Origin of the sequence: Pseudoalteromonas holothuriae (assembly GCF_945859825.1) — a bacterium.
Taxonomy (GTDB): Bacteria; Pseudomonadota; Gammaproteobacteria; order Enterobacterales; family Alteromonadaceae; genus Pseudoalteromonas; species Pseudoalteromonas holothuriae.
Genome location: NZ_CAMAPC010000006.1, coordinates 175346 through 233016, shown reverse-complemented (window position 1 = coordinate 233016; position 57671 = coordinate 175346). Strand labels below are relative to the sequence as shown.

Below are 57671 nucleotides of genomic sequence, written 5' to 3'. Positions count from 1 at the left end.
CAGATTGAGTCAGCGTTCCAACGTGAAGTTAGGCTCCCATCTGGTGGTTCGATAGTTATTGACCCAACAGAAGCTTTAACCTCTATCGATATCAACTCGTCAAAAGCAACTAAAGGCGGTGATATTGAAGAAACAGCACTGAATACGAATTTAGAAGCCGCTGACGAAATTGCACGTCAATTACGTCTACGAGACTTAGGTGGCCTTATTGTTATCGACTTTATCGATATGACGCCGCCTCGCCACCAGCGAGAAGTTGAAAACCGTTTAAAAGATGCAGTGCGTCCTGATAGAGCTCGCGTACAAATTGGTAAAATTTCACGCTTTGGCTTATTAGAAATGTCTCGCCAACGCCTACGCCCTAGCCTAGGAGAAGCAAGCCAGCATTCATGCCCACGCTGTAGTGGTCAAGGTACAATTCGCTCAAACGATTCGATTGCTTTGTCTATCTTGCGTTTGATTGAAGAAGAAGCAATTAAAGACAACACAGCGCAAGTGAATGCACAAGTGCCTGTTGCCGTCGGTGCATTCTTACTGAACGAAAAACGTAAATCAGTTCATAGAATCGAAAAACGCCATAACTGTGATGTTGTCATTATTCCAAACCAACACATGGAAACTCCGCATTACGAAGTATTGCGTTTGCGCAAAGACGAAACCTCTCAAGCCGCCAGTTACGAACAAATGACTGTACCAGAGCCTGAGGTTATTGAAGTGTCTCGAGCACCGGTTGCTGTGAAAGAAGAGCCGGTATTAAAAGGTGTAGTTATGCCTACTGCTCCTGCTCCAGCTCCCGCATCTACTCCAACTGCACCAGCTAAACCAACGGCTGTAACCAAAGTTGAACCAAGCCTGCTTACACGCATTAGCAATTGGCTAAAAGCCTTATTCACGCCAGAGCCTGAACAAAAGGCACCAGAGCAAAAGAAAGAACCTGAGCATAGGCCACGCCGTAGTAACGATAATCGTCGTAAAAATCAAAACAGGCGTCGAAACAACCCCAAAAAACGTGATGAGCAATCACAGGACAACAGTGTTGAGCAAGAAACACGTAACAATGAAAGCCGTCCAAGTAACGACAGTCGTGATAAAAACGAAGGTCGTAATAAACGCCGTCGCCAAAACCAGCGCAAGCGCAACGATGTAAGCACTACTGAACCTGCAAAAGAAGAAGCTGTTGTTAATACTGAAGTTGAAGCAAAAGAAACGAGAGTTAAGCCTCGACGTCAACGCCGTAACATGCGCAAAAAAGTGCGCGTGAGCGAGCAAACAGATACTAGCAGTGAATCAATTGCTGTAGAAAACGTATCAGAAAATAAACAAGCTGCTATGCCTGCTGCAACGGAACAACCGAGTCCTGAGAAAAAGACTCCGGAAACTTCAAGCAAGAGTCAAGAAAAAGTTAAAGAGCAGCATATTGATAAGCCTACCTCTGATGCTAAACTAGTTCAAGAGCCTATTGATTCAGTCATTGATGAGCAGCCTGAGCAAGCAAAGCAAGGTGAAGAAGCAGGTACTGACGAAACACCAAGAACACGCTCTCGTCGCTCTCCAAGACATCTGCGCGCTGCGGGTCAGCGTCGTCGTAAACCCGAAGGTGATAAAGATGCTGAACCTGCTTTCATTCCTGTTGCGGATCAAGCTGCAGCAGAATATGAAGCACAGCTAAAAAGCGAGGACGAAACAGCTCAAGTAAAAGCAAACTCTGATATTGTGCCAGAAGCACCTGCTGTTGAACCAGTTAAAGCAGAGACAGAAGCTCAGCCAGAAGCACCTGCTGTTGAATCAGTTGAAGCAGAGACTGAAGCTCAGCCAGAAGCACCTGCTGTTGAACCAGTTAAAGCAGAGACTGAAGCTAAGTCAGAAGCACCTGCTGTTGAATCAGTTAAAGCAAAGACAGAAGCTCAGCCAGAAGCACCTGCTGTTGAATCAGTTAAAACAGAGACTGAAGCTCAGACAGAAGCACCTGCTGTTGAACCAGTTAAAGCAGAGACTGAAGCTCAGTCAGAAGCACCTGCTGTTGAATCAGTTAAAACAGAGACTGAAGCTCAGCCAGAAGCACCTGCTGTTGAACCAGTTAAAGCAGAGACTGAAGCTCAGTCAGAAGCACCTACTGTTGAATCAGTTAAAACAGAGACTGAAGCTCAGCCAGAAGCACCTGCTGTTGAATCAGTTAAAACAGAGACTGAAGCTCAATCGCAAGCACCTAGTGCCAAGAATGTTAATGGTATAGCTTCTATATCGCGTAGACGTTGCACAAACAACGCCAGCGCACCGATGAAAAAAGCAAGTAGTGTTGATGAGCAAGTAGATGTGATCACACCTTCAGCCATGCCCCATGAGGCTCGTGAAGTTGTTGCTAACTCTGGTTTATCTGCAGGCTCTAAAGCGCCTATGGGTAAAGCAAGTGCAGGTATGACGTCAACAATGGCTATGTCTTCAACGCCTCAATAAAATGTTGAATCTAGTCATACTGACTAGCAATAGTAGATAGAATAAAAGGCCGCTTAATGCGGCCTTTTTATATAATATTTATCTCTTTTATGTCACAAATAATATCGCGCCCACGAATCAAAATATAAAATGAAAGTGTACTGCTTATTACATAAGTTATACTAATTGCATTAATAAATGATCAAGTATTACGATAGATAAGTGACTTAGTAACTGGGGGCAAAAAATTTCAATATGCAGCGGGCTATTGCTAGCGAATTCAACTCAGAAATACCCAAAAAGAGCGGTGACGTAACATTTCGTTTATCCAGAGTTAAGGTTATGTTGTAAATCGACTATATTAGTAAGGCCTGTACTTATCATCTGAGCATCAGGAATAACAGTGATTGGTGTAGTTGATAATGCACCAACACGAAAACCTGTTACCTGAATACGTTCATTATTACCATACGCTTGAACTAAAGAAATAGTATCTCAACTAGAGCAGCTTTAACTCCATGAGAAACAAGCTTTAATTACGTGTTTACACTACTCAACCCCATTGAATTTCTACTTATATTAATCTTTTTAAACTGAAGAGGAAAACTACGCAAGAAAATAAGTTTCCTCACATATCTAACGCCTAACGGGCTGCTGTAAACAATCCATTATGGGAGATTCAAAGAAGCAATGTAAACATGTATTCATGTCCTTAATTTTAAATGATGCCTACATAAATACTAATTTTTTGTTCTTAATTGAAGGTTACAATATAGATAATATAATCACGCAGCGAAGCGCTACAAGTTTAGAAATTAAATTGTCTGGTAAAGGTGCTCTCGCTCAAGTACTCTTTGCAAATAATGTTTAGTTTCATCATACGGAAGACCTTGCTCTAATGCTGCTAATACGAGCTCTGGCGTCATTGAGTTAATAATACGACTGGCTTTTTTAATATTACGTGAATTATCACTATTAAACACCCTCGCAACATTACCCGCTCCAGTGTTATATGCCGCTATCATGCAATATTTTCTGCTTAATGGATCTATTATGTGGCGTAAGTAGCGCTTATCGAGTATATGAAGGTAAGCCGCACCTGCCTCTATATTGTTATCAGCTACAAACAAATAAGGGCCCGTCATTGGTTCATCCAAATTATACAAAAATCGATTTACATCTACCCCAGCGCTGGTTGGTACCACTTGCATTAAGCCAAATGCAGGAATAGCGGACTTAGCTAAAGGGTTAAAATGGCTTTCAGTATGCATCACAGAAAATACTAAGCTCGAAGCAATATCAAAGCGCTGACTATTGTCGACTATCTGCTTTGTATACGCTTTGGCCCGCTGTGGAAAGTTGTTACTTTTTGGTAATGAAATTGAAAATTCGCTCACTTGTGATTGTGACTGTGGTGCTGCAGCAATTGCCTTGATGCTGTTTTTTAAGCGCCGAACTCGCTTCGTTTGCAACTGTTCCAATTGCTGTTTTTTCTCATTTAACAATGTCTGTGCTTTATGTGTGTCAGAAGCTGATGTAGTTAAAGCTAGTTTATTATCAAGCTGACGCTCTATCAGTTGTTGCTGCTGTTTAGTTTGCTGCTCAATTTGCTGTCGAGCCACAAGCAACGACTGCGCCTTTTTTGCGTTATCGAGATTATACCTATGTGTGGAGGATAATTCTGTTGGGTCTAGGTGTTGCTCACGTCCTTGAAAAAAAGCATCTAATAGCGCTCTATTTTCAGATAAAAAAACTTCAAAAGCCTCCCTTGCCTGCTCAGTGGATGGTGTATGTAATTCTTCGTGCCGGACAGAGATTGATAAACGATTATTTTCAAAATCAACAACTAAGCGAGCATCATTTGCAGCGTTATAATCAACATAGCGCGCATTGTCTGTCACTTTTGCCTCACCCCACTTCGCAATCAACTGATCTCGAAAAGCGTCAAGTTCAGCAAAGTGTTGCTCTACATACTTATCGAAAGCTTGTAAATGCTGTTGTTTAAAAAGCTCAAATTCACTGGATGCTTTATCTTGTTGAAAATCGCTTTGCCATTGCTGCATTGCTTCATCAAGTTCACTAAACAAAACTGTTTGCGATGCATGAGCTGTCATTGAAGCAAGCTGCATACATACAACAAACGTGGTTATTTTTTTAAGCATAATCACTCCCTAAAACTACCAATAAGTCCTTTAACGGTGAAGTACATTTAAGCTGCACTCCACATGCCCAAGCTTAATTAGTCAATTTGGCAATCTCTTTTTCTAAATCTTGCTGTGCCTTAAATGCTTTAAACTCTTGATATAAAAATTGCTCATCTCTTGGGTCAATACTAGGCTTTGCTGTTTTGACTAAATCTTTGAATAAAGTTTTAGTTAGCTCAGGCGATAATGTAGTCAAAGCACAAAAATAGTCTTTTCCTGATATATCAACCACATCTGCTTTTACTACACGAGACCCATTCAGCGTTTGTTTGGTGAGTTGTTTAGATACAGAGCTGAACGTACTACCAACAGAGGTTGCATCATTTGCATCGGTGCGATTAGAGAATGTTTTATCTAAACCTTCAATACGCACTTCAATTTGTTGCGCAAGCGCCAAGCGTGAATTTGCTACCGCCATTTTCTGATCCACTGAAATATTCCCAGAATACTTAACACAATCAGCCGCAGCAATACCATCTTCAATAATAGGGCTAAGTACCCAATCTGGAATATTCACTCTTGGGCTAGATGCCCCGTTCTCATCAGTTGAACTACAGGCTGTCAGCATCCCAGCAAGTACAAGCGTAGTGATCAGAGGTTTAATTTTCATATTCTTTCCTTTTGGCCCGAAGCATTTCTTTGATTCCAATCTAGCAAACTATTTCTAGACTAACAGTAATAAATTGTAAAAACGATTTTTAACAATTTATTGCTTTTATAAAGTTTATAGTTCTATTAACTTACTGACATTGATAGTATGAATTCGTCACTTCACGAATATGCAAAGGACGCTTCATTGAGTGCCAGTATAAAAAAAGTTATTTTATTATTTGTTGTTTTAGTTCAACTTTGCCTACTTAGTGCATGTAATCTTACACCGTTTCAACAACTCTCCCCTGCACAGTTGGTACAACAGGGTAACTTTGTTAAAGCCAAACAAACCATTACCAATAATTACAGTAAGTCAGGTAACGAACGATTACTCTACCATTTAGAATTGGCAAGTCTATTTCATCTTGAAAAAAACTTTGCACAAAGTAATCAACATTTAAGCGATGCACTGACTCTAATTGACTCGTTTTATACACAAAGTATTTCTCAATTAGTCATGACTCAATTTAGTGGACCAACTTATGCAACGTTCAAAGGAGAAGCCTACTACGTACCACAAATTCATATAATGAAGGCGCTCAACTTCAGTGCACTGGCAAAGTCCCAACCAACAAAAGCAGATAGTTATTTTGACGCTGCACTGATTGAAATGCGCCAACTCGATGTATTTTTAGCCCAACTTAAAGATGAAACTGGTGGCTATAATAGCGTGCAAACCGATGATTCTCTTACTGCAAAAATCAATCGAGTGCTAACACCGGTTTTTACTCCAACGGATTTACTCAATAATATCGACTACAAGGATGATGCTTTTGCACATTTTTTAAGTGGCGTATTGTTTGAACAAAGTGCAGAGTTTGACTCTGCTCGCTTACAATATCAACGTGCCATGCAAATATACGAAAATGGCTTTGAACAACAGTATAAATTACCAGCAGAAATCTCTAATAAAGCGCTTGCAGGCCTACTACGTGTTATGCAACATGCTGGCGGTTATGAAACTGAGCTGCTCGCTTTACGTAAAAAACATCAAGATATAGTTCAAAACAGCAACAATTTAGCAAACGTTACCGTGATACAAAATATTGGCATTGCACCACAACGAAAACAACTGAACTTGTTACTTAAAGCGGACACACAAGCCAAAGCACTCGTAATGACACCCATTGTATTTGGCAATACTAAAGAACGCAGGGCACAAATGCGCTGGTTTAGCATGTTGCATGCAGATACCAGTTTATTTGATATGATTCAAAATTATATGCTAGGTGATATCGGCGATGTTGCGATGGGTGTCGTCACCAAACGCATTCCGTTAGGCCCTTTGTGGGATGACGCTGTAAAGCTGGGCATAATAGACGCTTTAGAGTTTGGTTCAAGAATATCGGTCACTTACCTTGAGCCAATTGATACCCCTATCACGAAGAGTGAAATTTGGGTGGCTGGAAAACGACATACACAATTACTTCCATATCATTCTATCAGTTTACTCACTTTGCAAGATGCCTTAAAAAAATCACATAACGAAATACAAATGGCGTTGGTGAGGGAGTTAAGTAAGGCATTATCAGCTAAAAAATTATTAAAAGAAGCCGGTGTAAAGCAAGATAATTTATTAGGCCGATTAGCAAAACTCTCTACTTCTGTTGTTAATGCAGTGACCGCTTCAGCAGACACAAGGCAATGGCAAACATTACCATCTGAAATTCGTTTAGCACAGTTTTCACTCCCTATTGGCGAGCAACAAATCACCATAAAAACTTACTTGAGCTCGGGACGTATTATCGAACACAGTGAAAAGCTCATGGTGAACAAAAACATGAGCCTATGGCACACTCACACTTTTGTAACCAAAAATAGTGAGCAAGCCACTCTCACAAAATCAACTTTGAACATGGAATAATGGTATGAAAAACAATCGCACATTAATTAAGTTTGTTCCTTTTGCAGTGCTTGCAACACTCTCTCTGAGTGCCTGCAAAAGTACAAAAGTAGAACGCATAGATGCAAATCAAGAAGTCGCATTATCTGATAAGTGGAATGGTAAAGATTCACAACTGGTCGCTGAGGCGATGATAAGTGACATGCTAAGCTTTCCTTGGGTAAATGATCATCTAAAAAATGAAGGCTCCCGCCCCGCGATTATCGTTCAGACGGTACGTAACAAGTCACATCAACATATCGCAGTAGATACTTTTTTAAATGATTTGAAGCGTGCTATTTTGCGCTCAGGACAAGCTGACTTTGTGGCCAATCAAGAAATTAGAAATGAAATTAGGGAAGAGCGCAAAGACCAAGAGTTAAATGCTTCTCTTGAAACGCAAAATGAGATGGGACAAGAGCAAGGTGCGGATTACGCACTCTCTGGCACGATTAACTCTTTTGTTGATCAACAAGGTGGTAAACGAGTTACCTTCTACCAAGTAGATTTACGTTTAATTGATATGACCAGCAATCGTGAGGTGTGGAATGGACAAAAGAAAATTCAAAAACTACAAGAGCGTTCAGGCTATGGGTTCTAGGTTAACAGCAACGGTTTGCCTGAGTTTATTATTGCTTGCTGGCTGTCAAACAACCACTACAAATAAACCTGATACTGCCGTACCCGATTGGATAGTTCAAACGCCAACGTCTGATTATTTAATATATGGCGTCGGCGTCGCTGACAGCGTTGGAGATATGCAAAACGCTAAGCTTGCTGCACAAGAGTCAGCACGCTTAGCTCTTGCCAAACAGTTAAATGTGACTATCTCCGCAACTACCAACATATCGCAACGCGCAACAGAAAAGTCGATGCAATATCATGTAGATGAAGTGATAAACTCGCAGGTGCCTAATATTTTGCTACAAGGCGTAAACATAGAACAACAATACCAGCAGGGTAAAACAGCCTATGCATTAGCTTCTTTTAATCGAACGCAAGCAACAATGCAGACGGAGTTAAGTATCCGTGGTATAGATGATGAAATCATGCAGGTAGTGCTCAATAGCCCAACTAAATCACAACGTCTAAAGCACGCTATCAAAGTAAGAAAGCTTGCTGTTAAACGCACTAAGCTCAATGACTACCTCAGTATGCTACAAGCCGTTAAGTTGACTAAACCATCGACGGTGTTAACACAACTTGCCAAAAGTGAAGAAATACTCAATAGCTTAAGCTTTAATATTACCCCAGACTCTTATAAGCACATTAATATTAAAGACTTACTTGCCAGAGCCTTGACGAGCAATGGAATTCACATAGTACCAAATGAGGCTGATTTTGAACTGTCATTTAGAGTAAATTGGCAACACATAAAAAAGGCAGACACTTTCTATAGTATTGGAGAGAGCTTTTTAGTAGTGACTGAAAATGGCCGAGAAAAAGCACACTTTAATAGCAAAGTAAAAGCCGCTTCATCTTACGCACAAACGGCTAAGAATAACGCGATGCATAAGCTTGCTGATAAGTTATCAACCCAACTTGCACACTTTATTGTATCTGGTACGTAACAACGTTAATCTCTAAAATATGCCGCGCTATGTAGGCGGCATACTTTGTTGCGTTCGAGATATACACAAAAAAGGTTTCAGTTATTCGTCTTGCTCATAAAAACGCTGAAGTTGATCTTTTAAATTAGGTGGAATGCCTTTAATCGTCAACGTATCGCTTTGTGCATCATACATAACTCGTTCACCTAAATGCTTACGCTCAAAACCTACGCTTACCCCACCACCTAAGCCTGAAAACTTAACCATGGTACTAACCGTTTTTTTATCTACCGGAAAAGACTCTTCTAGCTCATAGCCCTGTTCTTTGTAAAACGTCTCAAATGGCGCATCAGAAGACTTTGAAAGGGTATCGGATAGCGCTTCAACGTTGGCATCTTCTCCTGACGCCACACAGTCATTACAATAGTCAAAAACCTCTTTACGTAAGTCATCTTTCTCTTGTTTATCAAACTGCTGCTCGCTTAAATACCCTTCAACGGCACTGAGCATGACTTGCGATTGTTGCTTTGGATCAATCCCCTCTTCACACCCTAAAAAATCTAAGAAAAAGTCAGCAACTTTACGCCCTGCACGACCCTTTATAAATGAAATGTAACGCGCATCATCTGCCTGTACATCCCACCCAGTTAAGTCAATACGAGCAGCTAACTGCATACGTGATATATCCAAATGTCGTGATGCGGATAAATCAAGCTCTGAGGTAATTGAGTAATGCTCTTTAATATTAATTAATGCAATTAGAATGTAGTCAGTTGCAATATACTGGTAATGACAAAACACCAAATAGCCAGTTTCGCTAAACGCATATTTGTTCAACTCTTCTTTTAGCACCTCAGTGGCTTGTTGTGTCATGTGCCAAAAGCCAAGTTCATTGTTACGATAACTTTGCATAGCCGCAGATACTTTGCTGTTTTTATCTCCACTAAATGCGCAGTAGCCCTTACCTGGCTTACCATTGTAAGCATGGTGTAACTGTTCTATAAACACATTTACTCTATCGTTAACTTGCATTTCATCTTCGCGTAAGTGTATCTGTGTATCTTCATCTTGCTTGTCGACATAATGTACAACTAGCTTATTCACCTCTATGCTCATCTTTGTTTTTCACGCCTCTGGTGTTAAAATGAAAAAATATAACTCTTTAATATTGAACCAACTGATGCCTATCCAATCTAAATATTCCAACCAACAAGTGGAACAAATTGTTGATCAACTCATCGATGTACTGACCTCGCAGCAGGCACCAGTAGATTTGAGCCTTATGTGTTTGGGAAATTCTATCACGCATATTTTAAAAGAACATGTGCCAGAAGCGAAAAGACAATCAGTTGCTGAAAACTTCGCTAAAGCGCTCGTACAATCGGTAAAATAACTGAATGAATTTAACCCCACAAAGCCCGTTTTCTTCTAAAGCTAGCCAACTATTAAGTTGGGGACACTGGTTTACCTTTGCAAACATAGGGTTAGTACTGCTTATCAGTAGTAGCTATTTATTTGCAGACAAAACACCAGCAAGCCTGCTAGGTGGCTTCTACATGCTGATCACTTGGCTAAGCCACACCAGCTTTATTACTTTTTGTGCATTTGTACTGACCATATTTCCGCTCAGTCTTGTTTTCCCCTACCCTCGGCACATTCGCGGTATGGCAGCGCTAATAGCAACGTGTGGGGTTTCTATACTTAGCTTAGACGCTTTTGTATACTTTCAACTAGGTTATCATTTAAATTTACAGTCAGGGCCTGAAATCGTCTCGTTATTGTGGAATAAATTCAGTGATTCGCCTTTTATCACTTCGGTGTTGGCAATTGGTTTTGTTTTACTTGTACTCATTTTTGAATTACTTGCCGGCAACCGAGCATGGCGTCACTTAGCTGAACTCAAGCAATATAGATTTCCAAAATATGCCACCGTTGCATTAGTGGGTTGTTTTGCCACTAGCCACAGCATTCATATTTGGGCTGATGCGAACGCTTATTTTGATATCACCAAACAAGATAATGTATTGCCACTTTCTTACCCAACCACGGCAAAAACCTTGTTAGCTAGGCATGACTTGCTAGACATAAAACGTTATGAAAAAGCGCACGATATTAGTTTAACGCAAATAAAAAACCCGTTTTCAGTCATCGAACCTATCCCTATTTGCAAAGCACCTACTAACAAACCGGTCACTATCGCTGTTTTCAAGCAGCCAGATAAACTAGCAGAGTTCGTTACTCGCCAGCAACTTGTGCCTATTAAACAGCTTTTGCAACCTACAAACCATGAAGACGCATTATTCAACCTCATCTATGGATTGCCTGCTTTTTACAAACCTGCAATGTCACAACAGCCTCCGCCACCTTGGAGCGCTTCTGAGCCACTATTGAGTGTTACTGGTTTTGAAAGTTTTAATGACATATTAAATCCAGAGTCACCGATTAAAATTATTAGTGCCAGCGCACTGGAAACACAAAATAATATTCAAGGTACTATTATTGCGTTTTCTTTGGCTCCAGTAAGCACCGATGTGATACATAACAGTGTCTTATACAGTAATGATTTTACCATTTCACAGCAGCTCTTTTTTAAACAATTGCAAGACATCACCTACACTCTGGTTGCTTCTCACTTGAATTGTTCCGAACTGGCAAGTCATACTATGTTAGGTAGAGACCTCCAGCACTCAGCGAGTGTTGAAGGTGTTAACTATACGCAAGGTGTATTGGTGGCATTTAAAAAAGATAGGATTACTTTGGTTAGCCAAGATGGCAGTTATAAAAACCTTTCTGGCACCGAAGGCTTTGACATTGATCAAAAGCTTGATATTCCATTTTTAATCAATAGTATCAAGATATTGAAAAAGTTTTCCTTGAAAAAAAGCGAACCTTAATTTGCCATTTTACAATGTTTGTCTATCTTTGAGTGAGGAAATTACTCAAAAGGAAGCTTTATGATTCGCAGTGTTATTTTTTTACTCTTTTTATTTTCTCTATCAAGCCATGCAAAAACTATCGTCAATTATTATAAGTGTGTCACAGAGCGTGGCACAGTATATAGTCAATTTCCATGCGGTAGTAATGGCACCCAGCACATATTAACTAATACCGACCCCAGTGCGGGTGTTCCATCTGAGCAGCATTACAAAACACTCAATCGATTAGAAAAAAAGCAACTGGTTCGTAATCTAAAAAATAAGATCAGAGCCAAAAAACATGAAGCTGCAATTTTAACCCGAGAACGAGACAGAGCAACACGTGATCAACAGCAGCGGGTAAATCGCATAATGGATGATAAAGAGCGCAACAACACGCTTAAAGATATAAAGCAGCAGCTCAAAGACATCAATAAAACTTACCACCAGCAAGCTCGCACACTGAGCAAAAAAATAGCACAATTAGAAAAGCGCTTAAAACGTTACGAATAAGTGACAGCGATTATAAAAACCGTTAACCTATAAACAGGTCATACCACTTAAGGTGATACGGTGCAGTCATTTTCAATTGCTGAGCTGATATTAGCTGGATTTACAAGGCATTATCAGCTCTTTCAAAGTATAACGCAGCAAACTGGACATGCTTTTGCTATGCAAGAGTGGTCAGCAATACAGCAACTTAGTAAGTCAAGGATCAGCCACTATGATAGGCGAGTTGACGAAACAATTGACCGCTTAAAAGCATCTTTACCCTGTACTAAGCTCAACGAACCATTATGGTATCAAACAAAGCAAGACTATTTAGAACTACTGAGCTTTCACCCCCAAGCTGAACTAGCGGAAACATTCTACAACAGTGTTTTTTGTCGCCTGTTTCACCGCCGTTACTTTAACAACGATTTTATTTTTGTTGAAACAACCTTAAAAGATGCCCCAGCTTTACCTATAGAAGCAGAATATCGTAGCTATTTTCCTGTTGTTAGTGGGCTGAAACCAACTATTAAAGAGATAATTAAACATATTGAGTTTAAATGTAAATTTAATAATCTAGATAGGGATATCAAACTACTCATGAAGGCGTTTATTCGCCAAGCACCAAATACACATCACAAAAGCTACATGATGCGATTTGATATACTCCAAGCCCCTTTTTATAGAAATAAAGGCGCTTATATAATAGGTCGCGTTGTCTCAAAAAGCGGTGTACAACCATTTATTATCTCAGTATTGCACCACCTTGAAGGTGGCCTATATATTGATGCACTACTTACTAACTCATCACAAATGCGCGTTATTTTTGGGTTTGCCAGAGCCTACTTTATGGTGGAGACTCACGCCCCTTCAGCTTTAATGCGGTTTTTAAATCAGCTTATGCCAAATAAAACCCCTGCAGAACTATACAATGCACTGGGGTTTCATAAACAAGGTAAAACAGAGTTCTACCGTGAGTTTTTAGCACACCTCAATAACAGCGATGATAAGTTTGCGATAGCACCGGGCACCCCGGGTATGGTGATGATGGTATTTACGTTGCCTCATTTTCCGTATGTATTTAAAGTCATTAAAGATAATTTTGCCGAGAGCAAACCATTTGGTCGAGATACCGTTTTAGAACGTTATCAACTGGTAAAGAATCATGACCGCGTTGGCCGAATGGCAGATACGATTGAATACTCTGATGTGGTTATTCCAAAAAATCGCATTGAGCCATGTTTGCTAGAACAACTAAACAATACCATTGCAGATAGTATGTATGATGAAGGAGATATGCTCGTTATAAAGCACCTCTACATTGAGCGTCGCATGACACCACTGAACCTTTATTTGCAAAATGCCGATCAAAAGCAAACCGAGTATGTGATGAGGGACTACGGTCTCGCCATAAAAGAAATGCTTCAGGCTAATATTTTCCCGGGGGATATGCTGCTAAAAAACTTTGGTGTGAGTAAACATCAGCGCGTTATTTTTTATGATTACGATGAAGTACAGTACCTTACCAATATGAAGTTTAGAGATATGCCAAAAACTGACTTGACAGATTTATACTGCGGTATGGACGAACACTCAGCAGCCCCACAAGATGTATTTCCTGAGCAACTGTGTACATTTGTTCTCACAAACCCTACACTCAGAGCTATATTTGAACAAACTCATCCTGAATTACTAACAGCGAATTATTGGCAGCAGGCACAACGAGATATAAAAAATAAGGTGGTAAAACATGTCTATCCTTACCCACAATCTCAGCGCTTTACCCACCTAGATAAGATAAAAAAGGAACGCCGTGAACATTAGTAAAATAGATTTAAACTTACTCGTGTATTTAGATACCCTGCTGCGAGAGTGCAATGTTACACGCGCAGCAAATCAACTTAGTATTACTCAACCAGCAATGAGTAATGGTCTGAAAAGACTACGTAACTTATTTAATGACCCTATTTTAGTGCGTACCAGTGAAGGTATGGTGCCAACAGAGCGTGCCCTTGAATTACAACCCGTAATTCGCGGCATATTAATGACACTGGAAGAAACGCTTGCACCAAATAGGGAGTTTGTCGCCAGTCAAAGTAATCGTGTGTTTCGTATCATGGCCAGCGATTACGCCGCCAGTACCCTTGCACCAAAACTGCTAAATAAACTTCATGAAGAAGCACCTGATACTACATTAGATATTTTAACCCCCAGCGACGTTACCTTTCATGATGTAGAAAATGGCAAAGTTGATATGGCAATCAACCGTTTTGAAAACCTGCCACAATCGTTTCATCATAAACAAATTTGGAAAGATAGCTTCTGCTGCTTAGTAAAATCAGATAACCCTATCATCGATGGCTTTAACTTAGATGCCTATTTAAATGCTCGCCATATTTGGGTCAGTAAAACTGGATTTGGTGTGGGGGTGGGGATGGACCCTGCGGACGTGCAAAAATTAGGCTGGGTGGATGAAGCACTCGCACATTTTGGTAAACACAGAAATATTGCAACTTTTACACGTAACTACCATGTTGCGATACATTTAGCGAAAGAACAAAACTTAGTAGCAACCTTGCCGTCAAAAGCAGCAAATATCTATAAAGATGACCCAGGATTAGCAATTTTAGAACCGCCATTCCCTATCCCACCGTTTGAGCTAGATATGATCTGGAGCCCACTATTACATCGTGATGCAAGCCATATTTGGTTAAGGCAAAAAATAGCCGAAGTTGCACAAGCATTAAAATAATACCATCTACTGAAATTTTGAGGCAAAACCGTGTCGATAGCACAACTCTCACATACAGCTAGCGGCGTCAGGCATAGTCCTCAAAAGAATTAAATATTATGGTGGATTAATTTTAGCAATATAGAAATGGCAGAGGCCAATAGCCCCTGCCCTGTAAATCGTTTTAACGTTTACTCTTCACAAGGCCAACCATACGGAATACTTAGCACTGGCCATAGTCACTTAAGGCACCGTCATCGTTGCATCTGTAGGTTCTATACATCATTAATAAAAGCAAATATGACTTCACATTCAAAATATTCACATATTTCATTTTCTTAAACTGCCTATAAACGAGTTCTAAGATCAATCAATTGCCGAGAGCATTATTAAGTTTATGATAAGTAAATTTAAGTTATTTTATTGAAGTTAATTTTACGTTTATTAAGGAAGTATTTTAGTAGCAGAGTTTTGCAAATTTTTCGGAAGGAGGCCAGAGCCTGCACATGTGCACAGGATAGCCTTAGTTGGAGAAAGGAATCGTTGGTAGGAATAAAGAAGAAGGATATGCTTTGTTCGCTTCTATAAGGCGAAAGCATCAATATTTTTATAAATTAAAGTAATTTAAGAACTAAAAACTTAATAAGAGGCCTGTTAAATAAGTTGCTCACACACCAAGTGAGAGCGGAAACCTTGCTTATTGATACAGTGCTCAACACCATCAACAAACCATTTGCCGTCGGCGTCGCTTTTAGTATTAACTATTTTAACAACAGCACCGGCAACAATGTTGGCATCACCAATAATGGATAGGTTAATGCGCGTACTTGCACGCTTTAGTCTATTGTGCTTGGCTTTTGCCGCACGCTTTGCAGACGCCTCATCAGCGTATACATATGCCAATACAATACTAGGGCTACCACTGCCTTCCTTAACTGGGGTGCGTGCTGCCTTATCTAAATCGTAATAAAAGGCGGTTACATCGCCTACTTGTCGATAAGCATCTTTACCATAGCGCCAACTCAATATCTGTGAGTTTTTTATTTCCACTTCTTTGAGCTCTTTACCTGAGAGCGAGCGTCCAGTTCCTCTTGCCATGAAGATCAGCTTGTCATGGGCTATTTTTACAATGGCATCGAATTGCTCAGCCAACATGCTGAGTAGTTGAGCATCACTTTCACTTTGTTCAATATGGGGTAACTCAATATTTTTAAAAGCATCACCGACTTTAGCTTCAAGCCCATATTCTCCTGCAATATCAGAGACTAATTCACCTAATTTCTTGGGCTGTTTCGGGTCTTCAGGCCAAGAGCGATGCTTTGGAGCTTTCAAAGCAGTATGCCAAAGTAACTTATTACCAAATAGCTCTAAAGAGCGCACTGGACCCGTTAAATTAAACTCCCCTACTTCGAACTTACCTAGTGGCGTGAGTGTAGCGCTTTTATCCTCATTGCCCTCTTTGTATCCCATTGCAATTTCAACCAAATCTGTGGGTTTAGGCTGTTGAATGGGCGCCGCTTCTAAATTATCAAAGCGTACATAACAACTATCGCTCATTAATCCAGTTTTCATGCGAACCGTCACGTTAACAACCCTATCGATAAGGCGTTTAGCAACTTCTTTACCATTGGTTTTGATAGAAAACTGAGGTTGTATATCCATAATTTATTCCTCAATCCCAAATATTAATGATGTTATCTTCTATGGGCTTTTCAATTACTTCTGGCAGGAATATTGCTATATTCTCAGAATAAATAGCCCCTCGTTCAGCAAGACCATGATTTGCTTCTAGCACCAGTTCTACCATTTGATTGCTACGCCCATAATGCCGCCAACAAATGTTGTCTAGGCAGTCACCATCACGTGTGACATAAGTTACGCCGCTCATTATTTACCTCGTTACTTTGTATTACCGTCATAACGGTCTAACGTCATTTGAAATTGAATTTCTCTAGGAATACCATCATTAAGAAACAGCGAACGCTCTTCGTTGATAGACTTGATTATCCATTTGCCCATCACACGCCCAACAGAAGGACTCGATTTACCACTTTCTTCAACATAACCTAGCGTAAGAGGCTGACCCTTAGCCGCCTCTGCTCGCATTTTATCGACCTGTACTAACCCTCCTTCAACAAGCTGAGGATAAATTGTGCCGTCGAGATTAATACTTTGCTTACCCACCCCAACAAACTGCTGAACCGGGCTTTTATCTTCAGTTTGAGAGTCTTGGGTCTTCCAGCGATACTCTGTTTCGTAAGATAATTTGCTAAATGCCGCACTACTCACTGAAAATTTATACTCTCCCAGTTGCATCATGTGCGACGCACTATTTACTTTTGCCATTAAGCTACCTCATCAATGTATTGCAAGCGCATATCACGCTGTGCTTGCTGTTGTTTTTGTTCAAGCGCTTGCTTGATTTGCTCAGCAATATCCATAGCTGACATATCTGGTGTGGCGTTTACCGTAATGTTTGCATTCACCGTGACACTGCTATTGACGGTTTGTGTAGCAGACGTGCCACTTGATGTTTTAGACTGAGCTCGGTGGAGTGCACTTGGATTTTCAGCAAGCGCATCGTTCTTGTTATCAGGCAAAAGATTACCGGCTGGAGAACTGTCGTTCCGAGAACTGTCGTTCCGAGAACTGTCGTTCCGAAAACTATCACTCAAAGCACTTTCATTTAATGGCTTTGTACTTGCTTGCTCTTTACCCATGATGGTTTCAGTTAACCAACCACCTAAGCTACCAATAGCAGGACCCGCCAACATGCCACCAACCCAGCTCGCCATCGGTGCTAATGCTTTGCCTTTTTTCGACTTACCCAGCGTGCCCAAGATGAGCTCTCCCGTTAACCAGCTACCACCAGTTTGCCTTATAGCTTGTGCTTTTTCTTTCGCAGAAAGTGTGTCATTGGTTGCAGCTCGCAGGATGCTAAGGCCATTGACCACATTGCCCAAAATGCCACCCATGTTAGCAATACTCATAAGTATGTTGCTTTTCTTACTTGAGCTTTGCTGCATTGCACCAACAGGTCCCAGCGCATTACCTGCAGCACCCAACACGTTATCAATTGGGTGCTTAACTTCACTTAGCTTTGTAGAGTCGCTCTTGGCTGTAGTTTGAGTTATGGCTTGAGTCTGTGTTGAATCATTAGCTGCGATATTGCCAAGTGTGGCGTCAACGTTAGCCATATTAAGCGACTGGGCGTTAACTAGATTACCAGTTGGCTCTTCAGTCGTGCTATTTAACATTGCTGGTGCAGCAGGTTGTTCATTCTTTGCTGGTTTTTCATCTTCAAGTGAACTACCAAACCAGTCCCCTAAAAACCCGCCAATTGACTCTCCCCCAAATGAGCCTATCGCACCACCAATGGCACCACCAATTAATGTACCGACCCCTGGGATAATAGAGCCTATTGCAGCCCCCGCCGCTGCACCAGCAAGCGCACCACCAGCACCACCTGCCGCAGAACCTATTTGCTGAGATTTTTCGCGCTTACTTAAACTGTCATCAGATAGTGTTGTGGCAACATCTGCAGCACTCAATATCGTTCTCAGTGGGCCAGTAAAACGACCCAACATCTTAGTCACAGGGCTTTTAGCTAAACTTTTAAAAATACCACCAAGCTTACCAGGTGACTTTTTCATTACACCAAAAATAGGATCATTCGCGGCACGACGTTTACCCAATTTACGCTTATTTTGCGAGAAAACTGGCTTAGCTGCTTGCTTGAAGCCTTTGACCTTGTTATCTAAACCTCCATCTAGCACTCTAAGTGCTGGTTTTGGTGTTTTAATCTTGGCTTTTTGACTTTTCTTAGACACCATTACATCACGGTTTTCTTTTGCCCACGGCTTATTGTCACTACGATATTGCGTTTGGCGCTGTTTAGACGCTCGTCGCTTACTTGTACGCTTTCGTGAAGGCCGCTTTTTACGGCGCTTTGGCTTTTCGTTCTGGGCCGGTTCATCTGCACCAAAATCAGTGAAAAATTCAGTAGCAGCATCTCCAATTGACGACAAGTCTCCGTTTAAGGTGCCTTTAAAATCAAGTTTACCAATTGCTGATGAGTGCTGTTCAAATACAGACGCAGCATCACCAAAGCCAAACGCCTTAAGCAGATCGGGTCCTGCTTTTACAAGTGATTGTAAATCACCATCCATTACCGCTTTTATGTCTAACTGTTTAATGGCTGGCAGTACATCATTCAGCGCTTTTGCTGGGCCTTTTAGATTGGCCGCTTTTAATAAACCCGGAGCTGCATCAAGCAAACTCGATATATCACCCGTAGCGAGGCCCTGCATATCCAACTGTTTTAGTGCTGGCATGGCTGTTTGCAACGCTTTTGCTGGGCCTTCTAAATTAATCGCTTTTAGTAAACTCGGAGCTGCGTCCAGCAAACTTGACATATCGCCCGCTGCAAGACTTTGCATATCCAACTGCTTTAGCGCTGGCATGGCTGTTTGCAATGCTTTTGCAGGGCCTTTTAGATTAGCCGCTTTTAGTAAACCCGGAGCTGCATCAAGCAAACTCGATATATCACCCGCAGCAAGACCCTGCATATCCAACTGCTTTAGCGCTGGCATGGCTGTGTGCAATGCTTTTGCTGGGCCCTCTAAATTAGCCGCTTTTAGTAAACTCGGAGCTGCATCAAGCAGACTCGATATATCACCCGCAGCGAGGCCCTGCATATCCAACTGCTTTAGTGCTGGCAAGGCTGTTTGCAACGCGTTTGCTGGGCCTTTTAGATTGGCCGCTTTTAGCAATCTGGGAGTCAAATCATCAGACGCAACATTTTGCATATCTAGCTGCTTAAATGCTGATAGCTTAGCCATAGTCGGCCTAATACCTAGCTTGGTATTACCTGCTTTTTGTCGCGACCGTTTATTTGTCGCTGTATTTGTTCGGCGCGTATTACTCTTTCGGCCCCGAGCAGTGCTAGCTTCATCAAGAACCTTTTGAGTCGGCTTATTCGCCGCCTTTGCTGCCTTTAAAGACCCAGCCTCAAGTGCAGTATTATTCAATGCCCCATTAGGCTTTGGTGATAATGAGTTTGGGCTTTGTAATTTATTATTCGCTTGGGCGTTATCTGATTGAGAAACTGATCCGACATTGCCCTCAAGTGCAGCTAATAACTCCTGCACTGAGTTGTTTACAGCGCCAACTGACCAATTTAGCTCAGTAAAACTTGCATCCAAAGATTGAATATCAATGGCTTTAAGTAAACTAATCGTACTCTGCTGCACTGAGCGCATACTTTCACGCATGATGCTCTGTGTATCAACTTGGCGAAGTTCGGAGTCTTCAACACTCGATAAGCTACCTTCAATATTTGCAGAAGCTATGCCCATTTGTGGTGATGATTGACCTGCTTGAGCGTTTGGCGAAACAAAAGAAGGCGCTAAGTCAAGCGAGGTGGCACTCACTTGCTGCAATGCAGAGTTTAAATCCGATAAGTACGCTCTTAAGAGCCCTTCATGACTTTGTAGCAGTTCATTTATATTGAACTGTGCCAACATAGCCAATAATGACTTAAGTGGTTTAGTATCGATTGCTAAAGCATCATCAAGTTGTTGCATCATCTGCCCAAGTAACGCGGCACTTACGCTGATGTCTTCATATGGCTGCACTTTTGGCAGTTTGTTTTTTACTTTATTTTCAACAGAACCCTGCACAGTTGAAGCACCTTGCTGTGCGTTGCGATTTTGATCAGAAGACCCCTGATTTGTCATAGCGATACCTAGGAAATACAAAGAAATGAGCGAAGTGCCTGTTGAGAATATTGACTAAAGCCAAAGGAGGTTTGGCGATGCGCTAACAGGCGTGGTGTTATTCACCTCAATAGAGGGTTTATTTGTACTGCAAATAACACTGGTAAATATTATTTGCAGTACAAAAAAGGCAGGTAAAAACCTGCCTTGATGTACTGATGGCAAACTTTAATTTGCCTCAGTAGATTGTTTATAGTCTACGGCTGCCTCGAACCAATCGCAAAGCTCAGGTTCGGTCAGCGCGTTAAGCTCGTTTAAGCCCCACCCAGTATATTTAGCAAGGGCAATAACCATCCCTTTTAAACGCTTGGGCGGGATACGAGAAAAGCCTGAAGTTTTTCGCGCAACTTAACAAAGTCACTCCAATCAAGCTCTTCTATCACTTCAGGAGAGACTTCACACAGATTTGAGAAATAGCGAATTTCGCTTTCTGACTCACTCAAATCTGTTTTGTCCACCATTAAACGATCACGCACTTTAGGTCGTCTCATTGTTAGTTCGGCATACTCATGCGCATCGACCGTGACTGGGAAGTTCAGTTTAATGATATCTGTCATAACTTATTACGCTCCAATTGCAGCACGTAGTAGTGCCATTTGATCTTTACCATTGATAATACGAGTGTCGTTTTGTAGGTCGATGTCATAAATAACATCCTGACCAATTTCTAACTTGTATTTTTGAACCGCGTACTGAAGCGTTAATTTTGCTTCTTCGCCGTCTTTCCAGTTACCCATATCAACTTCTTTGAAGAAGCCTTCAAGAGTTACTTTTACAGGTACTGGCTCTTCGCCTTGTGCTTGAATCGCACCACGTGCTGTAAGTGGTGTTGTTTTACCACTCCAGTCACCTAGTAGCTTCATCATGTCAGCGTTGTACTCAAGCAGTGTTACTGAGCCTTCAAGTTTTTCAAGCTGACCTACATCTAGTTCAATTGGCGCTTGAAAGCCTGACGTTACTTCACGTGTTTTAACCGTTACTTTTGGTAATGTGATTTCATCAGCAATACCTAAGTAGCCTTTACCATCAACGAATAACTTGAATTTTTTTAGGATTTTAGGAGACATTGCCATTATACGATTTCCTCTAGGTAGTTGTTGGTAAGAATGCTCTTGAAGGTGATGTGCTCAGCCGGTGTAGGTGGTGTAAAGTCAAAGCTAAAGTACACTTTACCTGCTTGAATGTTTGCTGGTGTGTTTAGGTCTGCATCAGCCCAAATTTGACCACCTAAAATAGCACCTTGTGCTTTTAAGCTATCAAGGTATGACTGCACGCTTTGTGTTACATCTTCGATGTACGTTTTAGTAATGTTACGGTCTACAGCCCACATGTGCGCACGTAGCAATGAGTCGTTAATCATATCTGCGGTACGGACTACAGATAGGAATGCCCATTTAGGGTCGTCAGAACAGGTACGGTTACCCCAAAGTTTAAAGCCATTTTGACGGATAATCGTCGCCACTTCATTTTCGTTTAGCAAGTTTGCACGTGCGTTAGCGTCGCCTAACTGAAAGTCAATTGGACGAGCAGTTGCAACAATACCATTCATATTAGTATTACTTGGGCTCCACCAAAAACCACGGTCGTTATCTGATTTTGCAATCATACCCGCAACACGTGAGCTGGCAGGTTCAACAACAGATGCGCCATCACGGAATACTTTTACTGCAGGGTCAACCACAAATACACGGCGAGAGCCAAAGTCTTTACGATATGCTTTTGCAGCTGCATCATTTGTATTTGGACCATCAGCAATAATCACCGCACGTAAACGCTCAGCAATACCAACCATATCTGAAACAACTGGGTTCTTTTCTGAGCCATTCTTTTGATGAGTATATCCTGGTGCAATTAAGATACGCGGTGCTACACCAACAACTGACTCAGCACCCAAGAATGCTTGCATACCTGTATAGGCACCTTCGCTATCAACACCACCTATGATGTTGCTAGTTACCGTGGCTTCATCACCATCAGCAACGCGGACCACAATCACCACGGCGCCTACTTGGTCAAAAATACCGTCAATCGAAGACACCAATGTACCTTTAAGGTCATATTCAATATCTGTAACTGTTTTCTTAACTTTTTCTTGAATAGTAACTAGCTCATCAGCAGTCGGCGCTACATCACCATTTTCTGCAGTGAATTTAGCCACGGCTTCTACTTCAGCAGCATCACGCAATGTTTGTAAACGGGCTTTAAAGTCAGCATTATCAGGACTAACTAATTTAGCAGCTTCTGCACGTTTACCCGCGATTAATACAGGTGTATTTAACGGGAAAGCTTGTTCATCAGCGAATGGGGCAGTACCTACAACACCAATTACTGAGCTTTTTACTGTTTTGATTGGACGAGTGCCTGATTGCGCCTCGATCACCTCTACACCATGTAGAAATTGTGACATATGATTCTCCTTTAAGGGTATGTCAGTTAGAAACAAAAAAACCACGCCAAGCGTGGTTTTAAGATTTAAAAAATAATTGGCTGATTAAGCCCTGTTTTATGTTGTTACGATTAAACTTGTATGCCTTCGATCAACACGGGTTCACCGTTTATTAAATAAAGGCCGTTAATATCTATCGACAATTTACCGCTGCCTGCGGGGTGCACGGCAACTGATTCAAGACGAAAGCGTGGTTCCCACTTCTCTAACCCCTCTGAAATTGCAAGGGTGATATCCCCTACTAAAGAGCTAGAAAATGGGCTGTCGAGTAAATCAAATAAACCACAGCCATAGTCACGACGCATAACGCGACTGCCCAAAGGCGTAGTAACTATATCTCGAATACTTTGTTTTAAATGGTCAACGCCCGATAGCGGTCGACCTGTTTGTGCGTTCATGCCAATCATGCTTGGCCCTCCTTACTAACCGCCAACGGTAAAGCTACCTTCACCTAATGCCATTTTGCCGCCACAACTGGTAGGGTCGCCAATTCTGGCAACCGCTTTACCAGCAATGGTAAAACTGCCTGCACCTTGCGAAATAGTTTTAGCAATATGCTTGGTTTTTGGGTCCGCAATCATACTGTGCGTACTGATAGAGTCACCTTGGCGCAATGCAGGTTTGCCGGCCACCGTAAAGCTTGTTTGTGATGCGCTGGCGCTGCCTGGCAAAAAGCCCACATGCACATTGGTAATATGACCATCTAAAGAAATAGCGGGCATGATTTACTCCTGCGCACTGATATGACTACCGTTGAGCTTAAGTGTTGCCGCTGCTTTAACTGCCACGTTGCCACTGGTTGACTCAATATTTACCTCGGAGCCTTTTAAACTTAACGCTTCTTTGGCGGTGACTGAAATTTGCTTATCGGCATTAACAGTTGCATTACCCGTCACTTGAATGGTGGCATTATTACCTACGGTAATATTTAAATCGTTGTCACACTCTAAAATAATATCTTTAGCAGACTTTAACTTGATTACTGCCGTATCTTGTTTAACATCAAGTAAATAATGGTGTTTTTTACGGTCGTACTCAACCATTGAGCCATCTTGATATTTGGTCCGCTGCACATTTACCCGCTCTTCCTTAGCAACATCACTAGCAACCGTCTCTAAATTGTGACCATTTTGATACACGCTCCCAAGCACAACACCTTGAGCTAAGTCACCACAAGGCGCTAACACCATTACTTGCTCGCCCACTTCAGGGGCCTGCCAAGTCATATCATTAAAGGCTTGATTGGTGAGCCAAGGTAGCCAAGTGGTAAGCCAATCACCAATTTTAACGCGTACCTTGGCTGTTTCGTAATCCACCTCATTCACAGTGCCTAAAGAAATTAACTTGGCCAAACGGTTTTGCATATCCGCCTGTGCTAGATTACTTTGTAGTGGGTTAGCCTGCATTGTCTGCCTCCGCTATAACGACCTCACCTTGCGCATTAACGGTTGCCACATGATGATGTTCACCCCCTTGCGGACCTAAATAAACATCGGTGATGGTGGGGCCGGGTGCTTCTTCAGGTGGTTCAACTTGATAGAAAAACTCCCAAATTAGTGTGACCTTGCCAATCATGGCGTCGGCTTGTTTGGTAAATGCAAATTGTGCATTTTGCGCTACAAAATGCTGCCAAGGAACGGGCACGCCGTCTGCCTGCATCAGTGCTTCAGCAGAATCTATCACCCCGTCTAAACGAGCAAGTAACGCGATGCTATCGGCATCTTCGGCTTCAATATCTAGTTGCAACTTAAGCACTCGTCTGTCGAGTGGATTTGGGCTTAAGTTCTTATTAGAAGTAGGCCCATAAGTCACGCCTGATGCGGCGCCTGTTGTTTGCAACTCACTGGCTTGACGCTCTGAAACCAGCGTGACACACAGCTGCGCAACTTGTGTTAAATCTGGATACGGTAAAGTGTGTTTTATAAGCCCAATCTGAGCCACACCTTGTAATCCAGACGTAAGGTACTCAAGCACCTTTTCAACTAGGGTACTGCGATGATTCATAGTGATCTCTGATAAAATGCTCAGCCAAAGAATCGGCTGTGGGATTAACGGCGGACAACGTGCCCGAAAGGAAGTTAGATGCTTGGTTTCTGTGGCCAAACCACCTCATCTGGGTTATCGAACGTTTGAGGAATATCTCGCAATGTTTGGCGATATTGTGTAAATTCTTCAGGTAAAGCTTCGCCGATTTCTTGATGTTTTACAACCACCCAATCAGTTGCTTTTAAGTGTGCATCGCGAATGGCTTTGACTGTTGACCATTTACTTTCTTCTAGCAACTGCTCAGTTGGCATTTGATTTTCAAGATCAGATACTTTCATTTCCATAATTAGCTCTCCCAATGAGGTTTCTCTTGCGTAATGCGATTAGTTGACGGTTGCCCATTTACTGACGTGTACTCTGAATTCACTCTAAACGCCCTTGTTGAGCCACAGTGTGGACGTGTGTCAACCTTGAGAGCGATTCTAGCTATTCCTTTATGACTTCCCTGACCAATTGCGCGAAATGCAACAGGCAGAACTGTCCCTTCTAGCTCATTGGTTAGTTGAATTTCCTTTTCAGGATTATTAGGCTCTGAAATGAAAACTGACACAGACTTATCATTAGCTACCTTCCGAATTTCTAGTTGACCAGCCACTGAATCCTGTGCAGAAGTTCCCGTGAAGATTAGGTGATCCGTATACCCATTAGAGGCAAACATACCTCGGTGAGTCATCAAAAACTCGACTTTGAAATAGTCTCCGTTACCGCCAAAAGACGATGAGGAGATGAACTCTAGCATGTTGATAAAATACGGAGGTTGTGGGTTAGCGCAGTATCGATAATCCGAGTCTGGACCATCCGCATCACCTGTCCATCCGCCAGCACCCAATGTTGTTGCAAATGTAAAACGCTTTACATTTCCTTCTTTATAAACATTTATTCCATTAATGTTTTCTACTAATGATTCTTTCCACGTATCGAAAGCATTTTCAGCCGAAGTAACTTTTGAGTCAACCTCTGCCATCTTGGCACTCACGGTACTATTAATCTGACCTATCTGATCCTGTACCGTTTGAGTTAAGCCATCGGCTGCTGTGACCACATCGCTCAGGCGTTGCGTCATGGTTTTATCTTGTTCTGACATGGTTATTCCTTATGTTTAATAAGTACTTAACTTACTGAATTTAAAAGCCAAATAATGTGCTTATTCTGAATATTTAGATATGTAAGATCCTGCACCTTGTCATCCTGACGAAGGTCAGGATCTTCGTACCCTGCAACATCATCGCTTAGGTTTGTAAGATCCTGAAACAAGTTCAGGATGACAAACATGAGTTCAGGGTGACAAACATGAGTTCAGGGTGACAAACATTGGCTCAGGGTGACGAGTATAAGTTCATGGGTATGAACATAAATTCACACTAGCAAACAACGCTTAAAACATGCTGCACCTTGTCATCCTGACGAAGGTCAGGATCTTCGTACCCTGCAACACCATCGTTTAGGTTTGTGAGATCCTGAAACAAGTTCAGGATGACAAACATGAGTTCAGGATGACAAATATAGGTTCAGGATTACGTAAAATACTTAATCCGTTGTCATATTGGTTAATCATTCAGTGTATGTGTATCTTACTGATTTTTAGCGTTTAAAACAGGTCAATACTGTCCGCTTTAAAAGAAAGTTAACCGTATTGTTTAAAGTAATTATGCTTGCTCTAGTGCCACTAAACGTAGCTCTTGTTGAATTTGACGTTGCATGGTGTTGAGCTGTACTAAAGCCATATCGGCAAGTTCTCTGTCGACGATAATATTAAGATTATCAACCCCCACATTTACTTCAACGCTATCTGATGGAATTTGTGCCAAAGATAGCGTTAACCATTGCAACACTTTCACATCGGGTGTGCGGTAACCAAGGGTGGTATCTGGTTGCGAGTACACACCCAGTAAAATAAGTTCTCCAGTGTCATCTGGTGACTCAATATACACACCAATCTCACGAATGGCGTACTCAAGTGGCGCATCAAATTTAGCGGCTATTTTAAGATCGCTGGTTTCGCCATCGCTATAGTCGGTATCAACAATTGCAACGCGTTCTTTTTCGCCCTTTAATGCGGTTTGCGTTTTGTTTGGTGTATAAGCGGCATCACCAAATGCCATATGGCTAATTTTGCCTTTAAAACCACGTTGTGTGGCACTGAGTAAGGCATCTAAGCCAGCTTGAGTAAACTGCAAGGTAAGTGCAGACATTACGTTGCTCCTTGTAAAGTTAAATGATTAAACTGAATGCGCCTTAATAACGCACTTATGCCCTGTGCAACTACCGCAGGTTCTGGCGTAATACCAAGCCAAGCAGCTTGATACTCACATTTTGCAATTGCGCTTTTACCTGCAAGCACAGCGCCCACTTGTGTATCTAAACAATTCGGTGCAATACCCTGTAGACTGGCATCAATATCAAGCGCAGCAACGCCTTGCGATGTTGCTAAATTCGCACCAAGCATTGCTTGTCCACTATTTGGCGTAATACCAAGCCAAGCAGCTTGATACTCACATTTTGCAATTGCGCTTTTACCTGCAAGCACAGCGCCCACTTGTGTATCTAAACGATTCGGTACAATACCCTGTAGACTGGCATCAATATCAAGCGCAGCAACGCCTTGCAATGTTGCTAAGTTCGCACCAAGCATTGCTTGTCCACTGTTTGGCGTAACCCCTTTGAATTGTGCTTGTTTATTGATAGCACCCACACCGGGCGTACTGCTCAATAACGCTCCCGATTCAAGTACGCCAGCATTCGGGTGTACGCCGTTAAATGCCCCATCCTTGTTGGCAAGACCAATCCCTGCACCACTAAACAACCCGGTTGTAAACTGCTCTTTAAGTGAAATGCCAAGCTGTACTTCAATATGTATTGATGCCCGTTTGGCGGTATTAATAATGCGTTTTACCTGCTCAAGCATGGCCTTGGTTAACAAACCCTGCTCGTTGCTATCTAGATTTGCATTCACCAACGCATTAACTATCACAGTGCCGCGTTTGGCATTGGGTGATTGCCACCATTCTTGAATATCGGTTTCTATGCCCAAACTATCTAGGGCTTTTTTTAACGCAAAGGGCGTGGCTTTATAACGGTGAACTGTAAACGCATCGGCAATCACTTGGCGTTTATTTTTTTCACTCCACGCATCATTCCAATCATCAACCGACAGTGACCATGCAAGCCATGGTAATAACTGCGCAGGGCATGCCTGCGGGTGCCAAATATCGTGCAATAGCTGGGTATTATCGGGATAAGTTAATAGTTGCGTGAGTGCTTGTAGCAATCGACTGGCATTACTTGGCAATAACTTAGGTAGGTTTGCGTAGTTATCCATTTACGCCTCCACCACTGAGCTTTGCACAGTCATGCTATCGCATATCGCCACTTGATTTGCACCAATACTGATGTCGCCGATAGGGCTGATTATTTGCCCACTTTCAACACCCGGTTGGTTCAGCGCCGCAAATAACCCCATGTGGTTAATGTCACGACCTAGTAAGGTTTGCTGGGCCAAATACTGAGCCAATGCTGCCTTTACCGTATGTTCAACCACGGATGCAGCAGGGCCCGGGGCAATATTTATCGACACTGCTAAGTCAAAATGCTTAATGTCAGGGCCAGTAATCGTTACCCTGTCGCCAAGTGGCCTTACTTTTGAGGCCTCCTTAGCGATGTTACCAGTAGGTAATAAACCGAAATGCTGTTTTAGTGTTTTAAGTAAATCATCCGACGGTTCACCGTTTTGTTCATGACTTAAAATGGTTAAATGAATGTCGCAAGGCTCAGGGCTTGCAACATATACATCTTTTACGCGTGGGTCTGCCGAGAGCGCATGAAATTGATAGGCTTGTTTACTGCCTGCCGTGTTTAAACCTTCAAATACCATTTGAGTGCGACGGCGAAAACGTTCATCACTTTCTTTATCTTGCCTATCAACGTTATAACGGGCAGCAATGGCGTCTAAATCATTTCCTTTAGCACTTGCCAACATATTGCCTTTAATAGCGTCGTTTAACTTCCCGTCAAACAATAATTGCTGGTATGCCAGCATTTCTAACATCACCTGCATTGGCTCTGATTCAAAACTCAAAGCCTCTTGATACTGTGGGTAATGTTCAAGTAATTTGTTTTTAAGCTGTGATAGTATTTGCTCAAAATCCAGCTCAGTAATGGTGTCGGGTAATGGCACCTTAGACATATCTAACAAGTTAAAAACGCGCATAATGCACCTCTGAGGCAATAAAAAAGCCCACATAACAATGTGGGCCAATTGGTTGGATAATGGAGACTTGCTTATTTAAATGCTGCTGTTTAAGCATTTAGTTAATTATTCAGTATATGTGTATCTTAGCGATTTTTAGGCTTTAAAACAGGTCAACTCTGACCGCTTTATAACTTTATAAGGTCCTGAAACAAGTTCAGGATGACGATAGTTTTGGTTCATTGTGACGAGTATAGGAGTTCAAAATGACACCCTTATTGTCATTCTGACAAAGGTCAGAACCTTCTAATATTTAACACCCAACTCAAAAAACAAGGTCCTGAAACAAGTTCAGGATGACGAAAGTTTTGGTTCAGTGTGACGAGTATATGAGTTCAAAATGACACCCCTTATTGTCATTCTGACGAAGGTCAGAACCTTCTGGTATTTAACACCGAACTCAAAAAATAAGGTCCTGAAACAAGTTCAGGATGACGAATATGTGAGTTCAGGGTGATACAACTTTAAACCCAATAAAAAAGCCTACTCACTTGAGTAGGCTAAAGATGCAAAGATGGGATTGTGTCAGCTAAACTAAGTAACTCATTTAAGTTAATGTTTCAGCTTATGTGTATATTACTAATTTTTAGGCTTTAAAACAGGTCAACTCTGACCGTTTACTAAATTAGCTTGCAGCTTGCGCCTCTCGCACAACATAAAACGTAATATTGCTGGCGCTAAAACGCGGGGCTGCAAAGTCTTCATTTAATAATGCCGCTGACACTTCGAAACGCCCAGAAGTAGGAAAGTTAAATATTGCATTAAACTGGCCACCTTGTACTTCAATAGGAAAGTAAATTCGGCGACCATCATCGCGCAACACCGGCAACAAAAAAGACTCATCGTCTATCTCTAATTGACCCGTTAATGTGACATTTTGCCCTTCGGCAACCGTTACTTTGACGACTCCACTCGATAAATCACTGGGTACACGCAGCGCACCAGTTACAGATTGCAATTTTACTGTTTTTAACTCAGGCGAGCTTTGTTGTGCAAGTTCGTCTTCACGTAGTTGCTCTTGCGCTTGATACTCATTAAACCAAAGTTGCGCCTGCTGTTTTGACTGCCAGCGCTCACCTGATTCAGGGTGTGTAAGTAAATAAGTACCATGTAAATAAATGGCGTGTTTTGTATTTGACCAGTTAAACATATATTCCCTCCTTATGCGTAATAAACACGGTAAAGCCCAGTGTTAACAATGCTACTACCACTGTAATAAAACCGAACCCGCTGAAATATAATCATTGCTCGATGTATCGGAGAAAACCCTACCATCTGTGGATAAAACTGAGCGTCATAATTACCGTGTCCAGAGTTATTATTATTATTAGGAGTTACACTTTCAATTATTGCTTTGATTGGTAACTCAGTATCAGGGAGATGGACTCTGCTTTTAAAGCTTCTTGTAAATAATAAATTATCTGTCCTGCCGAAATGTGAACTCATTCTATTGCGAGCCAATTTTTGAGTCGGGATCGAATCCAAAGTCTTGTATGTGCTATTTTGATAACTTAAATCAAGAAGGACTGGTGGGCGCTTTACTTCCAGATAAGCTAAACTAGTACCATAACCTGTAGAAGTGTTCATATTACTACTACTAGTTGGGTTTGGCTCAATCACTAAATCATTTAGCGCCACCAAGTTATTTTGTGCCGCCCATTCCACGAACTCACTTTCACTACCAAAAGTTTGGTCGAGCTTTTTTAGCCACGCTAAGCCATCAAACACATGCAGTAGCTCTGAGTCAACGATATACAACTCTTTTGTTTGCGGTGATTGATACACTCTGAAGTAATCAACATTATGACTCGATAACACATTTAACTCATTTTGCTTGTAAAGCGAGAGTAACTTTGTGTCATTTTGATAAGTAAACAAATGCGTTTGCTTATCTGTATTGACAAAAAAACCAATGTAATTGGCATTATTTGAACTAGATAAAGAAGTTGCACGCGGAGACTGTTTCACAGCTCCTTGAGGGTCCATTTCTAAAATGACTGCGGGGTTATTCGCGTTGGTTTCTGATCCCCCATCATAATACAAATGAAATGTACCTGTATCGTAATTCACTAAGCTAATCGCATTGTATGCACCATAATTCTGATTTATATCCTTAAGTAATGCAGCTGTATTATCATAGTAATCAAGTACAAAATGCATCTCGCCAAGTTTACGCTGAGGTTCACTTAGCCTTGTAGGTAATTCATCAAGTTTTCCCTCAACATTTGTTACTAGGTTTTCTGTGATCTCATTAAACTTTGTCTCAAGCTCTGGTAACAGTGATAAATTGCTTGATTGCGCTAATAAGTCTGCTTGTAGCTCTTTAACCAAATCACTGGCATTATTGATATGCCCTGTCGCCTCACCCAAATGCTCTTGCGCAATCGCCACAATCGCAGCTTCTAAATCTGCGCTGCTAGAGAGCTTTTGAATAGCGTTACTGACTAAAGTTTGTTCTTCTGCGCTGAGTTTTTGATTACTGCGCATTTTGGTAACCAGATGGTCGACCATTTCTTGCACGGCATTGTTGATAGTTGCCATAATGTCCTCTTAAAGTGGGTAGAGTGATTCACCAAGTAGGTGATTAATTTTTTGCTTACGATGAAGTTCTTGATGGGCTACTTGCCGCTGATTTAAAAGACTTTTTAATTCTTCCAGCTTTGCGTCACTACCTTGCGCAACTTGCGCAACTTGCTCAAGTGCTTGTTGCAATAAAGCTTGACCCTGCTGTTGCGCTTCAACATCCACATCAATTTGCGTAAGTGCTTGAATAAGCCGTAGTACGTCTTGTTCCAGTAGATTGTTTTGGTGTGGTAGTGGGTAGTCGCGGTGAGGGGTATTAATTTCGACGGTCATATTCGCTCCTTAAGTTGAAAATGCACGTAGATTTTTAACTCTTGGCCGGCTCGCCTCATTACCGTTTAAAACCAATTTAAGCCGCACGCGCTTTAACAAGTTTTGATCTGGCGTAGTGGTTTGCCCTGCAAAAGTATGAATGTAATCAAGCTGTTTCCAGCCATCGTCATTAATGGTTGAGCGGCTTAGTGCAACGGCTGTACTGTGCTCAGCGTCGAGTAAATACACCTCAATCGACGCAGTCCCTTCAAGTACCGCATCAAAGCTCACTGTAAATTGACCCGTACTATGACAGGTGATCTCACGAGTAATATATTGGGCGTTTTGCTCAACCTCCCCTAATGCACATTGACTGCCCGCAAACAGTACGGGGCTTAAAAGCTCACTGCCGGTCAAATTAGCAGTAACATTAATGGTTGTATCATTGAGTTTTTGTCTAAGTTGGCGTGGCGACCACTCTTGCACTGTTGCCAGTACCTCATTGCTACCTGCCACTTTAAATGTAAAATCAACATCAGTTTGTGAGCTTGGGCGCTGTACAACCGCAAGCGCCATTAAGTCACTCACACTGTGTGCTGCCACACTACCTAACTCAACACTCTGAGTATTTTGCGTAAACTTGGCTGCTTTTAACTTAAAGGTTAAATCTTTGTTTTGATGTGGCGTCCACGTGCTGGCATTGCTTGATGATAACAACACGCCAACTTGATAAGGCTGGCTAGTTACCCAACCGTGCTGTTGGTCAAACTCACCCAGTTCAGCAATGGCTACTTCATGATCCGCACCATCAGTTAGCACCACAATGGCGTACTCTTGTCCAGCTTGTAAAAATACCGGGGTAAATTCAAACAAAGTGGCATCACTAAGTGAAATGTCATCACTTTGCATACGACTTTGTGCCAATACCGTTTGTGTGGGTATACCCTGTACCACTTCACGTATTTGTACCTGTACAGACTCAGCCCCTTTAGCGGTAAAATACAGCTCGACAGCGGCAATAAATCGGCTTTGTTGCAAGGTAAACGTTTGTGCCAATGGATCAAAGCGCTCAGTAGTAATGGTGGTTACTTGTGCTAATGTTTCGGTGCGAATTTGCCCGCTACCCGTGTAAGTGGCAAACCCGCGTGAGCCATTTTCACCTTTGCCTTCAAATACCACCGTTTTTACACCAGCAGGAATGGCGATGTCATCACTGGCTGGAATCGTAAATTTACCGGTTAGCTCTCCGCTTGCATTTGCTTTGATCATGATGCCTCCTGTGCTGTTAGCTCAATACCGTCAAATACAACCCGCTCAAGCTCTTCTTCTGGGCCAAACCCTGTAATATTAAAATGCACGGTTTGTGAGCGTAAAAACTCTGCTTGCTGGGTTTGTACGCCTACTCGCTGTGTTGCCACTGTCGTTACTATGCGCTGTACAAGGCCACTGCCGCGATTAAAGCGCCGTGTAATTGGGCTACTCCAACGCTGCCTGGTTTCTGTCCAATGGTCAACATTCGGCGTGAGTGTTACCTGTGCAGGCACAGGTTCAAAGGCTTGATAAGGGTTTACCTTCATAGCGCCAGTACGTTTTGGCTGAATAAGCACATCGTCAAGCACATAAGGTAGTAATTGCGTTTGCTCTGAATCAAGCGCCATCACTGTGGGGTTAACAGGCAAAGTTAGCTCACCGTCAATAATGGCTGCATTTTGCTCAAGCCCCTGATCGCGCAAGTCATCATCTAAAAATGGGTCTACAAATACCCCATACTTGCTGGCCGGTTCCTGTGTGTTTGCATCATTGCGTAGCCGCTCTATCGCAAGCAACTGATATAAATCGCGTATTTGATGCTGCATATTTTGTAAGTCCAGCATGCTCACGGCTTGAATAGCCACCGACTCAATACGCGGTACAGAGTCGCCCCATTGCTGGTACACATAAGCCAAAGGCAAGTGCTGCTCTGGGGCTGCCGGTGGCAATGGAGACTCCAAAGCCGACGTGCCTTTTATGCGCTTTACTTCGCCTTGCTTGTTGAGCACAAACAAATCAATACGCGGGTTTAAGCGCTGATAATCAGCTTCAATTTCATCACTTAAAATGGTATCGCCCGGCGCTAAAAATGCGGTATCAATTTGGTAATGTGTTTGCGTATGCGATACATTAACTACTCGCGCATACACATACGTTACTTGATAGCTGCTGCCCGCAGGTGGGCGCTCTTGCTGGCTGTCTAATCGCCAGCTAATGTGGTTGTCGATAAAGTCGTAATCTTCACCATCCACGTACACAGTATCGCCAACATATACTTTGTCGACTTTAACCACACTGGTTTGCGCAAAGCTGTCTTTGAGTTGTGCGGTACGGGTTAATGTGCTGGTGGTGCGCACTTCAACACTCACCCTATCAACACTTTTTAGTGGCGCAAAATCAACCTTTATGGGTTTGCTCGCATCATCACCTACTTGCAGTGGCGCTTTTTCAGCTTTTATGACCTGCACATCAGGCTCTGACTTAAACGTCACAGGCAATGCCATGGCATAATTAAGCTCAAAACCACCAATATGGGCTTTGCCCGACTGTAAACTAAAATGCTGCTCGCCATTGTCGGTTTTAATGTAGTGCAGGCCTAACCCCTCAACCACATAGTGACCACCATTAGACTCCCTATCATATCGCGCCAAAGCCGTGGTGATAGAATCAATCTGTGGTGGGGCTTCTTTGACTGCTAACACCCCTTGGTTTATTTGATACACGGGGTAAAATTCAGTATTGGCATTTTGTGCTCCCGCCAACATTCCCCAACGACCCGTTACTTGCAAACGTGCCGCGCCGGGTTCATCAAAGTTATGATGTACCATAGGAGAGTTTTCACCCGCAGGGTCGCGTAACTGACCATCTTCAAGTTCAGTCACTACGGTGCTATCTAAAAACACACCAATAAGGGCGTCTTCTGTGTTATTAAATGCCAATGTTGTTTCTGGTATTGGCCGCACTGCACCACGAAGGTAAACCGATGCGGCAGCTAATCTAGCTTGTCCGCTCTCTACTTTAACCCCACCGCCAGAGACAATATCACCATCTTTGAGTAGTGCATCTGCCACACCTTTAACTTGATGGTTTACTTGCTGTTGAACGTCGTTTAGTTCTCGACTTTGCAAGCCTTTGCCAGCACGAAATAAAATCTGTTGGTATTGTTTGTTCGCGTCAAACCTCTGATAATAATCAGGGTGTTGCGCCTTTATTTGCTCATAAATATGTGGTTGCATACTGCTCCCTTAGAAGCTAATTACAAATTCAAACGACTCGCGTACCCCTTGGTCGCGGTAAATAGCAGGCCGATGTTCAAGTAACATCAAAGTGCCTTTGTCAGCCACTTCGTGTGGTTGCAAGTACAATTTACCCGCTGGTAGCTCTGGCTTTGGTAAGGTGCCAACCATCAAGCCCAACTCTCTAATGGTTTGTGATAAACCATCTGCAAAGTCGTAGTTAAATTGGCAGTAAATATTAGGTGTGGGGTAATTCACTATTTTGTAGCGCCCATTAGGTACTTGAATTTCGCCCTCATCGTCAGACTCGCAAAACAACACACGGGTTGCCTTGCGGTAGCCTAAAGTATTGGCAAGTTCGGTACTGGTGCTTGGTTCTGGAGGAAGTTGTGAGTCCCATTCTATGGCACCCTGCCCCCAAGCTAAGTAGATTGGTTTGCGCTCAACAGCTTTAGCAAGCTCGATACGCCCTGCGCGGGTTAATATAGCCACCCTGTGCTCCTTTAAAGTTAAATATTAATTGTTCAAGCATAAAAAGCCCACTAAGGGGGCATGCCATTCGCTGATAGGGTTTTGACCTTAAATACCCGTCATCCTGAACTTAAGTACGCGTCATCCTGAACTTAAGTACGCATCATCCTGAACTTGTTTCAGGACCTTGCTTTGTTTAAGCTCGGTGTTAAATACCAAAAGATTCTGACCTTCGTCAGAATGACACATAGTCGTCACCCTAAGCTTAAATACACGTCATCCTGAACTTGTTTCAGGACCTTGCTTTATGTGAGCTCGGTGGTTAAATACCAAAAGGTTCTGACCTTCGTCAGAATGACATAAAGTAGTCATCCTGAACTTGTTTCAGGACCTTGTTTTGTGTGAGCTCGGTATTAAATACCAGAAGGTTCTGACCTTCGTCAGAATGACATAAAGTAGTCATCCTGAACTTGCTTCAGGACCTCGCTTTGTGTTAGCTCGGTATTAAATACCAGAAGGTTCTGACCTTCGTCAGAATGACATCAAGTAGTCATCCTGAACTTGTTTCAGGACCTTGCTTTGTTTAAGCCCGGTATTAAATACCAGTAGGTTCTGACCTTCGTCAGAATGACTCGGAGGTGGTCTTTAAAAGTTGCTTGTATTACAACCTTATTCGCTGATCCACAATGCTGTTTGCTGCTCAGATGCAAGTTTACAGGCACTAAATAGTTGTGCTTTAGTAACCTCAACCACCGCATTGTTAGCCAATATCCATGTGGTGGTATCTTGTTCATCCATTACCAAAATGGCACGCGCCATGCGTTGCTGGCTCAGCTCATCAGCGTCAAATTCAAACTCATCAACTGTAACCGTTTGCTGTGCCAGTTGCGCACTGCGTGTTTGCTTAAAACGCGCACGTTGTACCGTTGCAATATGCTCAGCTGAATGGGCTTGAGTTTGCGGGTAAATACGTGCCACCAGCGCGTCATCGTCAAACTCTGTGCGAGCAGGGGACACTTCAGTCGTAATTGCTAAGTCAACCTCTACATGCTCTTTGCGATAACAGGCTCTGCGCAAAGACATATCAATCTGAGGTTGCTGGGGTAGCTCTGGTACAGGTAATTGCTGATCACGTAATTGCGGGTCGCTGTTATCATCAAGGTTTGCATTATGTGCTAAGGCCGCTTGGCGCTGCGCCTCAATTTCTACCACCTCCAGTTCCCATTGCTGATATGCCGCCACATGGGCCGCTTGCTCTTGCTCAATAGCGGTTTTTAGTGCTTGCTCTACTTGCGCTTGCCCATGGCGTAACGCAATTTTAGTTAGCACGTCATCGTAGCTAATTGCAGCTTCGTTGAGTTGTGTAAACTCCGCCTCATTGCTTGATGTTTGTGCTATTGCCTGTTCGTCAGACACAGTTGACTCGACCGCTTGCGCAGTCTGCTCGTTCGTTTGTTGCATTATTTGTCCTTAGTGGCTGGCAATACCCAGCGGAAGTTGTGTGTGATGGCAAAACACTTTTACCGTGTTGCCGTTTAAATCGGTTTTAACGTTTTCGCCACTGATGATAGGAATGGTTTGGTCATCGCCCCAGTCGGTGCCATTGTGTTTTAGTTCAGCACCATTGAATTGAAGATATAACAGGCCGTTTTTTTCAGTGACCAAATAAAGCGACTTAATCAAGGGAGATGCGTTTCCTTGCTTAGGTATATTTATTTTTTTGTGTTTAGGGCTGTAGTTGTGACTAGAATCAATTTTTTTATATCTTACTCGATAACTATCAACACTACCTATATATGCTTGAGCTGGATCAATTGTCGCTTTGCCAATTAACCCTGTTAGTGAATGGGTCAGTCTGCTTCCTTCCACTTGAGAGGAGTGGCATGATGCATACACATTACCAACCTCTCCAATCACATTCGAGTTATTTGCAGGTTCAGTACTAACTGAGCTCGTTTCGTAGAAATAAAGAGCCACATTGCCTTGCCCAAATATAACTGGATGAGAAACCGAGTTGCTCTTCTGAATGAGATTCATTGCCCTTTCATTGCTTTCCCACTTTTCACCATTAAAAAATATAGCCACGTCGTTATTATCAGATACTACTTTTTTATTTAAAGCAAAACGTGCCCCCGTTCCATCAGGAATATGATTTGGGTTCCACTGGCCAACCACGCCATTTGGAAATAGCTGAGAAATGTTGTCGGGCGAACCAATAATATCCACCCAAGGGAGTGAGTCAAATTCAGCGCTGGGCATCTCTAGTTGTGTATCAAACGACCATATCATAGTCAGTAGCGTGCCATTCGGTACATCTTGCTCCGTACGAATATATAGCAAGTCATCTGGAGAGTACTTGTTAATAATTGGCAATAGCTGCTGAGTATCATGACGGTAAATATATCCAGCGCCACAGTGGTACGAACCAGTTAGAGAGGAGACTACCGGAACCGGGCTCGGCCTTTTCCCAAATTTTGCAATCAAATTCTCAGTATTCAAATGTGCCGAGCCATTTTCACCTAACCAGTAGCCTGTGTTGTTAAAGAAGCCGCCTGATTTAACATAAGTATAAGTTCGGGTAAAGGGCAGCTTTTCCTTGCCACGCAATGTGCCGGCCACCGCTTTGCGCATGGTGTCTTCACGTAGCTGGTTTACATCTAGTTTATTTGCGTTTAAGCGCAAATCTTCAACTTGGCCTGCGTAGATTGCATCGTAATATTTGTACTGATCAGAACGACCACAATAAACCGCACCATTCTCAATATATGAAAAACCATGTTCTCCTTTATTCCCTCCACCATTATTCGCCTGACTATCGAAACAATCATACACCGAACTAATCTCTGTAAGCTGGTCGTGAGTTTGATACCACGTGTAATAGTATCCGCCGTGGACCCTTCTTCTACCTGTACCCATTGGATTGTAAACTGGATGATAAGCCCCTTGGTTTAATCGCTGAACGAGCGCAATTGGGATTGCAAAACACTTGCCTTCAAATCCGATAGCGTCAATTACATTACTAGCATTTGTTGTTCTCGATTTGAGCATTCCGATTTCACTACTTTGATCATTATTTGAATGAATTCCATAGTAATAAAATGATGCTCTCCCAAGATCTTTATATGGATTTACCAGTGCACCACGAGGTATAACCCTTTCAACGGGAGAATAGATTGATGCAGCGAAAAGAGGGTTGTTAGCTTGTACAGCTCTCCAGCTATCAGTCTTACCCTCAACCACTCTCACCCGATACCGCACTTGAATATACGCTTTGGCTTCTGGGTCGTAATAAATATTGTGCTCAGGATTTTTTAAAAACTTGATCCGGTTAGCGGCAGATAGCGTAGACCACTTTACGCCGTACCCTTTAGTATTGGTGTCCCACTCGCCAAAGGCTGAGTAGCCTTGTGCTACAAGGTTGTTAAGTAGCGCAATACCTTGATAGCTGCTAGCGCCGTATTGCACGTTACCCAGTGGGTAGACCACATCTTTATCAGCGATTATTTCATGCCATGACTCTAAAAACACCAGATCTTTACGCGAGGTAATAACCTTGTTTGTCTGAGTCTCAGACGCAAATGCTACCTCTGCACTGCTATGCTGAGTGACTGTGCCAGTTGCTGAGTCATAGGTTTTCGTGCCATCTGGGGCTGGAGGCATTTTTATTAGAAACGCAGTTCCATAGCTGTTAATCACATGTTGTGTTAAATTTAGAGACACCCCATCAATAATAACACTTGCATCCAACGTTCGTGAATTTCCCCCACTGTATATTGAGTTAGAAATGCCCAACGACAGTGTATTTTCATAACTAACAGCACTAACTGAAAACAATCCTTCATTTATCGGCTCAGAGGCATAGCCCGAACGTAAGTAATGCTTACCCCACTCTACAAACCCTGAACCCGCATATTGTTGCTTGCGCATTTGGCGTAGAGCATCAAACTGGGCTTTACTCATTACCTCTGGGTGAGGGTTTATTTTTTGGGTTTCGTTAATAAGCGTTGCGAGCGTATCAACTTGATAGGCTTTATTGTCTAAATCTTTTAACGTGACTTGGCCGGTTTTGGTTTGCCAATCGTGTACTGCTTGGTGGTTGTGTTTTGCAATATTATGTACTTGGTCAATTTCTTGCCAACTGTCTTGCATTGATGTGACCAACTTGGCACATTCGTCGGTTTGCTCTGTTACTTGCTGCTGTAACTTTGCGAGCGTGATTTCTATGCTCATATTTATTCCTTTCCTCTTTATTTAACCGCCTGCTTGGCAGACGATTAATACCCATTGCATTAAACAAGCACTCAAACACAGGATAAGTAAATGGCTGAGTAACAAGATAAAAACTCCGTTATGTAGTGATTCTACAGTCGTTATTTTTTACCTTGTTACTGCGTCACTTAACTCGCTTGTATGAGCAATGTTTTAATAAAATGGGTATATATAAAGCCAACTATAAGAGAGACATAGCCCTTGGCTTCCAACAGACCAAAAGCTACAACTGTAATGGCGCACACGCCAAAGGGGGGCAAAACATCAACTAGATGAGATATTTTGCCTACACGCAAGCAAGTATTTAATTGCTCGCCATGATATGCATACTGTAGCGAGAACCGCGTTAAAATATCGGTCAAGTTTGACCTGCCAATGCAAACATCGCTTGCAGCCTTACCACAACAGCCTATGCACCCTTACTTATTTTGTTGATTAGAAAAGAAAAACCACTAAATTAGTGGCTGGCAATCCCCAGTGGCAGCAGAGTATGATGGCAAAACACTTTTACCGTGTTGCCGTTTAGGTCAGTTTTAACATCTTCGCCATTTACGATAGGAATGGTTTGGTCATCACCCCAGTTAAAGCTCTCTTTGAAAAATATAAAAGAGTGATTGGTATTACTACGATACTTAATTCCCTTTTCATCGATTGACCAATCAACATCATTGAAAGGCACGTTGGTTGAAGACCCTTCCAGCCTTTTCAGTAAACGGCCTTTTAATGGACCATCAGTTATTCTGTAAACGCTATAGTTACCCCTTGGTTCAGTAGAGCTTTCTGAAATATCGGTCACATCTTGCTTAACATACTGTAACTCACAACCATGGAACTGAGCGTAAAGTAAGCCGTCTTTGTCAATCAAGGTAACCATGCTTTTGAGCGCCCGTGTATCATTTTTGGTCGCTGAAAAATTAATTTCTGCATGCTTCGGCGCACTATAGTAGGTAAGGTCTATTTTTCCTCCATCGTTCACCCTCCCTTGTTCCTGAAGCACTAACTGACTTTGCCTATTATGTGACCTGTCTGAACGGCCAATATTTTCGGTTAAACTTTCGTTTAGCCTGTTGCCATGAGAGACATGTCTATCTTGTGTAACTAATACATTACCAAAAGACGTTACAGCTCGATTAGTATCTGACTGAGTGAAAGAGCTCAGCGCGTCATAAAAATATAGGTAAACGCTGTTTGCGGGCTTATTATGAGAACGAGCGTTTTGTATTGCATCCATTCCACTGGGCATATCATCAACAAATGTCCAATTCACACCGGCATTTGTTGTAGACCCCCAGAGCGTGGGTTTATTGCTACGCATTTTGCGATTAAAGAAATACGTCTGCGTTTCCCCATCTGGCAAAGCGGGTATCCACTTACCACATACACCATCAGGGAAGGCTTCTAGAATTTTTTCAGGGTGTCCAACGATATCAGCTTGTGGTATAGCATCAAAGCTAGCACTTAAACGCCTTGATACCAGCAAATAAATCGTATCTCCTGCGCTACCAAAGGATGACGTTTCAATGGTGCTAGTACTACCGTCCATAATCAATTGCGAACGACCAGATAAATTCGCCTTCTGTTCACGTACAAAGTCGATATCCTGTTCAATATCAGCAATCATTAAATCGTCACTGATGCCGTTGCTCACCCCTTGCTTATAGGGCACATACATCCCACCATATGTTTTGCTTATATGTGTCGTTAAAGCCATTTTGCCAGTGTTAGGGTTGACCAACATGACGCTGTAATTATACCTATGTGGATCTACACTGACGGTATTGCCCGGCAACCCCATTAAACTGGCTATTTTGTCATAATCTTCTGCTGAGAGCCTTACTCGGGCATAGCTTCTGCTACCATCAGAAATGGTTACTGGCAAGATTTGCGTAAACCATGGTGCTTCACGACCTCTGATTTTACCTTCCATGATTTTCTGCATTGATTCTTGAAGAAGCTGTGATTTATCTAGCTTGTTAGCGTTTAAGCGCAAGTCTTCTACTTGACCCGCATAAATGGCGTCATAGTACTTATATTGATCTGGACGACCCGAACTTGCTGGGCTGCCGATAAATCCTGATCCGCCCGACACTCTTGAATAATCTGTCGCTTCGCCAATATCAAAGCACTGTAGTGCTGTTTTAATATCTTCTGCCGCCTTCTTGTACCAAGGTTCATGGCCCAACCCTGATTTTAGGAAACGGCGACACCCCATTGGGTTATAAGTGGGGTGATAAGCCCCTTGGTTTAAACGTTGCACAAGCGCAATTGGGATTGCGAAACATAAGCCTTCGAATGCGATTACTTCAGCAGGCTTATTACGTGAGACGGCGGCCCCATATAGATAATCATCATGTTTTAGAGCCGCATCACTTCTATTTGCAGATGTAAATACAGGGTAAGATAGATTAAAATCCTTTGCTATGGTACCAACACCTTGAGGGCTGATATATCCACTTTGGTGATATTTATTATATCGAAAGTAATTATTATTTGTGGGTGTTATTGATTCAACCCAATCATCTCCACATCCTTCAGTTACACGTATTCTGTAGCGCACTTGAATATACGCTTTGGCTTCTGGGTCGTAATAAATATTGTGCTCGGGATTTTTTAAAAATTTCACGCGATTTACAGCCGATAGCGTTGACCATTTAACGCCATAGCCTTTGGTATCAGTATCCCACCCACCAAAGGCTGAGTAACCTTGTGCAACTAGGTTATTAGCTAAACTCATGCCTTCATAATTGTCTTTGCCAAATTGCACGTTACCCAATGGGTATACCACATCTTTATCGGCAATTTTTTCATGCCAAGATTCTAAAAATACTAGGTCTTTACGAGAGGTGATCACCTGCTCGGTGCTTGGCAACGTTTGCCAACTATGTATTGTGATCTGCTGGCCTGCTACGGGGGTAGGAACACGAAGATAAACGCCACCGTTTGCAAAGTTATGTGTGAATTTAATTGTGTCCTTGGTATTTGCACTCACTTGTATCAATTTTATAAGTGGATCCGAACCATTCGCTGCTGATGAGTCTCTAAATTCAACAAATGTATCTGTGCTGCTAGAGAACACAATCTCTACTTGATGAGACCCTGAAGCTGCTTTATTACTGTAGACAAAACCCCCAGCACTTGTTCCATTGAAACTATATATGCCCGCTTCAATATCATAAACCCCCACTGCGCTTCCATTTGGTGCTCTCGTATTACATTCATTAAACGCTTCTATCGCATTAGCATGCTGCGTTACCCTGCCTGTAGCTGAATCGTAAGTTTTAGTGCCATCTGGGGCTGGGGGGAGTATTGGTAGTACATAATCTCTATGTGCAACTTTTGAAAGAGCCAAAAAGACTCCATCAACTAACACTTTAGAGCGATTGCTTGGCGATACACCGATACCTCCGATGTCTGAATCTGCAACCCCCAACGAGATTGAATTAGTGCGATTTAACCAAGTCCACATCCCCTCATTAACGGATTGGTACTGCGGAGTATTTATGTGCTTACCCCACTCTACAAACCCTGAACCCGCATATTGTTGCTTGCGCATTTGACGCAGGGCATCAAACTGGGCTTTGCTCATTACCTCTGGGTGGGGGTTTATTTTTTGAGTTTCGTTAATAAGCGTTGCTAGCGTATCAACTTGATAGGCTTTATTGTCTAAATCTTTTAATGTGACTTGGCCGGTTTTGGTTTGCCAGTCGTGTACTGCTTGGTGGTTGTGTTTTGCAAGGTCGTGTACTTTTTCAACCTCTTGCCAAGAGTCTTCAATGGCGGTTTTTAAGTTGTTTGACGCGTCTGTTTGCTCGCTGACAATTTTAGTAATTTTGGCCAGCTCTAAATCTATACTCATTTTGGCTCCTTATAATCCTGCTGCTCTTAGCTTTTTTTGAATCAAAAAGTTTTGCTGTATTTGCTTAACTAAGTTTTTGCTTTGAAGGGTTTGCGCGTAGGTCATGGTGAGTAGCTCTTCGGTTAAAAACACATTGGCGTTGTTAACCCCCACCTGACAGGTGATGTTTTGGCTAGGCAGTGCTGATACGCTTAGGTTAAACACCTCAAGCCATGCAGCATCGGCCGATTTAAAATTCAACTGCTGATTGGGTATGCTGTATATCGCCACTAAGGTATTGGTTGACCAAATACCAATTTCTTTTACCGCATAGCTACTAGGCCCATCAAACAAGGCGCTAAAGCGTAGCTGCTTGCCATAGTCGGGGTCATTAATAATTTCGGCGCCGCCTACTGGCACCTTTTGTTGCTCGTTGCGCAATGTGGTTTGCGTGGCCGAGGGCGTATACGCTTCATCACCTGCCGACACATGGGTAATGGCCATGCTAATGCCTTGTTGTGAGGCACTGAGCAAGGTATCAAGCCCTTGCTCGGTCCACACAATTGGCGTAAACGTGTTTGGTTCGCTCATAGATTGTTCCAATAATAATGGCAACTTAAGGCCTTAAGTTGCCTAAACACAAAGGTAAGAAAGCCCAAATGGCTTTTAAGTAATTGAATTGGCAAAAATAATTAATACTAACTTTATTAAAATATTGACCATTTTAGCGTTTTAAATGACTGATTTACTGCATTAAAAATGACTCATGTAGAATCACTACATACCAAAACTTTGCCTAGTTACTCAGCCATTTATCTGTCGCAATGTCTGCTCTTTTATTTAATGTAATGGGTTTATGTGGGCAGCTTAGGCGTTAAATTAAGACGCCCAATGTTCATTCGACCCGAACTTGCACCTGAGAACATTAATGGTGCAACTTGCCTGATTTGCTCATGATCAATGCTAACCGAACACAACTGCTGAGTTTGCCACTGACTATTTTGCCAACGGTCATGCCAAGGGCCTAACCAAACTCGTTGTGCCAAAGTGCGCTGCTGGCTATGTACACGAGTTTGTACTACGGCGGTGGGTAACTGAGACGGTTGCTCAGTCACAAGGCAGTAACGCCCTTGTTCATACTTATCTAAGTATTTACTTGTTTGGCTTCGCCTACGCTGATGACCTAGGTCAGTGTTAATGTTGGTTGCAGCGGATAATTTTTGCACCCGACCAAAACTGGCTTTAACCAAGCCTTTACCTTGGTGCTTAAACATTACACCCGAGTAATCGCTTAGCACATTACCAAACGCACACCCTTGGCTTGAGAGCGTTTGTTTACGAATGTCGTAACCGTGATAAACCCGTGTTAATTGGCTGCTCACTGGTGCCGACAACTGCGCAAGCTTAACTACTTTAGCTAGCCGCTCATCGCCGGGCACCTCGCCCGCATTAATCTGATAAGTATAATAATGCTGGCCCGGTGGGGTGTTTTCAATCTGTGCGTTATTTAGCTCAAGCCAACCTAGCGCCGTGGTTAAACTTTTTGGCGTACCGCGAATACGTTGCCACGCTAAGCCCTCTTTTAGGGTTTGCCGCAAATCTTGGCTGTAGGGCAATATACTCTCAAGGCCATACTCCCACACTAACCACATAAGTTGTGCATCGTGCGGGTTGGCTTTCATGTTTGTTAGGTTGCTTATGGCACCATCAAACACCGCTGATTGTTTTTCACTTTGTAAGCCTTTGAGCAGCAAAGGGCTGTGATTAGGGGGTAAAAGTTGTTGCATTGCTACCTCACGCGTAGTGTGAGTTGAATATTTTTGGGCACTGCGCATTGCTCAGGGCTAATGTTAATTAACTCCGCAGGCTGTTTAATATCAACATAACTGACCCCGCCTTTGTGCAATTGCGCGCTGATCCAACTCGGTGCTAAGTCCCAATCAAGTTTTGCTTCATTACGCCATGCTTCACGCAGCAATGACTCAAGCTCATTAAACACGTCAATAGAGGTATTGGGCTGCAAATAAATATCAGCCTCAACATCAATCTTTTTAAGCTCTGCCGCTTGCACTGTGACCGAATCAGTCAACATTTTTACAGCATCGTCTAGCACTTTACCTGCCACCTGCTCAACAACCGTTTGGCTTGGCGTATCGTCTTGCGACTCTGGAGCTGGTGTTTTGCCTAAGGTTTGATTATCGAGTACCTGTTTTTCTAATACCGTCACCATAACCTTGCCATTGTGCTCGTTAGTAATCATGCCATCACGTTTACTGGTGACCGATACATCAGCAATTTCATTAGGCGCAGCATTAATAGCATGGTTACGATAGTGCTCTGCACTGCCTGCCGTGCTTGATGCAATGGTGTTATTACGAATACGCTGGCGGTAATCGTCATCTTGCTCATTAACCACTCGCTCAACGCCATAAAAGGCACCAAGGTGCTCTAAATCGGCCCCAGTGGCAAAGGCTAATAAATTTGACTGCGCCGCTTGGTTTATACGCTGGCGCAGTAATAGTTCTTGATAGCTTTCTACCTGAAGCCAAACCGTTAAAGGGTCACTTTCAAGTTCAAGCGCTTGCGCATACTCAGGCGCAAGCTCTACAAAGCGCGCCTTGCGCGCTTCATAAATGGCTTCAAATGAAAGTGACTCAATAATGTTGGGGTCAGGGAGTTTGCTTAAATCGATATGTGTGGTCATCGATTAGGCTCCTAGAGTGGGGTTTGGCCTATAGCGTGCCAAGGCTTGTGCCCTGCAAGTCACAGGGCGAGCTATATAAAATATCAATTCAAAAGACTAAATAACTGAGAATCGATATTCAGGTAATTCAAAAGGCGCATCTGAAAAATCAGCATTAAATAATGCTTTATTAACAATCCAAATACCGTTTGTTTCAAACTTCAAAGGAATTGAAAGTTCACCATCAACCACTTGTGCTGGCATTAATTGAATACGGCCTGTGTCGATGCGTTTGAAGGGTATTTTAAATTTACTATCAGGTATAGCGAGCTGGCTCGTTGCTATCACATCGTTAGATTGCTGCGGCACCGTAAATTCATTATCTTGATTTACATAGCCCATGAGTTGACCTGAAACATTATCAATAACAACTCGTTTTAACGTTGCATCTTCATTTCTTTGCGTCAAAAACGTATCAACATCAAAATCACTGATCAGCTGTTTATTGCCCACGTAATCAGCAAATAAATAAGATTGTTCACCAACAATAACAATTTCTTGCTGCTTAAACGTTTGGGGTACATCCGATAGTTGGCTTGGTATATCACCATCATTCACTTTGAGCATGATTTGCATATTATTCTCCTATTCTCAGCCCTGTTTGTGCATATACGCAGTTTTTTACCCACTCTTCTAGTGCTGAACGAGTAAAATACATTCTACGATTATGACCAAACCGCCAGTAAGCGTAATGTCCCTGACTTGACTCCTTACTACCTTGTACCATAAACAGATCCTTAGACACTTGTCTTAAATAACCTACAAAATTATTTAATGCTGGGCCGTGTTCAGTGCGTATATTTTCAACATGAGGGCTCGGCCCTGAAAAATCGAGGGCTCTATTTACTCCAATTATGAAGCTAAAAATATCATACATAGCGCCAGAGTTGCCCCCGCTCTGGCCCCCAGACACAAATGAAACTGTTACGCTACCTTTGAACAATGCTGCGCCGTGAAGTATTTCTCTTTTAGAGTTATTAATACCTATAACCACTCCCGTTTTTCCTACATTTAAACGAGAAACAAACGTCATACCATCTAAATCACACAAATAACTAACCACATTAGTGCCAGAGTCACTAACAGTTACAAATAACTGGTCGTTTTCCAGAATACCCATGTTAACTGGTCGCAATGCAGAACCAGAATTGTTTGTCAGTACAATACCTGAACCACTTGCCGCCGTATTCAAGTTGATTTTATAAACGTAATAGTCGCCGCTATTAACGTTATGCTGCAAAATTCCAACTAAGTGAGGCACCCCATTTATCATGTGAACGACATGAGGAAAGCCGTAAAATTTACACCCTGAGTGCATATTATGCGCTGTTTTGCTCCATCTAGCTGTACCATCTGCATTGTAGTATGTGACATTGCTATAGTTTGTATGTATATATCCGCCTGTTTCATCATAGGGATTCGGTATCGCATAGTTGACCCCTCCAGAATAGCCGTGTACATCCATAAACGTACCAAACTGAGTCGCCTCTGGCCACGGCAAAAGCTGCGAAGTCGCACTTGGAAACTCACCATCTACAAACCCAGATGAACTAGACGAAACTTTATCTGTTAATATGGTCATAAAACCTCCCATTTTGAATTAGTAAACATGGCGGTACGTTCGGTGAACAAAGCAGTGTGGTACGCGGTTCCCTCTTCGCCATTTTTAATAAGAGTGTGGCCTGTAGGCGCAATGATTTTGGCTTTATTGCTATCGGTTATATTTGAGCTACTGAGTACACAAAACTGAATTATTGCACCTTCAGAGGCTACGCTCGGAAGATGTAATTGACATGCCGCTTTAAAAGCATATTTACACCCTACAATAGCATTGGTATCTTGCGTGATAATGTGACTATGCGACATAGCAACCGGCACGCCCCCCAAGGTTTGCCCATCACCAATAAACAATTGCTCAGCTTCAGGCGACCAACCGGGTTCGCCGTTGGCAAGCACAGTTTGCAGGCGCTCGGCCTCGGGGCCGCGTCTAAATTGAATCTTTCGACCCATTAAAAGGTGCCTCCATCAATGTCGCCGCCTTCAGCCGCTAAACCCAGTGAATTAACCCAATCTTTTACCCACGCTGTGTTGGCAATATTAGTGCTATCGTCAGACAAGGCGCGAGTCGGGGTTTTTGGGTTGCCGGTAAAGTTGGGCGAGCTAAACATGTGTGCTTTTGATTCGTTGGTTACATTGCTTAAACCAACGTCACTTTTGTTGATGGTAACCGCACCTCTTTTACCATTAACCGACAACACATTGTCGGTAGGTGTGCGCAGAAGTATCCAGTTTGCTAACACATTGGCGGGGGTTGACTTTAAAACGTACGATTTGTTTTCATCAGTACGAATAGCTAAATCACCCGGTTGCGCGGTTAGGGCTAACATGGCCGATTGGCTTGCTACTTCAAAAGGTTGACCAATTGCAAGGCTAGGCAGTACGCCTTCAGGAATTTTACCGCTGCCATCAAGAGTTAATACCTGATTAGCACCCGTGCCTGCATTTTTGTAAATTGCACTCCCTAGGTTGCCAAAAATATCAATACCGCCGGGGGTTTGGCCATCACCCACATAGAGCTTTTTACTGTCGGTTAACCAAATAGGTTCGCCACTTGCTGGGGTTACATTAGTTCTGTTGGCCTCAGGGCCGCGTCTAAATTGTAGTTTATTTGCCATTAGAGAATACCTCCATCGAGATTGGTTGAGTTAGGGTAAGAATCTGAAAAGGCACCACCATCAAGCGCTAGTAGGCCCATAAATTTATTTATTTCGTTGCTGACGTGCTCTTGTGTTGCATACACCATAGAAGGGTCTATTTTTAGTTCCACCATGTGCGATTGCACCACATCAATCACCGCTTTTATGCCCAGTTCAGCGCTGGCATTGTCGGCAATATTAGGTTTGTAAGTTTCGGGGTATTTAACAATGGCGAATGCTTCATCATCTTCGGTGTAAAACGCTGCCTCACGCACATAAAACCCACCTTCGGTCGAAGGCACAATACCCACTATTTCTATCATTGCGGGGTTGTTATCGAGTGTTTTTGAAGTGTTGATTAAACCTCGAAAACGCTCATTGGTGAGCTGCTGGGCATCTGGGTGAATAACCCCATCACCAACAGCAAATTTGGTTAGATTAATTTTGATACCAGTGCCAATGGCATTGGCAATTTTAGCGCGCCCCGCTGGGGTCAGCATGGTCCAGTATTGTGGCTGTGACATAACTACTCCGTGGATAAATTTTGATTTGGTTAATAGACTGATTGGCTATGGCAATATTGAGTGAGCTTTGACTGGTGATCTCACTGGCAAAATATGGGTAAACAGTGGTGGTAACCCCTGTTGTGGTAGCTGCTGCTAATTGAAGCTCTGACTCTGAAAGTAAACTCACTGATAAATCAAACTGCACACTTTTACGCTTACTGTTTGAGATAGCCGTGTAAATTTGCTCTATAACGTCGAAGTCAATCCCTTTATTAGTCACCCCGACGTCCACTGAGAATGTGCCCGCTTGCGCCGGCGGCTGCATCTCAAACCACTCTTTCAGCTCGGTTTTATAACCAAATGGTTTAACACTGTTAATAATGGCGTAGCGCGTACCTAGGTGTTTGTGCTGCTCAAAACTTTGTGCAATCACATCACGCTTTACTTGCTCAGGCCAAGCTTCGTCCCACTGATTTACCCCTTGGCTCCAAGCCAACCAAGGTAAAAAAGGTACAGGGCATTGATAGGGTTGCCACAAAGAGGCTAACGTATCAGCACCTTTGCCGATTGATTCATGCCCTGCTTCATTCATTGTTTGCAGTTGTGACTGTAAAAGCGTGCCATTGTGTACTTGGTTTTTTGCACCGCTCATGCTAGCGCCTCAAAACTTAACCCTGCTATGCCATTGCTACACCACGCAACTTCATCTACCGCCAGTTCAATGTTGCTATTTGGAGAGATCAGCTCTACCTCTTCAACCCCAGCTTGGTGCAAAGCGGCAAATAATGCGGAGCGTTTAATGTGTTTACCTAAGCCATGGTGTTTTTGTAAAAACAACGTAACGTGATTTAGTACTTGCTGCTTTGCTTGCGCATGACCCGGCCCGCGTTCCAGCTTAATATTGGCTTTGAGCTCAAACTCTTTCACTTGCGCACCTACAATTTCAACCCTATCGCCTACGGGGCGTATTTTTTGTGCTTCGAGCACTTCAGATACACGGGTTTGATCTCCCGCTTTTAGGCCAAATGTAACCGCCAGTTTATTAATTAACTCATCAGATGGCGCACCTTTGGCAGACTCATTACTCAATATTGTGAGCACAATATGGCAAGGTAATGGGCTGGCAACGTGCACGTCTTTTACCCGCTCGTCGGTACTGAGTGTATGATAGCGGTAGCTTTTTTCTGTGCCGGCGGTGTTCAAACTATGAAACGCGAGTTGTACTCGCTCACGCAAACGCATGTCGGTTTCACTTTGTTGGCGCACCACTTTATATTTGCTCGCGATATTGTCTAAATCAGCCCCTTGCGCACTACTGAGCATGGTAGATTTAGCCGCATCGTTTACCCGTGCGCGTAGCAACATGGTTTGATACGCATAGCTGTTGAGCAACTGTGTGAGCGGCTCAGACTCAAGGCCTAAGGCTGGTTCAAGCTCGGGGTTTTGCTCAAGTAAGTTGTTTTTTAGCGTTTGTAGTAGTTGCTCGTAATCAAGATGCTCTAGCACATCTGGAGGTGGTAACTTAGATAAATCAATAAGTTGAGATTTTGGCATAAGAATATTAGCTACTTTAAAAAGGGTGATACCAATTGGTTTTTTAAAATTGGCACTATCTGTTTAATAGATCCTGACCTTCGTCAGGAAGACATGAAGTGGCCTTCTTGAACTTAAGTACGCGTCATCCTGAACTTGTTTCAGGACCTTGTTTTGTTTGAGCTCGGCGTTAAATACCTGTAGGTTCTGACCTTCGTCAGAATGACACATAGTCTTCATCCTGAGCTTGTTTCAGGACCTTGTTTTGTTTGAGCTCAGTGTTAAATGCCAGAAGGTTCTGACCTTCGTCAGAATGACATATAGTAGTCATCCTGAACTTGTTTCAGGACCTTGTTTTGTTTGAGCTCAGTGTTAAATACCAGTAGGTTCTGACCTTCGTCAGAATGACATGAAGTAGCCTTCTTGAACTTAAGTACGCGTCATCCTGAACTTATTTCAGGACCTTGTTTTGTTTGAGCTCAGTGTTAAATACCAGTAGGTTCTGACCTTCGTCAGAATGACATACAGTAGTCATCCTGAACTTGTTTCAGAATCTCAAACGCTATGCATCGTAAAAATACAGTGCCACCGTGTTTGTCTGTAATATGTCGGCATTGCTAATGGTATTGGCGTATGTGTTTAAATTCATGCCTGAGGTGGCATCAAGCCACTGCTCATTTTGCTTATAAGCACAAAACTCAGGCCCTTCAGCGAGTGCTTGTTGATTAAGAGCAAATGTCGTATTTGTGCCATTGGGTATATGATTTGAGTTGTACTGCCCTATCACTCCTTTGGGAAAGGTGTCGGCAATTTTTTGTGGCGCACCAATTATGTCGATGTAAGGCATGGCACTAAACTCTTCCCCCTGCGCCTCTGTTGCTATCATAATTTGTGCCGTTACTTGGCTGTGTTCGCCTAATGTATTGCCACTGCTAAACCAGTTTTCATCCTCGGTATTAGGGTTAACCAAGGCTAGGTCTTCACCATTGAGCACCACGCAGCTATTTACTTGCACCCATTCGTGCAAAGCGTGCCCACCTGCAAACGAGGCCATATTGGTATTACCAAAAGAGGTAAATTTAATCAGCACCGGTTGGCGCATAGGTACTACACCGCTATGCGCAAAATATTGCTCGCGATTAAGCACAGGTAAGTTTTGGGTTAGTGGATTGGCCTCAGGCGAAGGCGCTTGACTGTCGATAAAAATAGTGTTGCTAGAGGCACGGCAAATATCGCTATGCACTAAAGTGAAAGGATTTATCATGGTAGATACTCTGTTTGTGCGCTCACACCTAATCGCCATGTTTGCACTAGGTGGTATGGCGTGTATTTAGCCAAATACGGATAAGCAAAAAATAGCCACAAACACACTTAAGTGGCTGTGCCTATTACATACGGGAAAAGACTAATATTTCAACTTAATCAAATAGTAGCAGTATTTAAGATAAGAAAACGGTCAACTTTGACCGTTTTAAAAATGAAAGGAAATAACCACCATTGTGGTGGTTATTTTTGTTGTGAAGCCTGCTTACCCATGCTGGCAAAATCACTCAATCATTACACTCAGGCACGAGCGGGCCGCACCAACAAGGTGTTTTTAATCATGAAGTTGTGTAATTTAAACTAAGAACTTATTAGTATTTTCAGTGAGGGCAATCAGGTAGTACAAAGGTAAAATGCTTATAGGTAAGCGTCAAACTCAACCGTATCAAAAGTCAGTCTAAATGGCGCGTTAATTCTTTCAAGACCACGATTTACACGCTCTTCGCTTATCACATAGTTGCCCGAGTCTACAAATTGCCCGTTCAAGGTAACTTTGCCGTCTTGAATGCTTGCAATGTAACGCATATCATCTATCGGTAATTTGCCATCAACCACACGCTCACACATCAGCATCAGCTCACAGTTTTGAAGTGACTCTGGTAGTGATGCCTCTTCATCACTAAGTAATAAATTGGCTGTTAACACAAACTCAGTGCCCACTTTTACCCAATGAATATCACCGACTAAACGCGCAGCTTCACCGGTTACTGCTACGTCAGTTAAAGAAGCTTGCACCCATGGTGCCGCTTGTTCGGTAACCTCTGGCTCAGGTGCAAAATACTCTGCAACTTCCTGCTCATTTTGCCACGATTCACCAGTCAATGGGTTAGTTAAATGCGTTACCCCGTTTACCGTCACGCTCTGATTTTGGCTATCAAAAATAGTGTCTGTCATAATTATTTCCTTAAGTTAATTGAACGTGAGTTAGATTGCTTGCGCAATACCTTCGGTGGTTTCGATGCTAGAAGAGCTGATATAAATCATCTTATTGTGTTGACGACTAACAGCTACGATGTGGCAATCGTATTGAGTAATAATAGTATCAGTATCTCTCTTACGGTAACCGATACTCACGTTAACCAAGCGTTCATCTGAATGAGTAGTTTTTGCAAGGTGACCAACCCCCAAATAACGACTGAAACCACTATAATCTGCATTTGTACTGCGATAATAAGGCAGCCAGCTATCTCCATATAGGTCGACAGGAAAACTTTTTTGCCCCAAAGTCAACCCATGCTCACGCGAGAACTCATATTGACTTGCACTCCAAACAAATTTAGGTGGAGTACAAACAACCTTATCTGTTGACCCTGAAGTAGAGGCCATACTATTATTGCTATGTGAATAATAAGGACGAATTTGTACAGTATAAAAGCCTTTTTGCGCTGTAAACTCTTGCTCAAATGCGCTCTTATTTTCAATCGCTTTACCCATTTCAGCTTCACCAGATGATGTTCTACAGTATGCTTTACCACCACGCACATAAATTAAAGCTCGGTCTGATTTGCGTACTTTAAATGCAGAAAAATCCATTAAAATAGAGGTATCTATTGACCAACTATTTACCTTATGGATATTGATAGTTAACGCCGAATTGCTGCTATAATTCGCATTACTCGTAAATAGCCTAACAGAGTCATCGTGATAGGGGGTTAAACCATAACCGAAAGCGTTTTGCGTCAGCATTACTTTTCTGCTTATGACTTCGACTTCACCTTGTACATTTATTTTACCTAACTTAGCTGAGATATAATTATAAGCATTGCCAGTAGAAGACGTATGACTGCCTCTATCATAGTAAAAGTACATTTCTTTGGTATCAAAGTCTTCTATTGAAATATAGCTACTAGGCGCTTGATAAGAAGTGTTGTTATAATGCTGTGGGTGCTGTTGATAATTCAAGCTTTGAATCGCAGTTACTGGTGACTGACTAAAGTGATAGCTCTTCTGCGTTGCACTATTAATAGAACTAATTAACTCTGGGATTTTTGACAGCTCTTGTGTTGCTTGTGCCGCAAAAGCCTCTTTCGCACTATTCAGTGTCTCGGTACTTTGACCTAGCGAACCTGTAGCTGTATCTAAGTGTTGTTCAGCAATGGCCACAAGCGCTGACTCTACATTAGCGCCTGAGGTTAGCTGGTTAATGGCAACGCCAATTTGTGCGTTTTCTTGAGGGGTTAATGTGCCGTTGACAATTTTGTTAGTCAACGTTTGTACTGCATTTGCAATTGTGTTTGACATGGTTTCTCCTTAATAATATTTATATAAATGCTGCTGCAATTGGGTTAGTTACGGCCACAGCGGCTCTAACTGGGTCTTGAATATAGTCTTGCCACTGTTGTTCAGTTTTACCTGCAAACTTTTGGCTATCGCCAGAAGTGACTTGATTTGCGGACGCTTGAAGCTGTTGGTTAAAGTTACCTTGGTGAATCACTTTTTGGTTGTAGTTAGGGCCTGCGTACAATTCCCCTTTTACATGCAGAGATTGACCGAAGTAGAAACGCTCTCTATCTGTTTCAAAATGACACCAACCAGTGTTCATTGGACCAATATCAACATAACCATGACTGGTGATGGCTCTGACTGTATTGCTCACACCTTTTGCAAGCTTGGTATTTGAGTCTTGAAGATGAATATCACTGCGAAACTTAACCCAGCGACTTTGATAATTCATCTGCATAGCCCAGTTATCAGCTATATTATCTGCTCCCAAATCCCCCATACCGATATATGAGTAACCATTACCTTGATAGGAAATATGAAGAGATGCAGCGTTATCACGACCAGACTCACCAATTGAGATACCCGCCGCTTGTTCGATATTCACACTCCCTGAACTACTGCTGTCGAGCGTCAGCCATGGATTGTTTTTAGTGATATTAATATCAGCGCCATAGTCGAACCCTTGACCGTTGGTGTATTTAAACGCAGTGATATTACTGTGCGGGTCATACAGTCCAGTACTGCCATTTGCTTTATTTGGGGTCCAGATATAACTATCATCCCCCGCCATTTTTATGTCATAGCGAGCGAGTATGTCACCGTTGAAATCCCACTCACCACGCGCATCAACTTTTGCCCAATCCGCGTTGTAGTTAATCACCAACTTATCGGTTGCCCCAACTAATACGCGTTTATTGCGAATTTTAAAATCTTGGCCGCTGGTATCTATTTCTGAACTTTCAAACCGTGCTAGTTTGGCACTTTTAGGGTGGTATTTGTTTGTAAGCGGCGTATTACCTTCTTTAAATGATGCGGCTTTTACTTCACTTCTAAATTCCCAGTTATTATTTGCTTGATGGTTTCTAGCAGTCCAATGGGTTTGTCCGTTCGAGCGCCTAAATAGCGTAAAAAAATCGGCACCTGAGTCACTGGTAACGGGGCTATTGTCGCCATTGTATTCAATGCCACCACCGTGGTTAGGACTTTGCCCGACATACACAATGCCCGTAGTTTGTGCGTCTGCTTCAGCGCAAACGTTAAGTACAGCAGCGCCACTGCTATTAGCACGAATATTAACCGTGGTGCTATTACCAGCATCAAATGTAGCACCAGCTGCATTTATACGCCCTTTAACCGACAGGCTTGCATTCTTTAATGACATCCATTCTACAGTTGATGCGCCTGTTTGATGTTGCCATTTAAAATATTCATTCAGATTGTCAGACGTTTGAAAATATAGGTAGCTGTTTGCATCATTATCAGCGTCATTTTTAAAACCAATACGAGCACCATCTGAGTTTTCAGACCAAACTATTTCTTGGTTGGTCAGCGTGATTGATTCACCCTTAGCAACTGCACCAATCTCATTGGGTGTGGGCTTGTGGCCTTCGTGATAAACCTTTTGGCTATAGCCTGAGCCTGCGTAAATTTCACCCTGTACTCTAACTTCTTTATTAAACCAATGGTTGGGTCTATCGGTCTCATAGTGGCAAAAGTTGTTATTTTGAGCCCCTAACTTTAGGTACCCCCTCGTATTTGAAACTTTAAGCGCTTTATCACCATATTCGCCTGTCGTAGCTTCTAAAGTGACGTCACTTACTGTTACAGGCTCAGAAAACGTCCACGCGCCTTTGGCGGATACATTAGAAAAATCGCCATTGTAGTTGACATACAGCACCTCGGGCGTATGAGCCGCAAGCGCACGACCATCTCTAATTCTAAAGTCATTACCATGAGTAAAGTCGAACTCAGAGTCCACCAAACGCTGTAATTTGCTATCTGCTGCTTGCAATCCTGCACGCGCTTCACTAACTACTTCCGCTTTGGTTTTGCCTCCTAAGCGCTGTGAATCAGGTGCAGTGCCCCCTGCTATTTCGGCCACTTCATTACGAATAGACTGTGCTTCAAACACTGAGTTTGCGGCGTTATCTTCACTGGTTTTAGCCGCTGCCTGACTCGTTTGCGCGGTTGCAGCCGATTGCGCAGCATTGGTTTCACTAATTTTGGCTGCAGCTTTACTTGCTGCCGCTGCCGACGCTGACGATGCCGCATTGGTTTCACTCGTTTTTGCTGCCGTTTTACTTACCACTGCCGCACTGGCCGAGCTCGCTGCCGCCGACTTACTTGATGCTGCAGCTGTTTTGCTACTCGCCGCGCTACTTGCAGAACTTGCTGCTGCGGTTTCACTGCCCTTGGCTGCGCCTTCACTGGCAAGTGCCGCGCTTGCATAGTCAGCCGCTTTATCTTCACTGACTTTGGCCGCTGACTTGCTGCTTGCTGCACTTGTTGCTGAACCAGTCGCTGCGCTTTGGCTTGCCTTGGCGGCATCTTCACTGGCTTTAGCTGCCACTTTAGATGCTGCTGCATTGGTCTCGCTGG

Annotated in this window: 50 protein-coding genes and 1 pseudogene (1 of these 51 cut by a window edge); 9 read left to right on the top strand and 42 right to left on the bottom strand. The window is 42.7% G+C overall.

What is annotated here, in order from left to right:
• Nucleotides 1–2454, top strand: partial view of a ribonuclease E gene (gene rne, locus OCI93_RS10420; RefSeq protein ID WP_261626363.1) — the 3' portion only. Its footprint begins 816 nt before the window's first position; 2454 of the gene's 3270 nt are visible here — the last part of the coding sequence; its start codon lies beyond the left edge, outside the window; its stop codon occupies nt 2452–2454.
• A gap of 794 nt (nt 2455–3248) precedes the next feature.
• On the opposite strand, the gene OCI93_RS10415 is transcribed toward rne, so the two are convergent.
• Nucleotides 3249–4595 (bottom strand): transglycosylase SLT domain-containing protein, encoded by a 1347-nt coding sequence (locus OCI93_RS10415; RefSeq protein ID WP_261592368.1) that lies wholly within the window; start codon nt 4593–4595, stop codon nt 3249–3251.
• Between the two features lie 73 nt (nt 4596–4668).
• Nucleotides 4669–5247 carry a hypothetical protein gene (locus OCI93_RS10410; protein ID WP_261592367.1) on the bottom strand — a complete coding sequence of 193 codons (579 nt, stop codon included), beginning with the start codon at nt 5245–5247 and terminating at the stop codon, nt 4669–4671.
• 186 nt (nt 5248–5433) lie between these two features.
• On the opposite strand from OCI93_RS10410, the gene OCI93_RS10405 reads away from it, so the two are divergent.
• From OCI93_RS10405 to OCI93_RS10395, 3 genes are read left to right on the top strand one after another with little or no spacing between them, the layout of a single operon-like run.
• A complete protein-coding gene (locus OCI93_RS10405) occupies nt 5434–7152 on the top strand; it encodes a COG3014 family protein (RefSeq protein ID WP_261592366.1) in 1719 nt (572 codons plus the stop codon).
• A 4-nt stretch (nt 7153–7156) separates the two neighbouring features.
• On the top strand, nt 7157–7771 hold the full coding sequence (locus OCI93_RS10400; protein ID WP_261626362.1) for a penicillin-binding protein activator LpoB: 615 nt from the start codon (nt 7157–7159) through the stop codon (nt 7769–7771).
• Nucleotides 7719–8741 (top strand): LPP20 family lipoprotein, encoded by a 1023-nt coding sequence (locus OCI93_RS10395; protein WP_261626361.1) that lies wholly within the window; start codon nt 7719–7721, stop codon nt 8739–8741. Before OCI93_RS10400 ends, OCI93_RS10395 begins: the two co-directional genes overlap by 53 nt.
• Nucleotides 8742–8822: 81 nt before the next feature.
• On the opposite strand, the gene yejK is transcribed toward OCI93_RS10395, so the two are convergent.
• Entirely contained in the window at nt 8823–9836 is a 1014-nt protein-coding gene (gene yejK / locus OCI93_RS10390; protein ID WP_261592363.1) for a nucleoid-associated protein YejK, read from the bottom strand.
• A gap of 64 nt (nt 9837–9900) precedes the next feature.
• On the opposite strand from yejK, the gene OCI93_RS10385 reads away from it, so the two are divergent.
• Genes OCI93_RS10385 through OCI93_RS10365 form a run of 5 tightly spaced genes read left to right on the top strand, consistent with a single transcriptional unit; the run spans nt 9901 to nt 14879 of the window.
• On the top strand, nt 9901–10113 hold the full coding sequence (locus tag OCI93_RS10385) for a YejL family protein (protein ID WP_261592436.1): 213 nt from the start codon (nt 9901–9903) through the stop codon (nt 10111–10113).
• Nucleotides 10114–10117: 4 nt separating this feature from the next.
• Entirely contained in the window at nt 10118–11614 is a 1497-nt protein-coding gene (locus OCI93_RS10380) for a DUF3413 domain-containing protein (RefSeq protein WP_261592362.1), read from the top strand.
• A gap of 60 nt (nt 11615–11674) precedes the next feature.
• Nucleotides 11675–12148: a DUF4094 domain-containing protein gene (locus tag OCI93_RS10375; RefSeq protein WP_261592361.1), complete on the top strand. Its 474-nt coding sequence runs from the start codon at nt 11675–11677 to the stop codon at nt 12146–12148.
• 60 nt (nt 12149–12208) lie between these two features.
• On the top strand, nt 12209–13951 hold the full coding sequence (aceK, locus tag OCI93_RS10370) for a bifunctional isocitrate dehydrogenase kinase/phosphatase (RefSeq protein ID WP_261626360.1): 1743 nt from the start codon (nt 12209–12211) through the stop codon (nt 13949–13951).
• A complete protein-coding gene (locus OCI93_RS10365; RefSeq protein WP_261592359.1) occupies nt 13941–14879 on the top strand; it encodes a LysR family transcriptional regulator in 939 nt (312 codons plus the stop codon). Before aceK ends, OCI93_RS10365 begins: the two co-directional genes overlap by 11 nt.
• A 633-nt stretch (nt 14880–15512) precedes the next feature.
• On the opposite strand, the gene OCI93_RS10360 is transcribed toward OCI93_RS10365, so the two are convergent.
• The 39 genes and pseudogenes from OCI93_RS10360 to OCI93_RS10170 form a co-directional block, all read right to left on the bottom strand.
• The gene (locus tag OCI93_RS10360) at nt 15513–16520 is read right to left on the bottom strand and encodes a phage late control D family protein (RefSeq protein WP_261626359.1); all 1008 of its coding nucleotides are present in this window, start codon (nt 16518–16520) and stop codon (nt 15513–15515) included.
• Nucleotides 16521–16530: 10 nt separating this feature from the next.
• On the bottom strand, nt 16531–16746 hold the full coding sequence (locus OCI93_RS10355; protein ID WP_261592357.1) for a tail protein X: 216 nt from the start codon (nt 16744–16746) through the stop codon (nt 16531–16533).
• Between the two features lie 11 nt (nt 16747–16757).
• Complete coding sequence (locus OCI93_RS10350; protein WP_261592356.1) at nt 16758–17204, bottom strand: phage tail protein; 447 nt, start codon at nt 17202–17204, stop codon at nt 16758–16760.
• A complete protein-coding gene (locus tag OCI93_RS10345; protein ID WP_261626358.1) occupies nt 17204–20596 on the bottom strand; it encodes a hypothetical protein in 3393 nt (1130 codons plus the stop codon). The genes OCI93_RS10350 and OCI93_RS10345 overlap by 1 nt, the downstream gene beginning before the upstream one ends.
• A 338-nt stretch (nt 20597–20934) precedes the next feature.
• Nucleotides 20935–21192, bottom strand: coding sequence for a phage tail assembly protein (locus tag OCI93_RS10340; RefSeq protein WP_261592354.1), 258 nt, complete (start codon nt 21190–21192; stop codon nt 20935–20937).
• A 6-nt stretch (nt 21193–21198) separates the two neighbouring features.
• Nucleotides 21199–21708 (bottom strand): phage major tail tube protein, encoded by a 510-nt coding sequence (locus tag OCI93_RS10335; protein ID WP_083330482.1) that lies wholly within the window; start codon nt 21706–21708, stop codon nt 21199–21201.
• Nucleotides 21708–23042, bottom strand: coding sequence for a phage tail sheath subtilisin-like domain-containing protein (locus OCI93_RS10330; RefSeq protein WP_261592353.1), 1335 nt, complete (start codon nt 23040–23042; stop codon nt 21708–21710). The genes OCI93_RS10335 and OCI93_RS10330 overlap by 1 nt, the downstream gene beginning before the upstream one ends.
• A gap of 110 nt (nt 23043–23152) precedes the next feature.
• Nucleotides 23153–23488 (bottom strand): GPW/gp25 family protein, encoded by a 336-nt coding sequence (locus OCI93_RS10325; protein ID WP_261592352.1) that lies wholly within the window; start codon nt 23486–23488, stop codon nt 23153–23155.
• A gap of 15 nt (nt 23489–23503) precedes the next feature.
• On the bottom strand, nt 23504–23803 hold the full coding sequence (locus OCI93_RS10320) for a PAAR domain-containing protein (protein WP_261626357.1): 300 nt from the start codon (nt 23801–23803) through the stop codon (nt 23504–23506).
• A 3-nt stretch (nt 23804–23806) separates the two neighbouring features.
• The gene (locus OCI93_RS10315; protein WP_261626356.1) at nt 23807–24487 is read right to left on the bottom strand and encodes a phage baseplate assembly protein V; all 681 of its coding nucleotides are present in this window, start codon (nt 24485–24487) and stop codon (nt 23807–23809) included.
• Complete coding sequence (locus OCI93_RS10310; RefSeq protein ID WP_261626355.1) at nt 24477–25085, bottom strand: hypothetical protein; 609 nt, start codon at nt 25083–25085, stop codon at nt 24477–24479. Before OCI93_RS10310 ends, OCI93_RS10315 begins: the two co-directional genes overlap by 11 nt.
• A gap of 74 nt (nt 25086–25159) precedes the next feature.
• Nucleotides 25160–25411, bottom strand: coding sequence for a phage tail assembly chaperone (locus OCI93_RS10305; protein WP_261592348.1), 252 nt, complete (start codon nt 25409–25411; stop codon nt 25160–25162).
• A gap of 2 nt (nt 25412–25413) precedes the next feature.
• Entirely contained in the window at nt 25414–26211 is a 798-nt protein-coding gene (locus tag OCI93_RS10300; protein WP_261592347.1) for a hypothetical protein, read from the bottom strand.
• Between the two features lie 562 nt (nt 26212–26773).
• Entirely contained in the window at nt 26774–27319 is a 546-nt protein-coding gene (locus tag OCI93_RS10295; protein ID WP_261626354.1) for a phage tail-collar fiber domain-containing protein, read from the bottom strand.
• Complete coding sequence (locus OCI93_RS10290; RefSeq protein ID WP_261626353.1) at nt 27319–28446, bottom strand: phage tail protein I; 1128 nt, start codon at nt 28444–28446, stop codon at nt 27319–27321. Before OCI93_RS10290 ends, OCI93_RS10295 begins: the two co-directional genes overlap by 1 nt.
• The gene (locus tag OCI93_RS10285; RefSeq protein WP_261626352.1) at nt 28447–29334 is read right to left on the bottom strand and encodes a baseplate assembly protein; all 888 of its coding nucleotides are present in this window, start codon (nt 29332–29334) and stop codon (nt 28447–28449) included.
• A 664-nt stretch (nt 29335–29998) separates the two neighbouring features.
• Nucleotides 29999–30523 carry a hypothetical protein gene (locus tag OCI93_RS10280; RefSeq protein WP_261626351.1) on the bottom strand — a complete coding sequence of 175 codons (525 nt, stop codon included), beginning with the start codon at nt 30521–30523 and terminating at the stop codon, nt 29999–30001.
• An 11-nt stretch (nt 30524–30534) separates the two neighbouring features.
• Nucleotides 30535–31914, bottom strand: coding sequence for a hypothetical protein (locus OCI93_RS10275; protein ID WP_261626350.1), 1380 nt, complete (start codon nt 31912–31914; stop codon nt 30535–30537).
• Between the two features lie 9 nt (nt 31915–31923).
• Entirely contained in the window at nt 31924–32229 is a 306-nt protein-coding gene (locus OCI93_RS10270) for a hypothetical protein (RefSeq protein ID WP_261626349.1), read from the bottom strand.
• Between the two features lie 9 nt (nt 32230–32238).
• Entirely contained in the window at nt 32239–33477 is a 1239-nt protein-coding gene (locus OCI93_RS10265; protein WP_261626348.1) for a hypothetical protein, read from the bottom strand.
• On the bottom strand, nt 33474–35474 hold the full coding sequence (locus OCI93_RS10260) for a DUF4815 domain-containing protein (protein WP_261626347.1): 2001 nt from the start codon (nt 35472–35474) through the stop codon (nt 33474–33476). Before OCI93_RS10260 ends, OCI93_RS10265 begins: the two co-directional genes overlap by 4 nt.
• A 9-nt stretch (nt 35475–35483) precedes the next feature.
• Nucleotides 35484–35966, bottom strand: a complete 483-nt coding sequence (locus tag OCI93_RS10255; RefSeq protein WP_261626346.1) for a hypothetical protein — start codon at nt 35964–35966, stop codon at nt 35484–35486.
• 648 nt (nt 35967–36614) lie between these two features.
• Entirely contained in the window at nt 36615–37406 is a 792-nt protein-coding gene (locus tag OCI93_RS10250) for a DUF4376 domain-containing protein (RefSeq protein ID WP_261626345.1), read from the bottom strand.
• Nucleotides 37407–37415: 9 nt separating this feature from the next.
• The gene (locus OCI93_RS10245; protein ID WP_261626344.1) at nt 37416–40175 is read right to left on the bottom strand and encodes a hypothetical protein; all 2760 of its coding nucleotides are present in this window, start codon (nt 40173–40175) and stop codon (nt 37416–37418) included.
• Between the two features lie 496 nt (nt 40176–40671).
• Nucleotides 40672–44070, bottom strand: coding sequence for a hypothetical protein (locus OCI93_RS10240; RefSeq protein ID WP_261626343.1), 3399 nt, complete (start codon nt 44068–44070; stop codon nt 40672–40674).
• A gap of 9 nt (nt 44071–44079) precedes the next feature.
• A complete protein-coding gene (locus OCI93_RS10235) occupies nt 44080–44640 on the bottom strand; it encodes a phage tail-collar fiber domain-containing protein (protein ID WP_261592334.1) in 561 nt (186 codons plus the stop codon).
• Nucleotides 44641–44903: 263 nt separating this feature from the next.
• A complete protein-coding gene (locus OCI93_RS10230; RefSeq protein WP_261626342.1) occupies nt 44904–45836 on the bottom strand; it encodes a phage tail protein in 933 nt (310 codons plus the stop codon).
• Nucleotides 45837–45838: 2 nt separating this feature from the next.
• Nucleotides 45839–46753 (bottom strand): baseplate assembly protein, encoded by a 915-nt coding sequence (locus tag OCI93_RS10225; RefSeq protein WP_261626341.1) that lies wholly within the window; start codon nt 46751–46753, stop codon nt 45839–45841.
• Nucleotides 46754–46849: 96 nt separating this feature from the next.
• Nucleotides 46850–47368, bottom strand: a complete 519-nt coding sequence (locus OCI93_RS10220) for a hypothetical protein (protein WP_261626340.1) — start codon at nt 47366–47368, stop codon at nt 46850–46852.
• A 1-nt stretch (nt 47369) separates the two neighbouring features.
• Nucleotides 47370–48374, bottom strand: coding sequence for a hypothetical protein (locus OCI93_RS10215; RefSeq protein ID WP_261626339.1), 1005 nt, complete (start codon nt 48372–48374; stop codon nt 47370–47372).
• Nucleotides 48371–48802, bottom strand: a complete 432-nt coding sequence (locus OCI93_RS10210; RefSeq protein ID WP_261626338.1) for a hyaluronate lyase N-terminal domain-containing protein — start codon at nt 48800–48802, stop codon at nt 48371–48373. Before OCI93_RS10210 ends, OCI93_RS10215 begins: the two co-directional genes overlap by 4 nt.
• The gene (locus OCI93_RS10205; RefSeq protein ID WP_261626337.1) at nt 48802–49467 is read right to left on the bottom strand and encodes a hyaluronate lyase N-terminal domain-containing protein; all 666 of its coding nucleotides are present in this window, start codon (nt 49465–49467) and stop codon (nt 48802–48804) included. Before OCI93_RS10205 ends, OCI93_RS10210 begins: the two co-directional genes overlap by 1 nt.
• On the bottom strand, nt 49467–50012 hold the full coding sequence (locus tag OCI93_RS10200) for a phage tail protein (protein WP_261592327.1): 546 nt from the start codon (nt 50010–50012) through the stop codon (nt 49467–49469). Before OCI93_RS10200 ends, OCI93_RS10205 begins: the two co-directional genes overlap by 1 nt.
• Nucleotides 49963–50646: a phage tail protein I gene (locus OCI93_RS10195; protein WP_261626336.1), complete on the bottom strand. Its 684-nt coding sequence runs from the start codon at nt 50644–50646 to the stop codon at nt 49963–49965. Before OCI93_RS10195 ends, OCI93_RS10200 begins: the two co-directional genes overlap by 50 nt.
• Entirely contained in the window at nt 50643–51548 is a 906-nt protein-coding gene (locus OCI93_RS10190; protein ID WP_261626335.1) for a baseplate assembly protein, read from the bottom strand. Before OCI93_RS10190 ends, OCI93_RS10195 begins: the two co-directional genes overlap by 4 nt.
• A gap of 541 nt (nt 51549–52089) precedes the next feature.
• The gene (locus tag OCI93_RS10185) at nt 52090–52791 is read right to left on the bottom strand and encodes a hypothetical protein (RefSeq protein ID WP_261626334.1); all 702 of its coding nucleotides are present in this window, start codon (nt 52789–52791) and stop codon (nt 52090–52092) included.
• A gap of 416 nt (nt 52792–53207) precedes the next feature.
• Complete coding sequence (locus OCI93_RS10180) at nt 53208–53744, bottom strand: hypothetical protein (RefSeq protein ID WP_261626333.1); 537 nt, start codon at nt 53742–53744, stop codon at nt 53208–53210.
• Between the two features lie 30 nt (nt 53745–53774).
• Nucleotides 53775–55091, bottom strand: coding sequence for a hypothetical protein (locus OCI93_RS10175; protein ID WP_261626332.1), 1317 nt, complete (start codon nt 55089–55091; stop codon nt 53775–53777).
• 19 nt (nt 55092–55110) lie between these two features.
• A pseudogene (locus OCI93_RS10170) lies at nt 55111–57671 on the bottom strand (hypothetical protein); the annotation flags it as partial.

Bases quoted from the DNA above. Each gene is read 5' to 3' on its own strand.
- OCI93_RS10185 (WP_261626334.1), bottom strand. From the start codon at position 52,791: ATGATAAATCCTTTCACTTTAGTGCATAGCGATATTTGCCGTGCCTCT.
- OCI93_RS10270 (WP_261626349.1), bottom strand. From the start codon at position 32,229: ATGACCGTCGAAATTAATACCCCTCACCGCGACTACCCACTACCACAC.
- OCI93_RS10395 (WP_261626361.1), top strand. From the start codon at position 7,719: ATGGACAAAAGAAAATTCAAAAACTACAAGAGCGTTCAGGCTATGGGT.
- OCI93_RS10210 (WP_261626338.1), bottom strand. From the start codon at position 48,802: ATGGGTCGAAAGATTCAATTTAGACGCGGCCCCGAGGCCGAGCGCCTG.
- OCI93_RS10175 (WP_261626332.1), bottom strand. From the start codon at position 55,091: ATGTCAAACACAATTGCAAATGCAGTACAAACGTTGACTAACAAAATT.
- OCI93_RS10260 (WP_261626347.1), bottom strand. From the start codon at position 35,474: ATGCAACCACATATTTATGAGCAAATAAAGGCGCAACACCCTGATTAT.
- OCI93_RS10245 (WP_261626344.1), bottom strand. From the start codon at position 40,175: ATGAGCATAGAAATCACGCTCGCAAAGTTACAGCAGCAAGTAACAGAG.
- OCI93_RS10305 (WP_261592348.1), bottom strand. From the start codon at position 25,411: ATGGAAATGAAAGTATCTGATCTTGAAAATCAAATGCCAACTGAGCAG.
- OCI93_RS10410 (WP_261592367.1), bottom strand. From the start codon at position 5,247: ATGAAAATTAAACCTCTGATCACTACGCTTGTACTTGCTGGGATGCTG.
- OCI93_RS10380 (WP_261592362.1), top strand. From the start codon at position 10,118: ATGAATTTAACCCCACAAAGCCCGTTTTCTTCTAAAGCTAGCCAACTA.
- OCI93_RS10200 (WP_261592327.1), bottom strand. From the start codon at position 50,012: ATGTCACAGCCACAATACTGGACCATGCTGACCCCAGCGGGGCGCGCT.
- OCI93_RS10300 (WP_261592347.1), bottom strand. From the start codon at position 26,211: ATGTCAGAACAAGATAAAACCATGACGCAACGCCTGAGCGATGTGGTC.
- OCI93_RS10360 (WP_261626359.1), bottom strand. From the start codon at position 16,520: ATGGATATACAACCTCAGTTTTCTATCAAAACCAATGGTAAAGAAGTT.
- OCI93_RS10375 (WP_261592361.1), top strand. From the start codon at position 11,675: ATGATTCGCAGTGTTATTTTTTTACTCTTTTTATTTTCTCTATCAAGC.
- OCI93_RS10290 (WP_261626353.1), bottom strand. From the start codon at position 28,446: ATGGATAACTACGCAAACCTACCTAAGTTATTGCCAAGTAATGCCAGT.
- OCI93_RS10195 (WP_261626336.1), bottom strand. From the start codon at position 50,646: ATGAGCGGTGCAAAAAACCAAGTACACAATGGCACGCTTTTACAGTCA.
- OCI93_RS10400 (WP_261626362.1), top strand. From the start codon at position 7,157: ATGAAAAACAATCGCACATTAATTAAGTTTGTTCCTTTTGCAGTGCTT.
- OCI93_RS10415 (WP_261592368.1), bottom strand. From the start codon at position 4,595: ATGCTTAAAAAAATAACCACGTTTGTTGTATGTATGCAGCTTGCTTCA.
- OCI93_RS10180 (WP_261626333.1), bottom strand. From the start codon at position 53,744: ATGACAGACACTATTTTTGATAGCCAAAATCAGAGCGTGACGGTAAAC.
- OCI93_RS10295 (WP_261626354.1), bottom strand. From the start codon at position 27,319: ATGTCTGCACTTACCTTGCAGTTTACTCAAGCTGGCTTAGATGCCTTA.
- OCI93_RS10235 (WP_261592334.1), bottom strand. From the start codon at position 44,640: ATGAGCGAACCAAACACGTTTACGCCAATTGTGTGGACCGAGCAAGGG.
- OCI93_RS10320 (WP_261626357.1), bottom strand. From the start codon at position 23,803: ATGCCCGCTATTTCTTTAGATGGTCATATTACCAATGTGCATGTGGGC.
- OCI93_RS10315 (WP_261626356.1), bottom strand. From the start codon at position 24,487: ATGCAGGCTAACCCACTACAAAGTAATCTAGCACAGGCGGATATGCAA.
- OCI93_RS10310 (WP_261626355.1), bottom strand. From the start codon at position 25,085: ATGAATCATCGCAGTACCCTAGTTGAAAAGGTGCTTGAGTACCTTACG.
- OCI93_RS10190 (WP_261626335.1), bottom strand. From the start codon at position 51,548: ATGCCAAAATCTCAACTTATTGATTTATCTAAGTTACCACCTCCAGAT.
- OCI93_RS10285 (WP_261626352.1), bottom strand. From the start codon at position 29,334: ATGCGCGTTTTTAACTTGTTAGATATGTCTAAGGTGCCATTACCCGAC.
- OCI93_RS10345 (WP_261626358.1), bottom strand. From the start codon at position 20,596: ATGACAAATCAGGGGTCTTCTGATCAAAATCGCAACGCACAGCAAGGT.
- OCI93_RS10355 (WP_261592357.1), bottom strand. From the start codon at position 16,746: ATGAGCGGCGTAACTTATGTCACACGTGATGGTGACTGCCTAGACAAC.
- yejK (WP_261592363.1), bottom strand. From the start codon at position 9,836: ATGAGCATAGAGGTGAATAAGCTAGTTGTACATTATGTCGACAAGCAA.
- OCI93_RS10265 (WP_261626348.1), bottom strand. From the start codon at position 33,477: ATGATCAAAGCAAATGCAAGCGGAGAGCTAACCGGTAAATTTACGATT.
- OCI93_RS10215 (WP_261626339.1), bottom strand. From the start codon at position 48,374: ATGACCATATTAACAGATAAAGTTTCGTCTAGTTCATCTGGGTTTGTA.
- OCI93_RS10240 (WP_261626343.1), bottom strand. From the start codon at position 44,070: ATGAGTATAGATTTAGAGCTGGCCAAAATTACTAAAATTGTCAGCGAG.
- OCI93_RS10335 (WP_083330482.1), bottom strand. From the start codon at position 21,708: ATGGCAATGTCTCCTAAAATCCTAAAAAAATTCAAGTTATTCGTTGAT.
- OCI93_RS10340 (WP_261592354.1), bottom strand. From the start codon at position 21,192: ATGACAGATATCATTAAACTGAACTTCCCAGTCACGGTCGATGCGCAT.
- OCI93_RS10205 (WP_261626337.1), bottom strand. From the start codon at position 49,467: ATGGCAAATAAACTACAATTTAGACGCGGCCCTGAGGCCAACAGAACT.
- OCI93_RS10330 (WP_261592353.1), bottom strand. From the start codon at position 23,042: ATGTCACAATTTCTACATGGTGTAGAGGTGATCGAGGCGCAATCAGGC.
- OCI93_RS10230 (WP_261626342.1), bottom strand. From the start codon at position 45,836: ATGCAACAACTTTTACCCCCTAATCACAGCCCTTTGCTGCTCAAAGGC.
- OCI93_RS10225 (WP_261626341.1), bottom strand. From the start codon at position 46,753: ATGACCACACATATCGATTTAAGCAAACTCCCTGACCCCAACATTATT.
- OCI93_RS10350 (WP_261592356.1), bottom strand. From the start codon at position 17,204: ATGGCAAAAGTAAATAGTGCGTCGCACATGATGCAACTGGGAGAGTAT.
- OCI93_RS10220 (WP_261626340.1), bottom strand. From the start codon at position 47,368: ATGCAAATCATGCTCAAAGTGAATGATGGTGATATACCAAGCCAACTA.
- OCI93_RS10280 (WP_261626351.1), bottom strand. From the start codon at position 30,523: ATGTTTAACTGGTCAAATACAAAACACGCCATTTATTTACATGGTACT.
- OCI93_RS10275 (WP_261626350.1), bottom strand. From the start codon at position 31,914: ATGGCAACTATCAACAATGCCGTGCAAGAAATGGTCGACCATCTGGTT.
- OCI93_RS10325 (WP_261592352.1), bottom strand. From the start codon at position 23,488: ATGATTGGCATGAACGCACAAACAGGTCGACCGCTATCGGGCGTTGAC.
- OCI93_RS10250 (WP_261626345.1), bottom strand. From the start codon at position 37,406: ATGCAACAAACGAACGAGCAGACTGCGCAAGCGGTCGAGTCAACTGTG.
- OCI93_RS10385 (WP_261592436.1), top strand. From the start codon at position 9,901: ATGCCTATCCAATCTAAATATTCCAACCAACAAGTGGAACAAATTGTT.